Annotated in this window: 42 protein-coding genes and 1 pseudogene (2 of these 43 cut by a window edge); 19 read left to right on the forward strand and 24 right to left on the reverse strand. The window is 72.1% G+C overall.

The window, feature by feature from the left end:
* From xdhB to AC07F3_RS16965, 3 genes are all read left to right on the forward strand, one after another.
* Positions 1 to 12, forward strand: partial view of a xanthine dehydrogenase molybdopterin binding subunit gene (xdhB, locus tag AC07F3_RS16955; RefSeq protein ID WP_479114756.1) — the 3' portion only. The gene continues 2,415 nt to the left of window position 1, outside the view; the window shows 12 of its 2,427 coding nt (coding positions 2,416–2,427); the start codon falls outside the window, past its left edge; its stop codon occupies positions 10 to 12.
* Between the two features lies 1 nt (position 13).
* Positions 14 to 823, forward strand: a complete 810-nt coding sequence (gene xdhC, locus AC07F3_RS16960) for a xanthine dehydrogenase accessory protein XdhC (protein ID WP_479114758.1) — start codon at positions 14 to 16, stop codon at positions 821 to 823.
* 166 nt (positions 824 to 989) lie between these two features.
* A complete protein-coding gene (locus tag AC07F3_RS16965) occupies positions 990 to 1,553 on the forward strand; it encodes a dihydrofolate reductase family protein (RefSeq protein ID WP_479114760.1) in 564 nt (187 codons plus the stop codon).
* A gap of 162 nt (positions 1,554 to 1,715) precedes the next feature.
* On the opposite strand, the pseudogene AC07F3_RS16970 reads toward AC07F3_RS16965, so the two are convergent.
* The 5 genes and pseudogenes from AC07F3_RS16970 to AC07F3_RS16990 form a co-directional block, all read right to left on the reverse strand.
* A pseudogene (locus AC07F3_RS16970) lies at positions 1,716 to 1,802 on the reverse strand (nuclear transport factor 2 family protein); the annotation flags it as partial.
* 155 nt (positions 1,803 to 1,957) lie between these two features.
* Positions 1,958 to 2,404 (reverse strand): hypothetical protein, encoded by a 447-nt coding sequence (locus AC07F3_RS16975; RefSeq protein WP_479114761.1) that lies wholly within the window; start codon positions 2,402 to 2,404, stop codon positions 1,958 to 1,960.
* Between the two features lie 532 nt (positions 2,405 to 2,936).
* Positions 2,937 to 4,733, reverse strand: coding sequence for an alkaline phosphatase family protein (locus tag AC07F3_RS16980; protein ID WP_479114763.1), 1,797 nt, complete (start codon positions 4,731 to 4,733; stop codon positions 2,937 to 2,939).
* A gap of 535 nt (positions 4,734 to 5,268) precedes the next feature.
* Positions 5,269 to 6,120: a PRD domain-containing protein gene (locus AC07F3_RS16985; protein ID WP_479114765.1), complete on the reverse strand. Its 852-nt coding sequence runs from the start codon at positions 6,118 to 6,120 to the stop codon at positions 5,269 to 5,271.
* A gap of 144 nt (positions 6,121 to 6,264) precedes the next feature.
* On the reverse strand, positions 6,265 to 8,397 hold the full coding sequence (locus AC07F3_RS16990; protein WP_479114767.1) for a glucose PTS transporter subunit IIA: 2,133 nt from the start codon (positions 8,395 to 8,397) through the stop codon (positions 6,265 to 6,267).
* A gap of 567 nt (positions 8,398 to 8,964) precedes the next feature.
* Here AC07F3_RS16990 and AC07F3_RS16995 point away from each other — a divergent pair.
* Positions 8,965 to 9,453 carry a DUF5709 domain-containing protein gene (locus AC07F3_RS16995; RefSeq protein ID WP_479114769.1) on the forward strand — a complete coding sequence of 163 codons (489 nt, stop codon included), beginning with the start codon at positions 8,965 to 8,967 and terminating at the stop codon, positions 9,451 to 9,453.
* 300 nt (positions 9,454 to 9,753) lie between these two features.
* Here the strand turns inward: AC07F3_RS16995 and AC07F3_RS17000 are convergent, their stop codons facing one another.
* Positions 9,754 to 10,017, reverse strand: coding sequence for a WhiB family transcriptional regulator (locus AC07F3_RS17000; protein WP_479114771.1), 264 nt, complete (start codon positions 10,015 to 10,017; stop codon positions 9,754 to 9,756).
* Between the two features lie 281 nt (positions 10,018 to 10,298).
* Here AC07F3_RS17000 and AC07F3_RS17005 point away from each other — a divergent pair, with 281 nt between their 5' ends.
* Positions 10,299 to 10,808, forward strand: coding sequence for a DUF6069 family protein (locus AC07F3_RS17005; RefSeq protein ID WP_479114773.1), 510 nt, complete (start codon positions 10,299 to 10,301; stop codon positions 10,806 to 10,808).
* A 134-nt stretch (positions 10,809 to 10,942) separates the two neighbouring features.
* On the opposite strand, the gene AC07F3_RS17010 is transcribed toward AC07F3_RS17005, so the two are convergent.
* The 4 genes from AC07F3_RS17010 to AC07F3_RS17025 form a co-directional block, all read right to left on the reverse strand.
* Positions 10,943 to 11,803, reverse strand: a complete 861-nt coding sequence (locus AC07F3_RS17010; protein ID WP_479114775.1) for a DUF72 domain-containing protein — start codon at positions 11,801 to 11,803, stop codon at positions 10,943 to 10,945.
* 275 nt (positions 11,804 to 12,078) lie between these two features.
* Positions 12,079 to 13,428 (reverse strand): NADP-specific glutamate dehydrogenase, encoded by a 1,350-nt coding sequence (gene gdhA / locus AC07F3_RS17015; RefSeq protein ID WP_479114777.1) that lies wholly within the window; start codon positions 13,426 to 13,428, stop codon positions 12,079 to 12,081.
* Positions 13,429 to 13,872: 444 nt separating this feature from the next.
* On the reverse strand, positions 13,873 to 14,928 hold the full coding sequence (locus tag AC07F3_RS17020; protein ID WP_479114779.1) for a threonine/serine dehydratase: 1,056 nt from the start codon (positions 14,926 to 14,928) through the stop codon (positions 13,873 to 13,875).
* Positions 14,929 to 15,493: 565 nt separating this feature from the next.
* Positions 15,494 to 19,348, reverse strand: a complete 3,855-nt coding sequence (locus tag AC07F3_RS17025) for an NACHT and WD repeat domain-containing protein (RefSeq protein WP_479114781.1) — start codon at positions 19,346 to 19,348, stop codon at positions 15,494 to 15,496.
* A gap of 284 nt (positions 19,349 to 19,632) precedes the next feature.
* Here AC07F3_RS17025 and AC07F3_RS17030 point away from each other — a divergent pair, with 284 nt between their 5' ends.
* From AC07F3_RS17030 to AC07F3_RS17040, 3 genes are all read left to right on the forward strand, one after another.
* A complete protein-coding gene (locus tag AC07F3_RS17030) occupies positions 19,633 to 23,052 on the forward strand; it encodes a S8 family peptidase (protein WP_479114782.1) in 3,420 nt (1,139 codons plus the stop codon).
* A 518-nt stretch (positions 23,053 to 23,570) separates the two neighbouring features.
* The gene (locus tag AC07F3_RS17035) at positions 23,571 to 24,587 is read left to right on the forward strand and encodes a hypothetical protein (protein ID WP_479114784.1); all 1,017 of its coding nucleotides are present in this window, start codon (positions 23,571 to 23,573) and stop codon (positions 24,585 to 24,587) included.
* A gap of 253 nt (positions 24,588 to 24,840) precedes the next feature.
* Positions 24,841 to 25,887, forward strand: a complete 1,047-nt coding sequence (locus tag AC07F3_RS17040; protein ID WP_479114786.1) for a helix-turn-helix transcriptional regulator — start codon at positions 24,841 to 24,843, stop codon at positions 25,885 to 25,887.
* Between the two features lie 160 nt (positions 25,888 to 26,047).
* Here AC07F3_RS17040 and AC07F3_RS17045 read toward each other — a convergent pair whose 3' ends face one another.
* From AC07F3_RS17045 to AC07F3_RS17075, 7 genes are all read right to left on the reverse strand, one after another.
* Positions 26,048 to 27,232 carry a cytochrome P450 gene (locus tag AC07F3_RS17045; protein WP_479114787.1) on the reverse strand — a complete coding sequence of 395 codons (1,185 nt, stop codon included), beginning with the start codon at positions 27,230 to 27,232 and terminating at the stop codon, positions 26,048 to 26,050.
* 45 nt (positions 27,233 to 27,277) lie between these two features.
* Positions 27,278 to 27,892: a GAF domain-containing protein gene (locus tag AC07F3_RS17050; protein ID WP_479114789.1), complete on the reverse strand. Its 615-nt coding sequence runs from the start codon at positions 27,890 to 27,892 to the stop codon at positions 27,278 to 27,280.
* Complete coding sequence (locus tag AC07F3_RS17055; RefSeq protein WP_479114791.1) at positions 27,889 to 28,770, reverse strand: S8 family peptidase; 882 nt, start codon at positions 28,768 to 28,770, stop codon at positions 27,889 to 27,891. Before AC07F3_RS17055 ends, AC07F3_RS17050 begins: the two co-directional genes overlap by 4 nt.
* Positions 28,767 to 31,922: an adenylate/guanylate cyclase domain-containing protein gene (locus tag AC07F3_RS17060; protein WP_479114793.1), complete on the reverse strand. Its 3,156-nt coding sequence runs from the start codon at positions 31,920 to 31,922 to the stop codon at positions 28,767 to 28,769. The genes AC07F3_RS17055 and AC07F3_RS17060 overlap by 4 nt, the downstream gene beginning before the upstream one ends.
* 63 nt (positions 31,923 to 31,985) lie before the next feature.
* A complete protein-coding gene (locus tag AC07F3_RS17065; RefSeq protein WP_479114795.1) occupies positions 31,986 to 32,198 on the reverse strand; it encodes an aroma-sacti cluster domain-containing protein in 213 nt (70 codons plus the stop codon).
* Complete coding sequence (locus AC07F3_RS17070; RefSeq protein WP_479114797.1) at positions 32,195 to 32,878, reverse strand: iron-containing redox enzyme family protein; 684 nt, start codon at positions 32,876 to 32,878, stop codon at positions 32,195 to 32,197. Before AC07F3_RS17070 ends, AC07F3_RS17065 begins: the two co-directional genes overlap by 4 nt.
* Entirely contained in the window at positions 32,875 to 33,993 is a 1,119-nt protein-coding gene (locus AC07F3_RS17075) for a radical SAM protein (protein WP_479114798.1), read from the reverse strand. Before AC07F3_RS17075 ends, AC07F3_RS17070 begins: the two co-directional genes overlap by 4 nt.
* Positions 33,994 to 34,323: 330 nt before the next feature.
* On the opposite strand from AC07F3_RS17075, the gene AC07F3_RS17080 reads away from it, so the two are divergent.
* From AC07F3_RS17080 to uvrA, 8 genes are all read left to right on the forward strand, one after another.
* The gene (locus AC07F3_RS17080) at positions 34,324 to 34,563 is read left to right on the forward strand and encodes a hypothetical protein (protein ID WP_479114800.1); all 240 of its coding nucleotides are present in this window, start codon (positions 34,324 to 34,326) and stop codon (positions 34,561 to 34,563) included.
* A 120-nt stretch (positions 34,564 to 34,683) separates the two neighbouring features.
* Positions 34,684 to 35,874 (forward strand): radical SAM protein, encoded by a 1,191-nt coding sequence (locus AC07F3_RS17085; RefSeq protein ID WP_479114802.1) that lies wholly within the window; start codon positions 34,684 to 34,686, stop codon positions 35,872 to 35,874.
* Between the two features lie 33 nt (positions 35,875 to 35,907).
* Positions 35,908 to 37,182, forward strand: coding sequence for an MFS transporter (locus AC07F3_RS17090; RefSeq protein ID WP_479114804.1), 1,275 nt, complete (start codon positions 35,908 to 35,910; stop codon positions 37,180 to 37,182).
* 35 nt (positions 37,183 to 37,217) lie between these two features.
* Positions 37,218 to 39,320: a prolyl oligopeptidase family serine peptidase gene (locus tag AC07F3_RS17095; RefSeq protein WP_479114806.1), complete on the forward strand. Its 2,103-nt coding sequence runs from the start codon at positions 37,218 to 37,220 to the stop codon at positions 39,318 to 39,320.
* Between the two features lie 193 nt (positions 39,321 to 39,513).
* Positions 39,514 to 39,699, forward strand: coding sequence for a hypothetical protein (locus AC07F3_RS17100; protein ID WP_479114808.1), 186 nt, complete (start codon positions 39,514 to 39,516; stop codon positions 39,697 to 39,699).
* Positions 39,700 to 39,952: 253 nt separating this feature from the next.
* Positions 39,953 to 41,800, forward strand: a complete 1,848-nt coding sequence (locus AC07F3_RS17105; protein WP_479114810.1) for an AfsR/SARP family transcriptional regulator — start codon at positions 39,953 to 39,955, stop codon at positions 41,798 to 41,800.
* Between the two features lie 17 nt (positions 41,801 to 41,817).
* Positions 41,818 to 42,975: a glycosyltransferase gene (locus AC07F3_RS17110; protein WP_479114812.1), complete on the forward strand. Its 1,158-nt coding sequence runs from the start codon at positions 41,818 to 41,820 to the stop codon at positions 42,973 to 42,975.
* 116 nt (positions 42,976 to 43,091) lie between these two features.
* Positions 43,092 to 45,560, forward strand: coding sequence for an excinuclease ABC subunit UvrA (gene uvrA / locus AC07F3_RS17115; RefSeq protein ID WP_479114814.1), 2,469 nt, complete (start codon positions 43,092 to 43,094; stop codon positions 45,558 to 45,560).
* Positions 45,561 to 45,816: 256 nt separating this feature from the next.
* On the opposite strand, the gene AC07F3_RS17120 is transcribed toward uvrA, so the two are convergent.
* The 3 genes from AC07F3_RS17120 to AC07F3_RS17130 form a co-directional block, all read right to left on the reverse strand.
* Entirely contained in the window at positions 45,817 to 47,331 is a 1,515-nt protein-coding gene (locus AC07F3_RS17120; RefSeq protein ID WP_479114816.1) for an ABC transporter substrate-binding protein, read from the reverse strand.
* Positions 47,331 to 49,328 (reverse strand): ATP-binding protein, encoded by a 1,998-nt coding sequence (locus AC07F3_RS17125; RefSeq protein ID WP_479114818.1) that lies wholly within the window; start codon positions 49,326 to 49,328, stop codon positions 47,331 to 47,333. The genes AC07F3_RS17120 and AC07F3_RS17125 overlap by 1 nt, the downstream gene beginning before the upstream one ends.
* Before the next feature lie 271 nt (positions 49,329 to 49,599).
* Positions 49,600 to 51,036, reverse strand: coding sequence for an amidase (locus AC07F3_RS17130; RefSeq protein WP_479114820.1), 1,437 nt, complete (start codon positions 51,034 to 51,036; stop codon positions 49,600 to 49,602).
* 97 nt (positions 51,037 to 51,133) lie between these two features.
* Here AC07F3_RS17130 and AC07F3_RS17135 point away from each other — a divergent pair, with 97 nt between their 5' ends.
* Positions 51,134 to 51,985, forward strand: a complete 852-nt coding sequence (locus tag AC07F3_RS17135; protein WP_479114822.1) for a helix-turn-helix domain-containing protein — start codon at positions 51,134 to 51,136, stop codon at positions 51,983 to 51,985.
* Between the two features lie 98 nt (positions 51,986 to 52,083).
* Positions 52,084 to 52,854, forward strand: coding sequence for a class I SAM-dependent methyltransferase (locus AC07F3_RS17140; RefSeq protein WP_479114823.1), 771 nt, complete (start codon positions 52,084 to 52,086; stop codon positions 52,852 to 52,854).
* Between the two features lie 262 nt (positions 52,855 to 53,116).
* Here the strand turns inward: AC07F3_RS17140 and AC07F3_RS17145 are convergent, their stop codons facing one another.
* The 4 genes from AC07F3_RS17145 to AC07F3_RS17160 form a co-directional block, all read right to left on the reverse strand.
* A complete protein-coding gene (locus AC07F3_RS17145; RefSeq protein WP_479114825.1) occupies positions 53,117 to 53,344 on the reverse strand; it encodes a hypothetical protein in 228 nt (75 codons plus the stop codon).
* A gap of 610 nt (positions 53,345 to 53,954) precedes the next feature.
* Positions 53,955 to 54,116 carry a hydrophobic protein gene (locus tag AC07F3_RS17150; protein ID WP_469840981.1) on the reverse strand — a complete coding sequence of 54 codons (162 nt, stop codon included), beginning with the start codon at positions 54,114 to 54,116 and terminating at the stop codon, positions 53,955 to 53,957.
* A 306-nt stretch (positions 54,117 to 54,422) separates the two neighbouring features.
* Positions 54,423 to 54,896 (reverse strand): N-acetyltransferase family protein, encoded by a 474-nt coding sequence (locus AC07F3_RS17155; protein WP_479114827.1) that lies wholly within the window; start codon positions 54,894 to 54,896, stop codon positions 54,423 to 54,425.
* Positions 54,897 to 54,997: 101 nt separating this feature from the next.
* Complete coding sequence (locus AC07F3_RS17160; RefSeq protein ID WP_479114829.1) at positions 54,998 to 56,923, reverse strand: hypothetical protein; 1,926 nt, start codon at positions 56,921 to 56,923, stop codon at positions 54,998 to 55,000.
* 256 nt (positions 56,924 to 57,179) lie between these two features.
* On the opposite strand from AC07F3_RS17160, the gene AC07F3_RS17165 reads away from it, so the two are divergent.
* Positions 57,180 to 57,671, forward strand: partial view of an adenosylcobinamide amidohydrolase gene (locus tag AC07F3_RS17165; RefSeq protein ID WP_479114831.1) — the 5' portion only. It continues 207 nt past the right edge of the window; 492 of the gene's 699 nt are visible here — the first part of the coding sequence; the start codon lies at positions 57,180 to 57,182; its stop codon lies off the right edge, out of view.

The following is a 57,671-nucleotide window of genomic DNA, read 5'->3' on the forward strand; positions in this document are numbered from 1 at the left end:
AGCGGTGCCTGACATGACATGGATCGCCGCGGTCGCACGGTTGCGGGCCCGTCGGGAGACCGGCGTACTGGCCACCGTCGTGACCGTGCGCGGCCATGCCCCGCGCGAGGCCGGTGCGAAACTCGTCGTGGGGAACACCGGGACGTGGGGGTCGATCGGGGGCGGAAACGTCGAGGCCGTCGCGATCGACCGGGCTCGGGAGATGATCGAGGCCGCCAAGTCGGAGCCGGAGCTCATCGATTTCGCCCTGAACGACAAGGTGTCCAACCAGCACGGCGTGCAGTGCTGCGGCGGCACGGTCTCGGTGCTGCTCGAACCGCTGCCGGTGGTGGCCGCGGTGGCGATCTTCGGCGTCGGGCACGTCGGCCTGGAACTCGCGCGCATCCTGGCGCGGCAGGATCTCGACCTCCACCTCATCGACAGCCGCTCCGACGTCCTCGTGCCCGAGCGGCTCGGCGTGCTGGCGGACGCGGTGGCCCAGGTCCATGTGCATCACACACCGCTGCTGCCGGAGGAGGTGCTGGAGGAACTGCCGCGCGGCACCCACGTCCTGATCATGACGCATGATCATGCGGAGGACGCGGCCCTGTGCGACGCCGCCCTGCGCACCTCCCACCTCGGCTCCATCGGGCTGATCGGCTCGGGGCCCAAATGGGCACGGTTCCGCAAGCGTCTCTCCACCGAAGGCGGTCACGCGGAGGCCGTCATCGACCGGATCAAGACGCCCATCGGGCTGACCGGCATCACCGGAAAGCAACCCGCCACCATCGCCCTGAGCGTCGCCGCCGATCTGCTCCGCACCTTCGAAGCAGAGGTGAGCTGACCGTTCGGCGGCTTCGGAGGGTGTCCCCGGCCATATCGGTCGAGGGTGGGACCGCCGTCCGGGGTCGCGAGGTGCGGCGCCCTCACGAGGAACCGATTGCGCGCCGATGAGTTTCGCGCGCCGCGTCGGTCTGTACCGTGAGACCGACTCTCGGAAGGCCGGCGCCATGCGGAAACTGATCTACGGCATGAACGTGACCCTGGACGGCTACATCGCCGCACCCGGCGATGACATCGGCTGGAGCGCGCCCAGTGACGAGCTGTTCCAGTTCTGGTCCGACCGCCTGCCGGAGACCGATCTGTCGCTGTACGGGGGCAAGCTCTGGCGGACGATGAGTTCCCACTGGCCGACCGCCGACCAACAGCCCAACGCCACCCCGGAGGAGAGGGAGTTCGCGCGGCGCTGGCGCGACATGGCGAAGGTGGTGTTCTCCTCGACGATCGACAAGGTCGACTGGAACACCCGCCTGGTCACCGGCGACGCGGTCGCCGAGATCACCCGCCTCAAGGCGGAGGACGGCGGTCCGATGGCCATCGGCGGCGCGACACTCGCCGGGGCGGCCATGCGGGCCGGGCTGATCGACGAGTACGTCCTGGCCACCGCGCCGGTCCTGGTGGGAGGCGGCACGCCGTTCTTCACCGTGCTGGACAGCTGGGTCAACCTGAATCTGGTGGAGACACGGACGCTGCCCGGCGGCGTGCTCCTGACCAGGTACGAGACGAGGCGCTGAGCGCAGGGCACGCCCCTTCCACGATCTCGACGGGGAGGCGCGCTCGCGCGGCCACGTCGCATACGTGGCCGCCCGCTCCACGCCCGCCCGTCCTCCGCGCGGAACGAGGATCTGCCTGGGATGCACATACGGGGGGCGGGGCGAGCGGGAGGTGGGCGTGGGTCAGCGGGCGCTCCCGAGGTCACGGTCGGCGTCGTTGCCCAGGAGCATGAGGGTGGTTTCCTCGATGCGCCGGAAGCGTCCCTCGGGAGTGAGGGTGGTGAAGGGGCTCGCCGACCGGCGGCCCATGCCGTACGGAGGGTCAGCATCCGGGGGGCACTCAGTGCGCCGCGATCTGGGTGGCACCGCCGTCACCGCTGGTGGGGCGGCTCGGGCAGGTCCGAGCCGCCCACCCTCAAGGAGTGTTACTCCCCGTCGACGGGACGGATGAATTCCAGGGTCCACGTCTCCTGGAACTCCGGCTTCGGCGAGACGAGTTCAATCTGCGAGCCGCGGTGCGACGCACGCCAGACGAGACCCTTGTCCGACAAGACCTTGACCCCGCCGATGACCTGTTCGAACGTAAACTTCGCCCACTCCTCGCGCGGAGCGTGGTTGACCCAGAGCTTGTCCTCGGCGACCACGAGGCCCGCCTGCTCCTCGTAGGCGAGGTGGATCACGTACGGCGCCCCGGGCACGGGCTCGGCGGGAACGATGGCCCACTCCTGCTCGTACGGGACGGGGGCCGGGCGGTCGGCGATGACGGGGGCGCCGTACTTGACGGCGTGCTCCGTGGTCGTCACCAGCATGCCTGGTCCGATGAGGTGGGCGTGGATCTTGTAGATGCCAGGCTTTACCGGGATGGGAGGCATGTGCGGGACTTCCTCTCTCACGGTCCCCGGCGGCGGGTACCGCCGGCCAACGCGTCCCACGATCGGGGCTCGCGCCGACGCAGAAGAAGGTCAGATACCGCCAAGCCGAACACGGCGCGGACTGCTCGGTCGCAGGTGCGAATAAGTTCACGAAGTGTGCACCGTCCTCCTGGGCACACGCCACCCCCAACCGCAGCACCTGACTGCGGCCCGTGCGGTTGAGCAACAGGCAGGTGCCGCCGGGTCGTCCATCACAGTCCGCCGTTGCTGTCTGTCTCCGTCGGTCCAGGCCAGAACCCCACGTCCCGCGGAGCCTGCCCGGTCACAGGATGAGGGGCCCTTGCACTCCCGCGCCCTGTCCCGGGAGAGGGGCCCGGGCTCAGTCGGGCGGGAGCGGGGCCGTGAACGCGCCTCGGCCACCGGCGAGTTGAGAGGCAGGAGGTTCCGGCAGAGTGCGGTCCGGGCGAGGAACCGCCAGGCGGTCAGCGTGCGTGACCGCCCGACGGCGTGCCGCGGCTGGGGTAGGCGGTCGTCAGCCCACGGAGAGGGAGAACGGTCCGGCCAGCACCGAGTAGCCGTCATTGGCCAGGTAGTACGCGTCGTAGCCGCCCGGTCCGCTCAGTTTGCCGGTGGAGAAGGTCGTCGCGCCGCTGGAGTTGGGTGCGTAGGCCCAGGCGAGGGCGGACTGCTGGCCGGGGGTGACTCCGGCCGGATAGATGCCGATCCAGTTCTTCGCGCTCACCTGCGCGGCGGACGGCACCGAGTACCGGAGGGTGACGTTGCCGCCGTTCGTGACCGAGTTCAGGTCGCCGGTGAGAGACGGCGTCGTCCCGGTGGACGGTGCGAAGGCCGCGTTGAGCGGCGTCGCGTAGGTGTCATTGGCCGTCAGGCCGGGCAGGCCGAGGGCCGCTTCGATGGTGCGGGCGATGCCGTAGTGATCGTAGTGGGCGGGGCTGGTGGTCCCCGCCGCGACGGTGCCCTGGGAACCCACGACCGTGGTCACGATGTGGTTGTACGCCTCGCTGCTGCTCTCGTCCCAGGTCAGGACGAGCAGGGAGCGCTGCTGGGTCCAGGCGGGAGAGGTCAGGACCGGGGCGAGGGTCTGCTTCAGCCAGCCGTCCTGGGTCTTGAGACTGGTGGCGTTGCCGTTGCCGGAGGCCTCGCCGTCGTAGTAGTCGTCGGCGGCGATCCAGGAGAGGTTCGGGGTGGTCGAAGCTGATGCGAGGTCGGTGGTCAGCTGCGTGGTGTCGAAGAGGTGCGCGGCACAGCGTGACGCGTTGCCGCTGACATTGGTGTAGTTGATGAATGGTGCGTCGTCGGGCTGGTAGTAACTGTCATTGTTGTTCTTGGTGTTGCAGGGCGTGCCCATGCCCTGTTCGTAGGCCTTCCAGCTCTTGCCGGCGGCCTCCAGGGTGTCGCCCAGGTGGCGTTGGGGCGAGTTGATGTTGGGCCAGTAGGTGGCACCCTTGGTGTAGGTGTCGCCGCCGGCGACGGCGAGGTAGTTCTCGTCGCTGGGGTGGTAGACGCCGTGGAAGTCGGTCAGCGTGGCACCCTGACCCATGAGGCTGTGCATGTAAGGAGTGTCCGCCGGATCGTTCATGATCGCGGAGTAGTCGGTGTTCTCCATCATGACCATGAACACGTGGTCGTAGCCCGGCACTTTGGACACGGGAGGGGTGAGCGGGGCCGGGGGAGTGACCGGCGTGTTCAGGGTGAGGGAGAGGTTGTCGACGTAGCCGGCTTCGTGCGCCGTCGACAGGAACTGCACCTCGACCTGGATCGATCGGGTGCCCGCAGGTACCGGGCCGGTGGCGCTGCGCGCGAGGAACTTGGTGGCCAGACCCCGGTCGGAGGCGGAGACCGTGGGCAGCTTGGCGATGCTGCCCAGCGGACGGCCGTTCGCGCCCTGGAAGTGCAGGCTCACGGCGCCGTAGCCGCTGTAGGTGGTCCAGCCGCCGAGCCAGCCGGAGAGGTTGTAGCTCACCCCGCCGCCGTCCACCGCCGCGGCCGCCGAGGAGACGTCGACGGTCTGCGACATCGAGCCGTCACCGAAGTTGCCGGGCCCGAAGAAGGCCTTGCCGGGAGCGTTGCCGTCGCTGGGCAGCCCGAACGAACCGGCGGTGTGGCACATGACGTTCACCCCGCCGGCCTGGGTGGTCCAGCCGGGCACCGTGGTGGCCGCCGCCCAGTCGTCCGTGCAGTAACCCCCGGCCTCGGCATCGCCGTTGACTATGAGATTGCCGCTGCCAGCGGCCGCGTGAGCGGTCGGAGGGGAGAAGATCAGCAAGCCGAGGAGGGCGAGCCCCCAGCTGAGGAGTCTTCGACGCAAGCGCATGTGTGTACCTCGTCCCGGGTGAAAGGGTCATGCGGGAGCGGGCCGTTCGGCCCTGGCCGTGCACGGTGAACGGGACATGGATACCGATCTCCGCCGTCAGGCGGAAGAACCAGGTCCAAACTTGGTTGGACAAGTTGGCATGGTGCTGGTCATGGCCGCTGTCCCGGCGGGAATCCGTGTGAGGCTTCGCGGGACGTTCGCGTCGCCGGTCGTGGCCAATGGCGCTCCGCTACGGGGGCTTTGTCGGCATTGCGCCAGAAAATCGGGGGATCCGCAGGGCGAGGCTGTGCAGGTACAGACCGCTGCCCCGGATGTGCGGTACGTACAGATCGTTGCAGGTCGCCCGGAGAGGCGCCGTTTCGTCCCGGAGCGACGCACACCCGGTCGCCGGTTCTGGCAGTGGGGAAGACGCGGTTGCCGCGGTGCTCTCACCCCAGCACTCCCGGCCATCGCAGGGGCACGACAGGACGGGGGCTCCTGGGGCGAGGGCGCTCTTTACTGTCGCGCACACCTGGCCCGCTCCGCAGGCTCACGCGCCGGAGCCGTCCTCCTCCATGGTCATGCGGGCCACGTGCAGCGCCAGGTAGGAGACCTCGTCCTCGCTCAGCTGCTGTCCCAGACGCAGCTCGACGATCGTGGCGAGCCGCTGTGCGGTGTGGGTCGCCTCCGGGTAGTGCTGACGGATGCCCTTGCCGATGGTGGACTCGTGGCCCTTGAGCTGGCGGTGCTGCTGGATCCGTACGAAGAGGTAGCGGACGTGGGTGATGAACCGTGCCGCGCTGACCGACTCCTGCGAGACGTCCAGACCGTGCTGCTGGCCCACGATGGCGAGCAACTGCTGGATGACTCCGGTCATGGTGTACGTGAAGGACAGGTCGCCCGACGCGAAGCCGGCGTTGACCAGGTGCAGCGCCAGCGCGGTCGCCTCGGAGGCGTCCAGTTTCGGGTCCACGCGCTCGTTGATGGCCGCCAGTAGCCGCTGTGCCTGGGCGTACTCGGCGGCGTACAGGGTCTGGGCTTCGGCGCGCAGCGGGTACTCGACGACGATGCCGCGCCTGGCCCGGTCCAACGCACCGGCGACGTGGTCGGCGACGGCGATGGCCAGGGTGGGGCGGGTGGACTCGCGCCCTTCGATGCCGACCTCGTCGAGGGCGATGACGACGGCCCGCAGGACGTCCTCACCGATGAGGGCGAAGGCCTCGGCCAGGTGGTCGGGGTCGCGGCCGTCGGCCGGCACGAAGACGCGCACGATCAGCGCGGGGTCGACGGGCTTGCCCTGGCGGGAGCTGAAGCCGATGCCACGCCCGGTGAGGATGACTTCCTGGCCCTTCTCGTCGCGCGCCAGGACCACGTTGTTGTTGAGCACGCGTAGTGCCTCCACCGGCCCCTCCTTCCTTCCGTCCGTGGCCCGATTCCTGTCCGAATGATCCCGTACTGTCGGCCGTGCGTGCCAACCCTCACCGCGGCCGATGCGGGACGCGCGCCCCGCGATGGGGGCGCGCGTCCCGATTCGGGGGCGGGGTCCTTACCGCTTGACCGTCACCACGGGCTCGCCGGCTGCGACGGCCCGCCCCGTGTGCGGCGTGACCGAGGCCAGGTCGGCGGTGTTGGTGACGGTCATGAGCGTGACGGTCGGGTGCTGGGCGGCACGCACGGCGTCGAGGTCGACCTCGACGAGCAGGTCGCCGGTGGAGACCTGCTGCCCGGACGCCACGCGCACGTCGAAGCCCTCGCCCTTCATCTGCACCGTGTCGATGCCGACGTGGACGAGCACCTCGATGCCGTCCGCGGTGCGGATGCCGAAGGCGTGGCCGGTGTCGACGACCGTGACCAGCTCACCGTCGACCGGGGCGACGATGCGCCCGTCGGCCGGTTCGATGCCCACGCCCTCGCCGAGCGCGCGAGAGGCGAAGACCGGGTCTCCGACCTCGTCAAGGCCGACCACCTGGCCCGCGACCGGCGCCGCGAGCTCGACATCCGTCGCCCGGGCAGCGGCGCCGACCGGGGCGGCGGAGCCCGCAGCCGGGGCGGTGGCGGAGGCAGCGGCGGCAGTGGTGGCCCCGACAGCGACGAGCTCGCGCTCCTCGGCCGGTACGTCCGCACCGCCGACAGCGGCCTCGGCCGGTACGTCCGCACCCTTGGCGGCGGCCTCGGCCATGTCCCGCTGGGCGTTGATCTCGGCGCGCTGCTCGGGGGTGCGGAAGTCGGAGAAGTACACGAGTGCCATCGAGGTGAAGAAGGCCGCCGCGACGGCGATGCCGTACGTGGGCATCGGCGTGAAGACCGGGATGGTCAGCAAGGAGGTGAAGGCGAAGGCCTTGGTGTTCACGCCGCCCAGGACGCCCACGAGCACGCCACCCACCAGGCAGCCCACGAGCATGCGCGGGTAGATCCGCTTGAAGCGCAGGTGGATGCCGTAGAGGGACGGCTCCGAGATGCCGCCGAACAGGCCCGCGGCCAGGGCGCCGGTGGCCGTCTGGCGCATCTCCTTCTCGCGGTGGCGGATCGAGAGCAGCAGCACGCCCGCGGTCGCACCGAAACAGGCGAAGTTCCACGCACCCATCGGGCCCTGGATGAAGTCGTAGCCCAGGGTGTTGATGTTCACCAGCATGAGGGCGTTGAGCGGCCAGTGCAGACCCAGCGGCACCAGGAACGGGTAGATCAGCGGGATCATGATCGCGAAGACGATCGGGGCGTTGCCGTTCAGCCACGACAGCCCCTCACCGAGGCCGTTGCCGGCCCAGATGCCCAGGGGGCCGATGAGGAAAGCGGTCACCGGGATCATGATCAGCATGCTGAAGAACGGCACGAAGACCATGTGCATGCTCTCGGGGAAGACGCGCTGCAGGCCCTTGTAGACCAGTGCGAGCAGGGCGACCATCAGCAGCGGCACGAACACCTGGCCGCCATAGTCGTTGAGCTGCATCGGCAGCCCGAAGACGTGGGCCACGCACTCCTGGGTGCCGAGCGTCGCGTTCGTGGAGCAGGTGACGCCGGGGATCCCGGACTTCGGGTTGAGCATGCCCGTGAAGTTCGGGGTCATCACCGCGGCCATCACGGCGGCGCCCACCCACGGGTCGATCCGCAGCTTCTTGGCCGCGTTGTAGGCGACCATGAGCGGCAGGAAGTACAGCACCGAGCGCCACATGGCGTCGACGAACACCCAGGTGGCGGACTTGTCGGCGGCACGGAAGTCGACCACGCCGAGGGCGTCGAGGACGGACGCGATCGCGATGATCAGCGACGAGCCGAGCAGTACGCCCATGATCGGGCGGAAGGAGTCGGAGAGGTACTCGAAGAAGTTGTCGAGCCAGGCGTAGCGCCCGCGGCCCTTGGCGCGGATCGCGTCCTTGACGTCGGCGTCGGACTGCGGCCGGGGCGTACCGCCGGCGCTCATCGACGGCAGGTTCATGATCTTGGAGTAGACGCCCGCGACGGCTCCGCCGATCACGATCTGGAAGCGGTCACCGGACTGCGGCACGGTCCCCATGACCCCGTCCAGGGCATCGAGCGCCGCCTGGTCGGCCTTCGACCCGTCGTGGAGCTGGAAGCGGAGCCGCGTCGCACAGTGCGTGAGGCTCTCGATGTTCTCAGGGCCGCCCACGCCGCGGAGAATTGCCTCCGCCAGCGCATCGGTTCCCTGCTCGGGTGTACTCATGATGCTTCCTCGCATCCTCGGGGTGCTTGCCGTCCTGCATCGGTTCGTGATCTCTCCCGCCCCGGGTCCGGGCAACAAAAAAGGCCCGGGACGCGCCAACGGCGCTTCCCAGGCCTTGCCTCGCCTCACGACGACGGTGACGTCGTCGGGGGAGTAACAACCCTGTGATCGGGATCGATCGGGCGTAACCTTAACTCGCCGTTATCTGGACCGCAACCCACGTCTGTGCCCGTCGCCCCCCGCTGAGCAAGAGGTGTGCAGAGCCGCGAGTGCCACGGCCCGGGTGCCCCCACACCCTCGGGAGTGTCCTTCACCGACCGCCCCGAGCCGCTGTCGTGTGGGTGGCGAAGCCGCGGCCGCAAGCGCCCTGGGGCGCCGCGATGCCGCAGCCGCTCTCTGCCTGCGCGGTGGACGGCGGGCCATGCTCTCGTGCGAACAGGCTCCTGGCCTGCGGCGGGGCGCCGAGCCCACGCGTTTGGCGAAGCGCGCCACGGGCACTTGGAGAGCGCTGCACGGGCAGCCCGTGCAGCGCTTGCCCCATCGGACATACGGAACCACGAGGTAGTCATGAACGGCGACGACATGGCGGACGATGTCTACCAGCCCACGGGCGGCAATGAGGAGCAGGAGGACGCGGCTCCCCTCGATCTCCAGGACGCCGTCGACGAGCGCACGTACGACGACATGCTCGACGAGGGGTATTCGCCGCCGGAGAAGCCCCTGGGTGTGACGAAGAGTGGCACCACGGCCGCGGAGCAGCGTATGGGCGAGTCCCTGGACGAACGGCTGAGGCAGGAGGTTCCGGACCGGGAGCCACCGGTGGGCGACGACGTGGGCGACCTGCCCGGCGGGGAGGGTGAGCCGGTCGATGCGGAGGCCGGCACGGATCGCGCCGGACGCCTGGTGGCGCCGGAGGACCGCAACGGCGCGGACGGCGGCAGGGGCCTCGTTGCCTTCGACGCGGGCGTCGACGGAGGCGCGGCCGGCGCCGAGGAGGCCGCTGTCCATGTGGTACCCGAGGAGCAGCTGCCGCCGAAGCCCGGGCCCACGCGCTGACCAGCATCGTGGTTCAGTCGGCCGGAGCCGGAGCCGGAGCCGGAGCCGGAGCCGGAGCCGGGCCCGAGCCCGGTTCTTCCTGGCTGTGCTCCTGGGCCTGCCGACCCGCGCGGCCGAAGCAGGCAGGAGAGTTGACCGGTACTCCGTCGGCGGGAACCTGAGCGCGTGCCGCCCAGAGCCGAGTGCGCCGGTGAACCGGGTTGATACGAGGCGGAGTTCGGGCCGCCCCTGTATCGGGGTCCGCGGGCGGGCCCCCTACGACGGGTCCCGGCACCTGCCGTGCGGCTGCCGCGGTCGTGATCAGCAGCGGGTGGACGAGAGGCTGTGCCGCAGCTGTACGCGTTCCTCCTCCGCCAGGCCGCCCCAGATTCCGGCCAGCTGGCCGGTGTCGAGCGCGTACTTCAGACACTCGCGGCTGACCGGGCAGTGGCCGCAGATGCGTTTGGCGGCTTCCCGGTCCTTGAGCGCCGGACCCGCATTCGACACGGGGAAGAACAGTTCCGGGTCCGCGTCGACGCAGGCGGCCCCGCGCATCCACTCCTGACCGAACTGAAGCCACTCCATGCGGCGGTGGGTGCCCCTGAGCATCGCGGTCAAACCGCCAACTGCGCGCGGGAGGCGGGCCGGTGGACCCCTCCGGACTGGGCGCAGCGACGCATGGGGACAGGAGCGGTCGTCGGGCACCGCTCCTCGCGCAGCGCGAGATCGGCCCGGGATCGCAGCTCCCGGCTCGCCATGACTCTGAGCCGGTCACGGTTCGACCACGGCGCGGTATGCCACATCGACCGCGCGACGAGGGGCACTCGTAGCGGCACGAAGTCACACGTCTTCAGTGAGGTGATCTTGTGTCTGGTCCAGCCCCGTACGGGGACTACCCCTCTTACGGTCCGAGCGCCTACCCGGAGCGCGGTCCGGCGCCCGCGACGCCGTCGGTTGCCGCGGGGAGGCTGTGGGCGACCGGGGCGGCCACGGCCGTTGTGGCTGCCCTCGCCGCCGTCGTGGTCACGCTGCTGATGCGCGGCGTACTTGACGTGCCGGTCTTCGCCCCGCGCCGGGCGGGAATGTGGGGGGACGCCACCACGGGCTACCTGGCGGCCTGCGCCGCCGGCGCCGCGCTGGTGGCCACCGGGCTGCTGCACTTGCTGCTCGTCACCGTCGCCCGGCCCGGCGCCTTCTTCGTCTGGATCGCCGCGCTGGTGACCGTGGCTTTCGTGCTCCTGCCTTTCACCACCGGCCTGAGCACGGCCACGCAATTGGCCAGTGCGGCCGTCTTCCTCGTCATCGGAGCCGTCATCACCGGCCTGCTGTCCGCCGTTTCCACCAGCGTCGCTCCCGCCCGGCCCTACGCGAACTGATCGCGATTCGACCGTGCCGCGCGCGACCAAGAAGGGGCCGGAGCGTTCGGCGGCGTTCCGGCCCGGCACATCCAGCTCGCGAGAAGGGCTCGCGGTGCCGGGGGCGGAGACGCGCCACCGCTGGACCGTCGGCGTCACGCGGGCCGACGCTGTCCGCGTAGCAGGCGGTCCATCTGCTCGGCGGCCCGCACCGAGGCGTCACCGCAGCAGTTGTTGAACAGCACGTGGACCTGTTCCACCCGCCCGGCCAGCTCCCGCAACCGAGGCAGCCACGAGGCGAGTTCCTCTTCGTCGTACGTGTGCCGGAAGCGGTCCTCCTTGCTTCCTCGCCCCCATGAAGTGCTGCGGCCGTGGAACCGTACGACGGCCAGGCGGGATGCGGTGACAGGTGTGACGGGAGGAAGGGAGGAAGGCAGCCCTTGAGCCATGTCGACGCCGACGGCGGCCATGCCATGGTCCGCGAGCAGGGCGCACGTGGACGCGGCCTGCCCGGTGCACCACCAGTCGGGGTGGCGGAACTCCACGGCGACCGGCCAGCCGGCCGTGCGTCGCGCCGTCTGCTCAAGGAGCCGCTCGGCCCGGGTTCCGGGCCGGAGCCACGGCGGGAACTGGAACAGTATGCTGCCGAGCCGTCCGGCCTTCCGCAATGGCCCGACTCCCTCCGCGAACCGCGACCACACCTCGTCGAGCACGTCGGCGTCCCTTGCATCGGGCGGCAGCCCGTCCGGCATGACTGCCTCGCGCGTGGGGTGCCCGGTCAGCAGCGAGAACGCCTTGACGTCAAAGGTGAATCCGTCCGGCGTACGCTCCGCCCACATCTGGCTGACGCGCTCTTGGGGCAGGGCGTAGTACGACGCGTCCGCCTCGACGAGCGGGAACCGACCGGCGTAGTACCGCAGCCGTCCTTCGGCGTCCCGGTGCCCGGCCGGATACCAGCCGCTGCGCAGCAGAGCCGGGTCGGTCCAGGAGCAGGTGCCCACGAGAATGTCGTCCATAGGGGGACCGGTACCCACGGGAGGCGAACTCGCCCGGTGGTTCCGTGCTGTGGAGGCACGGCCATCGTACGGCGGTCGGAAGAGCGGGCTGCGAGCACGATTGCGCACCGCGCGGCCGGAGTTGGCGGTCCAGTTCGGCGGAGGGAAGCGCGTGCTCGTGGCGGGTTGCTCGCCTGACAGGGTGTCGTGCTCTCGCCTGTCAGGCGAGCTGCCGCGCAGGGTTCCGCCGCGCCGCCGTGTGGTTGCGCGGCACGGCGGGTGCAAAGGGGAGGGCTTTAGATCAGGCCCTGGGCGAGCATGGCGTCGGCGACGCGCTCGAAACCGGCGATGTTGGCACCGGTCACGTAGTTGCCGGGAGCGTTGTAGCGCTCGGCCGTCTCGTGGGCGACGGCGTGGATGGACCGCATGATGGCGGCGAGTTCGTCCTCCACCCGCTCGCGGCTCCAGGAGACGCGGCCCGCGTTCTGGGCCATCTCCAGTGCGCTGACGGCGACACCGCCCGCGTTGGCGGCCTTGCCGGGTCCGAAGGCGACCCCCGCTTCCTGGAAGAGGTCCACGGCCTCGGGCGTGGTGGGCATGTTCGCGCCTTCGGAGACCGCCTTCACGCCGCTCGCGATGAGCGTGCGCGCGTCTTCGGCATTCAGCTCGTTCTGCGTGGCGGACGGGAAGGCCACGTCGGCCGGTGTGTCCCAGACGCGGCCATCGGGCACGAAGCGGGCCGAGGCGCCGCGCCGGGCGGCGTACTCGCTGATGCGGCCCCGCTCCACTTCCTTGATCTGCTTGAGCAGCGCCAGGTCGATGCCCTTGTCGTCGACGACGTAGCCGGAGGAGTCCGACGCCGTCAGCGGGTTGGCGCCGAGCTGCTGAAGCTTCTCGATGGTGTACAGGGCCACGTTGCCCGAGCCGGACACGACCGCGCTGAGCCCGTCGAGGGACTCCCCGCGCACCTTCAGCATTTCGGCGGCGAACAGCACGGCGCCGTAGCCGGTGGCTTCGGGACGGATCACCGAACCGCCCCAGCCCTGGCCCTTGCCGGTCAGGACACCGGCCTCCCAGCGGTTGGTGATGCGGCGGTACTGGCCGAACAGGTAGCCGATCTCCCGGCCGCCGACGCCGATGTCCCCGGCTGGGACGTCGGTGTGCTCGCCGATGTGCCGGGACAGCTCGGTCATGAACGACTGGCAGAAGCGCATGACTTCGGCGTCGGACCTGCCGTGCGGGTCGAAGTCGCTGCCGCCCTTGCCGCCGCCGATACCGAGCCCGGTCAGAGCGTTCTTGAAGATCTGCTCGAAGCCGAGGAACTTCACGACGCCGATGTCCACCGACGGGTGGAAGCGCAGACCGCCCTTGTAGGGGCCGAGTGCGCTGTTGAATTCCACTCGGTAGCCGCGGTTGACGTGGACCCGGCCGCGGTCATCGGTCCACGGCACCCGGAAGATGATCTGCCGTTCCGGCTCGAGGAGCCGTTCGACGAGCCCGGGCTCGGCGTACTGGGGGCGGGCCGCCAGAACAGGGCCCAGGGTGTCCAGGACCTCCCGCACGGCCTGGTGGAACTCGGGCTGTCCGGGATTGCGGCGCTCGATCTCCGCCCGCAGTGTGTCCAGCCTGTCCTTGGGATCGGTCACGATCGGTTCCTTTCCGACGGTTGCTCCGGCGGGCGTGCGGGCCCAGATCACAGTGCCACACCCCGTCCTGGGGGAACACGGCTGGTCCACCCTTTGGAAGCGGGGCCGATAAGGGGCCGCCGCGCGAAGCGAGTCGAACGGGCGAGGTCCGTGGCCACTCGCTTCAAGGCGGCCCGCTTGCCCGAACGCGGTGGCTGATCAAGTGCCCTTGCACGGTGAGGCCGACGTGGGTCCCCGGGACATCGGCCGGTGCCGAGGTGCCACGTACGAAGGCCGGACAGCGTGCTGCCCGGTCCGGCTGACGTCGCCGTACCGCCGGAAGGCCTCCGTGGCTTCGACCGGGCGGACCGCGATGCCGGTGGCCGGAAGGCCTGTCCGGCAGGTGCCTGGAGATTCATGCGGGTCCGGCGCGTGGGTGCGGCAACTGTCCCTCGCCTGCGGGGACTACTGGGACGGGCTGGCGGCTGGAGTGAGGAGGGAAGCGGGGTCGGTGTTGGCGCCGCAGAGCACGACGGCGATGCGTTCGCCGGGGCTGGGCGTGTAGGAGGGCCGTGCCTGTTCGGGCTCGGGCGTGGTGTCGGGAAGGCCGCGCGGACAGACGGTGAGGGATGCGAGCGCGGTGGCCGCGCCGTACTCGACGGCGATGCGGTGGTGTTCCCACAGTGCGTGGCGGGCGCTGATGATGGCGGAGTCCGGCACGAGCACGGAGTGCGTACGGTCTTGACGCAGGGCGTGGAGCGCCATGGTCGTCGTGCGGCGGGCGCCGAGGGAGTCCGCCGCGATGGAGTCCACGGTGACGTCGACCGGTTCGCCGGCTTCGAGGGCGGCGTTCAGGGCTCGGCAGTTCTGGGGCTCGACGGCGATGGTGCGGATGCCGTGGTGCTGAGCTGCGGTGGCCACTCCGGCGAACAGGCCTCCGCCGCCGACGGCGACGACCACCGTGTCCAGGCCGGGTACCTGCTGGCGGATCTCGTCGAGAAGTGTTCCGGCACCGGCGGCGATCAGGGGGTGGTCGTAGGCGTGGGAGGCCAGGGCGCCGGTGCTTTCGGCGAAGGCTTCGCATGCGGCCAGGGCCTCCGCGTACTGCTCACCGACCAGGTGCACGGTCGCCCCGTAGGAACGGAGTTTGTTGACCTTCACGGTCGGGGCGTTGGCGGGCAGGAACACCGTCGCGGTCACACCCTGGCGCTTGGCGGCCCATGCACAGGCCAGGCCGGCGTTGCCGCCCGACGCGATGGTCACCCCGGCGTCGGGCAGGGTCCCCGCGTCCTGGTGGAAGCGGAGGAAGTTGACCGCGCCGCGGGCCTTGAAGCTCCCGGTGTGCTGCATGAACTCCATCGCGCCCCAGACCTGGCAGGACTCGCCGGCGCGGTCGTCGGGGGATTCATGGTGCCTGGCGCCCAGGGCTCCGGGATCCAGGGGTGCGACGGCGACCGGGCGGATGTGCCCCGTGATGCGGTCAGCGGCGGTCTTGATGTCGCCGTAGGAGAGCTGGGGCATGGGGCGGCTCCTGGTGGTGGGGAGGGGCAGGGCTTACCGGGTCGGGCGCCGGGCCGTGAACATGCGGCGGACACCGGCGAGTCGACGCATCAGAAGGAGGCCCCGCGGAGTGGGCCCCGGCGAGAACCCACCGGGTGATCAGCATGCGAGGCAGCCTAACGGCGTGCCGGAGCCCTCGGGAGGTCTGGCAGAAACCGTCATGCGTCCAAGGCGCGCTGCGGTTGGGCCGGGGCGTCGGTCTGGTCTCGCTCGGAGACCGGGCCGTCGTGAGCCGCGCATCGTGACCGCCGGTTTGTTCGCCAGGAGTTGCGCGAGGCGGCGCGCCGGTCCGGACAGGAGGATTCTCGTCGTGGGCAGATCCCGGTGTTCCCTGCGCTGTGCGATGCCGCTGGCCTCCTGCTGACGTCAGGCAGGAGCCCAGCGGTGGCCCAAGCGGTGTCCGTGCCGCCTGCCCGCACGACGTTGTTCGCCGCGTCGAGTAGCGGTCGAGCAGTGTCGCTGGGCCCCGGATAGTCCCCCTTTGAGGACGACCTCACGGGGAGCAGGTGCGGGAGCCTCGTGGAACCTAGCCGCATGCCTCGCGGTAGGGCACGCCCGGCAGGTACGTCTCCCATTCCTCGCGGGTCAGGCCGCCACCTGCTCGCTTGCAGACCGCTGCCGTCAGGCGTTGCGTGTCCACCGGGTGGGAGAGGACACCGCCGTGTTCGCCGACGCTGTGCAGGGTGCGGCCGTCGGGGGTGAAGGCGACGGCGACGACGCGGTCGCCGGAGGTCGGCAGCGGAGAGCCCAGGGGCTGGCCGGAGGGGAGGTCCCAGAGTTGGACGCTGCCGCTCTTCGTGCCGACGGCCAGCAGCGTGGCGTCGGGCGAGAAGGCCAGGGCGCTGACAGCGTCGGCGGTGCCCGGGCGGGCGACGTTCTGGGGGGCTGCGAGGATGCCGCGCTCGCGGGTGCCGTCGCCGTCCCACAGGGTCACCGCGCCGGTGCTGTCGCCGACGGCCAGGAGCCGGCTGTCCGGGCTGAAGGCGGGAACACCGGCCGCGTCCGCGGTGCGGGTGCCCGGGGTGATCCGGCCGGAAGGCAGGGTGTAGGTGTGCTGGGGTGTGGCGAGCAGCCCGCCGTCGGGGCGGACTGCCTGGGCGGGCGGCTGTTCCGACAGGGCGTAGGGGGAGCGGGGGACCGAGTGGTGCTCGTCGGTCTGGCCGTCGGGGGTGAGGCGTCGTCCTTCGGTCAGGTCCCAGGTGTCGGCGGTGTCCATGCTGTCGCGTGTGATGAGCAGGCGCTGCCCGTCGCCGGTGAAGGCCAGCCCGGTCATGGGCAGTCGGGCCGCGTAGGGCGGCTCGGGGTCGTGCGGTGGGGGGACGGGCCGGTCGGCGCGGACGTCCCAGAGGGTCGGGATCCGGTAGTCCTTCTCCTCGTCGTCCGAAGCCGTAGAGGTTCGGGCGTGGGCGAGGGTGCGGCCGTCGGGGCTGAGGGCGAACAGGGTGTGGCACGTCTGGAAGGTGTCGTCCCCGGTGGGGCGTTGTTCCGGGCAGGCCAGGCCCGGAGTGCGGGCCAGGCGGTGGCCGTCCGTGACGCGGTGGGCCTCGGTGTAGAAGGTGTCGGCCGTGCGTCGTTCGAAGGCCAGGACGCTGCCGTCCTGGCTGAAGGTGCCCCGGACGGCGGGATTCTGATTCCAGTCGGTGCCCATCGCGGGGCCGACCGACAGGCTGCGGACGACGTAGTCCAGGCGCCGGCGTTCGGTCACGTAGCGGATGACGCCGACGGCCGGGTCGATGCGCAGTTGCCGGGGCACCTCGTTGTTCAAGGGGTGGCGGAAGACGGGCTGGTCGGGTGCGGACAGCCGCCACATGCGGATCTCGCGGGAGTCGGCCGCCACCACGAACCGCCCGTCGGTACTGGCGGTGGCCTCGGTCAGGCCCGGCTGGCGGATCCGGGTGCGCTCCGTGCCGGTCACCGGGTCCCAGAAGTGCAGGCCGTCGGTGGTGAGTGTCATGAGGGACTTGCCGTCCCCGGTGAACTGGAGGGATTTCGCCCCGCAGCCTCCGGGCAGGATCGTGGGCTGCTTGCGCTGTCCGGTGGCGTCCCAGATCTCCAGTGGCAGGTCGCGGTCCGTGCCGGGGTTGTCCTCAAGTCCCTCGGTGCACAGGGCCATGAGCTGGTTGTCGGGGCTCATGGCCCACTGCGGGTGGCGCACGACGGGGCGTTCGAAGAGGGTGCGGCCGGTGCGCGGGTCCCGCAGGGCGATGGTGTTCTGCGGGACCCGCGGAGCGCTCGTCGTGTCCACGATGAAGCGGCCGTCGGGTGTGTAGCCGAGGGCCTGTCTGCGCGCCTGAAGGCGGTCGTCGACCAGCTGGCCGGTCGTCAGGTCCCAGGTATGGTCGCCGCCCGAATTCCCAGCGACATCCTGGTCGAGAACGACTCTGCGGCCGTCCGGCGAGAAACCGTGGATCAGGTTCGTCGTCTTCGGGTCGAGGGGGAGCCTGGGTCCGGTGGCCTGGCGTGTGAGGACGTTCCAGGCGCGGAGACCGGTCGCGTCGGAGGCGACGGCGGTGCGGCCGTCCTGGCTGAGGACCACGGGATCGCGGCTTGAGGGCGCGTTCCCGTCGGGCACGTCGTAGGTGTCCGACTCCGGCTGCGGGTACGCCGTGAGCAGTCCCGAACGGGTTTCCGTGGTCGGTTTGAGTGACCAGGCGGCCAGGTTCAGGCGCATGGCGAGCGTCGGGTCCGGGGCCCGGGTGTTCTGGGCCAGCGCGGACAGGCGGCGGGCGGCCGCCTCCTCGCGCTGTTCCTGGGCCTTGCCCCGTTCCCGTCGGCCGATCAGGTCCTGCTGCCAGGCGCTGGAGCCGGCCAGGACCGTGATGACGACGAGGACGGACAGGACGGAGGTCACCGCGCGACGGGCCCAGCGGGTGCGGGTGCGGGCCGCGCTGCTGGCGCGCAGGAATTCGCGCTCGGCGGGCGTCAGGTCCAGCAGCCCGCCAGCGCCGAACGCCTGCTCCGCTTCGGCGAGTTCGCCGCCGCGCAGCAGGGCCGCGTGGTCGCGGCGGCGGGTGTGCCAGTGGTGGCTGGCCTGGCTGAGGCGCTGATGGCGGCGCAACTGTTCGCGGTTGTCGTCGATCCAGCCGCGCAGTCGGGGCCAGGCGGTGATGAGCGCCTCGTGGGTCAGGTCGACTGTGTCGTGGTCGAGGCTGATCAGACGGGCCCGGGCGAGTTTGTCCAGGACGGTGCGGGTGTCGGTGGGGGAGCCGGTGTGAAGGACGTGGGCTCGCCGAGCGGGCCGACGGGTGTCGGGCGCGCCGTCGCCGGGGGCGACCAGGCCGAGCAGGATGCGGCGGGCGGCCCGCGCCTGGGCGGGGGTGAGTTCGGCGTAGAGGTCCTCGGCGGTTTGGGCGATGGCGCCGTGCAGGCCGCCCGCGGCGTGGTGGGCGGCCAGGGTCAAGGCGCGGCCGCGTCGTCGTCGCCATGTCTCGCGCAGGGCGTGGGAGAGCAGGGGAAGGCTGGCGGGTTCGCTGGCGACCTCTTCCACCAAGCGGTTGGTCAGCGCGCGTTCCACGACGAGTCCGGAGGCGGCCGCGGGTTTGACGATCGCCTCGCGCAACTGCTTGGCGTTGAGCGGACTCACGCGCAGGACGGCTTCACCGAAGGCCGCGGCGAGGTCGGCGTGGGCGAGGCAGTGGGCGTGGAAGTCGGCGCGTATGCCCAGGACCACGCGCAACCGGCTGTCCGGTCGGCGCGCGACCAGCAGGTGCGCGAGGAACTCCTCGCGCTCGCGGGGGTCGGCGCACAGGGTGAACAACTCCTCGAACTGGTCCACGATCAGCCAGGTTTCGCCCGGCTCGGCAGCTGGTTCCAGGAGGTGGCCGTGGGTGCGCATCGGGTGTGCGCCCGGCGTGAGGATGCGGAGCGCGGCGGCCCGCGGCAGCGGAGCCCAGGAGCGGCGCAGCCGCGGGACCAGCCCGGCGCGCAGCAGCGAGGACTTGCCGCTGCCCGAGGGGCCCAGGACGACGCTGAAACGGTGTGCGGCCACCAGTTCCGTGAGCGTGTCGGTGAGCTGGCCGCGGCCGAAGAAGACGGCCTCGTCCTCGGGTTCGAAGCGGGCCAGGCCCCGATACGGCGCGGTGCCCTCGTCGGGCGCGCGGTCGACCAGCCGCGCCAAGTGATCCGCCTCGGCCTGCTGCCACCGCCGGGTCCACTGCTCGCTGTCGCCGCCACACATGGCGACGAAGGCCAGCGCGACGGGCAGGGTCGGCAACCGGTCTCCGGCAGCGGCCTGGGAGAGGGCCGTCACCGAGTAACCGGCGCGCGAGGCCATCTCCCGGTACACCGGCGTGCCGGCCTCCCGGCGCAGAGTGCGCAGTTCGTGGGCGAACCTCTGGACGGGCCCTGCCGCCGGATCGAGTTCCTTCTCTGGTCTGCCCACGCCGCTCCCGCCGGTCGATCAAGCCGTGGCCAGCGTAGGAACCACCACTTCCACGTCACAAGAGCCCCATCAGCCACATGCGAACTCAGTTGTTCAGCCGTTCGCAAGAGGGCTGCTGAACAACTCCCGGCCCGGTGAACTGCTGCTCGTAAGCGCCGCGGCGTCGCCGGGCGGCCATCTCCGCCTCCTCTGGGGCGCGGGTGTCTCCCGCCGACGCCGCGCCGCGTCCCGCGGCACCCGCGAGGCGCGGACCGGCGCACATCACCCCCCCAGGAGGAACCCAGTTGTCCAGACCCATACGCACGCGCCGACGCCGTACCGGGGCGCCACCCCGGGCCCTGCTCACCGTCACGGCCGCCCTGTCGGTGGCTCTCGTCACCGGCCTGGTCACCCCGGCCGTGCCGGCCGACGCGGCACAGACCCCGGCCCGTTCGACGACCCCGGGTGCGCCGAACGCCGACCGCGCCCAGGGCACCCAGCGGATCGGGCTCATCACGGGCGACCACGTGGTGGTGGGGCCCCAAGGCCAGGTGGTGCGCTTCGAGCCCGCCAAGGGCCGTGAGCGCATCCCCGTACAAGTCCAGCGGTTCCAGGGCCACACCTTGCTGGTGCCCGGCGACGCGCAGCGCCTGATCGCCGCGGGGAAGGTGGACCAGCGGCTCTTCGACGTGAACGAGTTGACCAACCCGCTGCTGCGCCGCAGCCAGGGCGACGGGCTCAACCTGATCGTGCAGTACGACGCGGGCGCCGACGCCGCGCGGGCCGGGGTGCGTGCGGCCGGTGACACACAGGTGCGGCGCACGTTGCCCACCATCAACGCCGACGCCATCCGTACCTCGCAGGACGATGCGGCCAAGGTGTGGGCGGCGCTGACCAGCCCGCAGAAGAGCGGCCTACGCGCCACCGCCTCCGGCATCAGCAAGGTGTGGTTGGACGGGGTGCGTACGGCGAGCCTGGACCGCAGCGTCAAGCAGATCGGCGCCGACAAGGCGTGGGAGGCCGGGTACGACGGCAAGGGCGTCAAGATCGCCGTCCTCGACACCGGTGTCGATGTGACCCATGACGACCTGAAGACCCAGGTCGTCGCCGAGAAGAACTTCTCCGCCTCCCCCGACACCGCGGACCATGTCGGACACGGCACGCACGTGGCCTCGATCGCCGCCGGCACGGGCGCCAAGTCGGGCGGGAAGTACAAGGGCGTCGCCCCGGGCGCCAAGGTGATCAGCGGCAAGGTGCTGAACGACCAGGGGAACGGGGACGACTCCGGCATCATCGCGGGCATGGAGTGGGCCGCCGCCGAGGGCGCGGACGTGGTCAACCTCAGCCTCGGCAGCCCGGATTCCCCAGGTGTGGACCCGATGGAGGCGATGGTCGACAAGCTGTCCGCCGAGAAGGGGATCCTGTTCGCCGTCGCGGCGGGCAACGAAGGCGAGGGCGGCGGCTCGACGCTGGACTCGCCGGGCAGCGCGGACGCCGCACTGACCGTCGGCGCCGTCGACAAGGACGACAAGCTGGCGTCCTTCTCCAGCACCGGCCCGCGCGTCGGTGACGGCGCGGTGAAGCCGGATGTGACCGCGCCCGGTGTCGCCATCACCGCGGCCGCCGCCACCGGCAGCGCGATCGACACCCGCCCCGGTACCCCGCATCCGGCCCCCGGCTATCTGCAGCTCGACGGCACCTCCATGGCCACCCCGCACGTGGCGGGCGCGGCGGCGATCCTGAAGCAGCGGCACCCGGACTGGAAGTCCACCGAGCTCAAGGGTGCGCTGACCGCGTCCGCCAAGGGCGGCGACTACACCGCCTTCCAGCAGGGCGCGGGCCGTATCCAGGTCGACAAGGCGCTGGCCCAGAGCATGATCGCCGATCCGGTCTCGCTGAGCTTCGGCATGGCGCAGTGGCCGCACACCGACGACCGGCCCCTCACCCGCAAGGTCGGCTACCGCAACCTCGGGACCAGTGACGTCACCCTCGACCTGGCGGTGTCAGCCCTTGACCCGGCGGGCAAGCCGGCCCCGGCGGGGTTCTTCGCCCTCGGTGCCACCAGGGTGACCGTGCCCGCAGGCGGCAGGGCCGAAGTCGATCTGACCGCCGATACCAGGATCGGCGACGCCGACGGCACCTACTCGGGCTACGTCACCGCGACCGGAGCAGGCCAGTCCGTTCGCACGGCGGCGGTGGCCGTGCGCGAGGCGGAGTCCTACGACCTGACCCTCAGGACCCTCGACCGCGACGGCTCGGACGCCCGGAACTTCGCCAGCACGCTGATCGGGGTGTCCGGCTTGGGCAAGGGCTTCCAGGCCCGCATCGCCGACGAGCCCGGCACCCACAAGATCCGCGTGCCCAAGGGCTCGTACACGCTCAACACGGCCGTCTACCAGGACCCGTCGGATCTCGCCAAGGGCACCGACTGGATCGCCCAGCCGAGGCTCGACGTCGCGGGCGACACCACGGTGACCGCCGACGCGCGCACCACCAAGCCGGTGGACATCACCGTGCCCGGGATCAACACGGCCGACTACGCGGGGACTTACTACGAGCGCGCGACCGAGATCGGCAACGTCGGCAACGGCTGGGTCCTGAGGGGGTTCACCAACTTCCGGACCGCCCACACGGGTCCGGCCGTCACGGACGGCTCGCTCCTGCAGACCTGGCACGCGCACTTCGTCAAGGACGCGACCTCCCAGTACGCGGTGGCCTTCGGCGGCAAGACGCAGAAGGTCGCGACCGGCTACACCAAGCACGTGAAGGCGGACGGCCTGGCGACGGTCAAGGTCGCCACAGGCGCTTCCGCTCCCGGGAAGACCGCCCTTGTCTCCCCGTACCCGCATCTGCCGGGCGCGCCGGAAGGCACCGGGTTCTCGGCGCCGCAGCCGCTGCCGGGCACGCGCACCCTCTACGTCTCCACCGCCGACGGCGTCACGTGGCTGACCCGGCTCAACCAGCTGGGCGAGCCGGGCCGGGGAGGCTATCCCGCCTTCGACGGGGCCTACGAGATGCTTGAGCCGAAGCGCTACGAGGCGGGCAGGACGTATCAGGAGACCTTCAACACCGGCGTCTTCGGCCCGCTCCTGGGCGCGAAGGCGGGCGTCTTCCGCACCGCCCCCGACCCGGCCACGGGCCAGCAGCAACTCGTCGGCTCCCTGCCGCTGTTCGCCGACGGCGCGGGACACACGGGCTTCACGACGTACACGTCGGCGACGTCGGCGCTGTACCGCGACGGTGTCAAGGTGGCCGAGAACAACGACCCGTTGAGCGGCCAGGAGCCCTTCCAGGTCGACGCGGCCGACGCCGAGTACCGGCTGACCACCTCCGTCGAGCGCTCGGCGAAGGTCGCCGCGGCCACCACCCGCGTCGACACCAGCTTCACGTTCCGCTCGCGGCAGGTCACCGCCACCACGGCGCTGCCGGTGTCCGTGGTCCGCTTCGCCGCCCCCGTCGACCTCGCCTCGCGTGCCCCGGCGGACCAGCCGGTCCAGGTCCCGGTCACGGTGCAAGGCGCGGCGGCCGGGAAGAACCTCGCGTCGCTCACCGTGTCCGTGAGCTACGACGACGGGACGACCTGGCAGCGCGTGAAGCTGGAGAACGGCAGGATCACCGTGAAGAACCCGGCGAAGGACAAGAGCATCTCGTTCCTCGCCGAGGTCGCGGACAAACAGGGCAACCGCTCGACGCTGACGATTCACAACGCGTACTACGGCAAGTGATGCCGCCTCGGTGACGAGCCGGGCATGAGCACGATGTGCTGGAAGGTGTCCCAGGATGCCTTCCAGCACATGTGCTCCCGACGGGCACGACGTGCGGCGCGAACGGGCGTGCAGAACGGGGCCCGTACCTCCATACCGGCAGCGGAGCTCTGAACGTGTGCCATGCCGGATTCCTTCAGCCTCGGGCGTCAGTGGACTGGCCTCGTCCGGTCGGGCGGTCGTCCCGTACGGAACCGCGACCGTGCCCGCGTTCGTCAGGGAGTTCAAGACCGGAACGGGCCGGTCGGCAGAGGTGTCCGTCGCCTTGCTCAACAGCCGCTCCGTGACAGGTCGTTCGCGTCTGCTCCCGCCTCACTAACGCGCTGGAGCGCGGGAGTTGGGTGGCGCTTAGTGAAACGTTGGCGGTGGGTGAGATCCTGTCCACGCCTGGGGTGCTGCTCGCCGGAGGCCCGCGCGGCCGACGGACGGGCAACGGCATCCTGCACTCTGCCCGTGCCGCCACCTCCTGAAGGGCTCGCATGCACGCCAATGAGCACATCCGCACCCACGACAAGAGGCGGCAGCCCCGCCCCGCGCCCCCCGGGGCTCAGGCCATGGGACACCCCGTGCCCGCGGGGCTGCCTTCGCTCCAGGCGGGGGCGGGCAACGCGGCCGTGGTGCAGATGCTGCGTCAGGCGGGCCATCGTTGGACGCCGGAGCGGATGGGGGAGACTCGGGCGAACCCCCAGGAGACGCCGCAGGTTCAGCGCAGGGGGGAGGCCGTTCTTCAACGCGTACCGGACGAGGAGTCGGCCGAGCGCGTGGCCGCCCCGGTCGCCGCCGAGCCCGTCGAAGCCCTGGCACCTGCCGGGCAGATGGAGACCGAGCCGCCGGCCACGAGCGGAGCGGCCCCGGCGGTGGCCGAGCCCCAGTACCTGCTGCAGATCCAGGTGAGTAAGACCAGCAGGACCCACCGGGCCGAATTCTCCGGGGGAGGCTTCGGTCACGCCTGGGTCGCGCTGTACAAGAAGGAGCCGGGCCGCAAAGCGCACTGCACCACGTACGGGTTCTTTCCGGCTCAGAGAATGAACGCGGCCGGTGCGCTCAAGACCGTGCCGGGTGTCGTGAAAACCAACTACGACCAGCCGTCCGACGCGACCGCCAAGCTGGATCCCGTCGGTCTCACCGAAGGACAGGCCCAGAAGGTCAGGGAGTACGCGCGGGCCAACCGGGACTACAACCTGGCGACTTACAACTGCACCAGCTTCGCCCGCGGCCTGTACAAGGCCGCCACCGGCCTTGATGCCCCGGGCCTGAAACTGCCACTGCTGGAGAACCCGAACCTGCTCCAGGACGCCATCAAGCAGTTCAACGACGACCGCAAGGTCGCCCGGAAGGGGCCGCCCATCAAGGCGGTGGACGGCAGCGACAGCGAGACGGAGTCGGAGCCGGACGAGATCTGGCAGAACCACCGCAAGGCCCCCGCGCCGGCCGTCGTCCCGGCCGCTCCAACGGCTGCCGCCGCACCCCAGGGCCCGCGCTTCGAGCTGGACTGAGCGGGCCTCGTGCCCAGGAGGAGGGGATACCGGAGGGGAAACCCAACTTCCGCCATGCGACGCGGAGTTAGTTCTCTCGCAGTGTGGTCGGCGGTGCTTGTGTGACCGTTGTCCGACAGCTCGCCGCACGTCGTTGACGAGCAATCAAGATCATGTTGCGCTGAGGGATCCAGGACGTATCAGTGTCGTGAGCCGCGGGCGGGGGCCGAGGGCGGTAGCGATGAGCTGTCCGACCGAACAAGAGGGGAGCCCTGTGTCCCAGTCCGTGCAGGGCGGTCTGGACGTCGCGACGTCCAGACCGTCGCTACTGGTCCCGACCGAGGAAGACGCGCGGGTGTACGGGTGGGCCGCCGCCCACGCCCGGCTCGTGCACCAGGCCGCCGCTGTCGACCTGGACATGTCCGAGGAGGCCGTCCGGCGTTCGGCTCTGGCGCTGTGCCGGATGCGTCTGCTGCGTCCGGTGCCGGGCAGTCCCCACGAGGGCTGTCCGGAGGGTGCGGATCCCGACCTGGTCGCGGTGCCGCCGGATCTGGCCTCGGCCGGCCTGCTGGCTCGCGCCGAGGCCGGGCTGCGGCAACAACTCGCCGAGGTCGAACAGGCCCGCGCCGAGATCGGCCGTCTCGCGCCGCTGTACGAGCGTGGCCGCTCATGCCGGCCGGTCGATTCGCTGGACGAGGTGCTGGACCTGGCCGCGACGGTCGAAGTCATCAACTCCCTGACGCTGCGGTGCCGTTCGGAGGTTCTGACCTGTCAGCCAGGTGGGCCGCGCGCCCCGCACCTGCTGGAGCAGGCGTTCGCCCGCGACTTCGCGATGATCCGCCGCGGGGTGACGATGCGGACGCTCTACCAGCACACCGCGCGCGGCCACCGGCCGACCCGGGAGTACGTGCGCCGCATCACGACCGCCGGTGCCGAGGTCCGCACGCTCACCGCGTTGTTCGGGCGGATGATCGCCTTCGACCGGGAGAGCGTCATCATCCCGCACCACGACGCCCACGACGGGGCCGTGGTGATCCGCGACCCGTCGACCGTCGCCTACCTGTGCAACGTCTTCGAGCACTCCTGGACGCTCGCCGACCCGTACTCGGCCACGTTGGAGAACGCGCCGCTGGACGAGATCAAGCAGGCGATCATCCGGTTGATGTCGGAGGGGATGAAGGACGAGGTGGTCGCCCGCCGACTGGGCATGTCGCTGCGCACCTGCCGCAAGCACATCGCCGAGGTGATGGAGGCGCTCGGCGCGAGCAGCCGCTTCCAGGCCGGGTACCTGGCCCGTGAGCGGATGGCCCGGGCGGACTGAGCGGGTCGGCCTGACACTCGCGTACGGGGTGACGCGCCTTGGCGGGTGCCGGCCTCCGTCGGTCGTCCGAGGCCGCTCGACCGTTCTCGCACCCATGCTCCGGCGGAACACCGGCACGCCGGGGCCGACCGCCCCGGGCCGTCGACGGTCTGACGGCGGGTCAGGCCGCCACCGGGCCCAGGTGCAGCGGCAGGGCCGCGAGCCTGCGGTGCTGAAAGCCGCCGCCCCAGCGCAGCTGCTCCTCCGTGCATGCGGGCCGGGCCCGGGGCCAGTGCCGTAGCAGGGCGGGCAGTGCCACGGTCAGCTCCAGCTTCGCCAGAGCCGCTCCTAGGCAGAAGTGCGGGCCCGCGCCGAACGTCAGGTGCCGGGCCGCGCCGGAGCGGGCCGGGTCGCACACGTCGGGGTTCGGGTGGCGGCGCGGGTCGCGGTTGGCTCCGGCGATGGCCAGGAGTACTGCGCTGCCCCTCGGGATGACGGTGCCGTCGACCGGTACGTCGGCGACCGCGACGCGGCGGGTGGCGAAGGGTGCCGGGGTGTCCCAGCGCAACAGCTCCTCGACGAGGCTCGGGGCAGAACCTGGGTCGGCGCGCAGTTGGCCGGCCAGGTGCGGGCGGTCGAGCAGGGCGCGCAGGGAAAGGCCGAGCATCTGCACGGTGGCGTCGAAGCCGGCGAGGATGAGCATGGCGACCAGATCGACGAGTTCGGCCTCGGTTACGTCCCCGGCCTCCTGCCAGGCGGCGTGGATCGCGGCGACCGTGTCGGTGTGCGGGGAGGCCGTCCGGGCCCGCGCGATCCGGCTGCGCACCAGCGTGTCGAACGAGGCGAGGGCCTTGTCCGTGCCGCGGCGGTCCAGCAGGGCGCGCAGGGTCGCGTGCAGCCGGGGCGCGTCGGCGGCCGGGACGCCGAACACCTCGCACAGCACGTCGAAGGCGAAGGGTTCGGCGAAGTCCGCGAGCAGGTCGAGGGTGTCCGGGGTGCCGAGGGCGGCAAGCCGGGTGTGGGCCAGGGCGGCGATCCGGTCCCGGTACCGGGCGATGCGGGCGGGGGCGAACGCGGGGGCGGCCAGCCGCCGGATCCGGGTGTGGTCCGGCCCGTCGTGGTCGACCAGTGAGGAGTCGGTGGCGCGGTGCGGCCGGTCGCGCTTCGGCGGAACCTGGCGCAGGGTGAACCGGGGGTCGAGGAACGCGGCGCGCACCTCGGCCTCCCGGGTGATCAGCCAGATTCGGTCTCCGGCCGGGGTGGCCACGTGGGCCACCGGACAGCGCTCGCGCAGCTCGCTGAGGACCGCGTCCGGGCGGGCCAGGAACGCCGGTCCGAGCGGGGAGGTTTCGCGGGGGGCAGCCATGCGGTGAACTCCCTTCGCATGGTGGCAGGTTGATGGTGGGGCGGTTCAGCGCGCCTGGAGCATGTCCCGTACGACGTCCAGGACGTGCAGCCCGGCCGCGCGTTCCGCCGGGTCGAGGGCGCGCAGGGTGCGGGCGGAGGGCTGGACGGCGTGGGAGTCCTGGACGTGCAGCCGGTCCAGGACGGTGCGCAGGGCGGTGGCGGCCTGGCGGGCGAACAGCGCGAGCAGGTCGAGCTCGCCGAGGCTGGTGCGGGACTGCGGGGCCGGGTCGAGCACTTCGAGGACCCCCAGGACACCCGTGGAGTGCAGGAGCGGCGCCGCCATCAGCGAGTCGGGCAGATAGGAGGTGGACTCGGCCAAGTCGCGGGCGAAGGCGCGGTTGTGGCTGAGGTCGTCCACGACCATCGGCTCGCCGGACTGCACCACCCAGCCCGCGATGCCGCGCCCGGCCGGGAAGCGGGTGCCGACGAGGAACTCCTCACCCTCGCCGGAGACGGCCTGGAAGACCAGCTCGTCGGCGTCGGCGTCGAACAGGAAGATCGAGCTGGCGGCCGCGCCGAAGATCACTCGGGCGGTGTCGACCACGGACTGGAGCAGTTCGCGGGCCACCGGGTCGTCATGGACCGGCGTGGGGGTCGGGGTGCTGGCGGTCTCGGTCATGCGGTACCTCCGGTCGGACTGGTGGCTTCGGCGGGGGCGTCGGCGCACAGGACGCCGACGTTGGACGCGGTCAGATAGAGCGCGGACTTGAGCTGGAAAGGTGTCAGCCGGGGGTGCTTGGACAGGATGCGGGCGCACATGCCGGAGATGAACGGGGTGGCGAAACTGTTGCCGGTGGAGCGGATGACCGCGCCGTTCAGCCATGGCACGGTGACGTTCTGGCCGGGTGCGAAGAACTCGACCGGCGGCTGGGGGTTGTACAGGAACAGGTCGGGCTCGTCCTCGCGGTGGCTGCCGACCGAGATGACCGAGGAGAACCGCCAGGGAAAGCTCTCCACCGGGGTGTTGTGTGCGGAGGCGACGATCACGCTGCGGCCGAAGTACGCCTCGTCGGCGAGTGCGCGCAGCGCTTCGGAGAAGGAGGCGCGGGTGGTGGACAGGCTCATGTTGATCACGTCGAAGCCCTGGGCGACGGCCCAGCGCAGCCCGGCGAGCAGCACGTCTCCGGTGCCGGAGAAGCGGCCGCCGAGGACGCGCACGCTGTACAGCTCGCAGTCCGGGGCGGTGCGGCGGACGATGCCCGCACAGGCGGTGCCGTGGCCGCAGGCGTCGCCGGTCTCGGTCGGCTCGACGCGGATCTCGCCGTCCTCGCCCTTGACGACGACATAGGAGCCGTCGACCGTCCCGACGCGAGGATGGTCGCGTTCGACGCCGCTGTCGACGACGCAGACGCGGACTCCGCGGCCGGTCGAACCGCCCCAGGCCCATTCGGGGGTGAGGGGCAGTCCGTCGGCCACGACGGGGATGTCGTCGGGGTGGCGTCCGCGCAGGCTCCAGGTGAGGGCGGGGCCTCGGGGCGCGGTGGGGGTGGCGGTCATCGTCGGGATTGCTCCTTCTGCGTCAGGGGCAGGCTGTCCACCCAGCGGAGGCCGACGCTGTGGCCCTTGTCGGCGAACGCCGTACGGGCAGCGGCGGCCGCGCGGGCGGCGGTGGCCAGGTCGCCGTGGTCGAGGGCGGTGCGGGCTTGGTCGAGGGCGGCGGTGGCGCGGGCGATGGGGGAGTCGGTGGCAGCGGCCTCGGCGACCGCCCGGCGGGCGAGGCCGGCCGCGGCGACGGGGTCGTCGGGGGTCAGGCGGGCGAGCATGCCGTGCAGGTCGGCGAGGTGGGCGAGCGGCTGGGAGGGGTCGGGTTCGCCGTCGCCGTGCCGTCCCGAAGGGTCTTCCGCGTCCGGGCCCGGTTGTGCGTCGGCCACTGCCTGGCGGGCTGCCGACGGATCGTGGGCCGTGAGCAGGGCGCGGGCCCGATCGCGGGTGATGGCCGGGAGCATGCTGGTGGCGCCCAGGGTGCGGCAGGCGTGGTCGGCGCGGCACAGCAGATCGACGGCCTGGGCCGGGTGGTCCCCGAGGGTGGCGACGGCGGCGTGGAAGACGGGGAGGAAGACGCGGGCCTCGGCGAAGCCGAGTTCGCCGGTCAGGCGGTCGGCGGTGGCCAGGGCCTCGGCCGCGGCGGGTGCGTCGTCGTGCAGGGCGTGCAGGACGGCGAGGGGACAGTTGAGGGTGACCTGGACGGTGCGGCGGCCGGGCCCGTGCTCGGCGAGCAGGGTGCGGACGCGGTCGATCGCGGCGGCGACCGGGGTGGGGCCGAGCCAGAGGGAGACGCCGATCGCGCCGAGGGCGGCGGCCCGTTCGGGTTCGGCGTCCGCGCGCACGGCGTGCGTCAGGGCTCTGTCCAGGAGGACCTCGGCGTCGTGGTGACGGCCGACGAGCTGCTGGTGCTGTGCCAGGCGCAGACAGGCGCGGGCGATGCCGAGGTCGTCGCCCGTGGCCTCGAACAAGGGCAGCACGGCGCGCGCGGTGGTGGTGGCGCGGCCGAGGTCGGGACCGGGGTCGAGGACGGCCAGGCCGAGCCGGGCATGGGCCGCGACCACCGGGTCGCCGGCGTCGGCGACTTCGGCGAGCAAGGCGCTGCCCTCGGCGGTACGTCCGGCCGCGAGCCGTACTTCGGCCAGTCGCCAGGTGGCCGTGAGCCGGGCGGGCTCGTCGGGGCGGGCCAGCGTGGCGGCGCTGGTCAGGAGGTCCTCGGCCCAGCCGAGGTCCGCGCGGGCCAGGGCCTGCGCGCCGGCGGTGGCGTGCCGCTCGGCGGCCCGGCGGCGCAGCCCGTCGGTGTGCTGGTCGGTGAGGCCGAGCTCGGTGCGGTAGCGGTGAGCACGGGCGAGGTGGCTGCCGACCGTGCTGTCGGGGGCGCCCTGTTCGGCGAGGAGGTCGGCGGCGCGCTCGTGCCGGTCGGCGCGGACCCGTTTGGCCATGCTCTGGTAGGAGACCTCGTGGACGAGCCCGCTGCTGAAGCGGAAGCCGGCCTGGCGCGTGGTCTGCTCGACCAGACGGCGGCGGGTGAGTCGGTGCAGGGCCGGCAGTACGGTGTCCAACCCGGCCGCGTCCCGGGCGAGTTCGCCGCCGGGTCTCGTCTCGGGTCCGCCGCGCGCGAGGCCGACCAGCACGTCGCGGTCGAAGTCGCGACCGACCACGGCGGCGAGCGCGAGCGAGGCGCGCTCGGGCGGGTCGAGGGCGCCGATGCGGGCGCCGAGCACGGCCTGGACGGTGGCGGGGAGCTCGCCGGGGTCGCGGCCCTCGGCGAGCATCGCGAGGAGTTGCTCCAGGTGCAGGGGGTTCCCCTCGGCGCGGTCAAGGATCTGCTGGTGTACGGGTGCGGCGGCGAGGCTGTGGCCGTTGACCTCGGCGAGTCCGGCCGCGAGCAGGGCGCTGTCCGCGCCGGACAGTCCGCTCAGCAGCACCGGTGGGCCGTCGCTGCCCCACTCGGGGCTGCGTTCGAGCAGTTCCAGCCGGGCCGCGCACAGCAACAGCACCGGGCGGTGGCGCTGGGCGAGTTGGGCGGCGGTGCGCTGGAGAACCTCGCGCAGCACGGGCCCGGCCCAGTGGAAGTCGTCCAGGACGAGGGCGAGCGCCCGGTCGGCGGCGAGCGCGTCGAGCAGGTGCAGCAGGGCGGCGCAGGTGTCGTCGACGGAGGGGCTGGGTGTGCCGTCGTGCAGCAGCCCGCCGCGCAGCACGGCGAGCGCGTCCTGGACGTCGGCGCGCCCGTCGACGTCCGGGGCGGTGTCCAGCAGGCGGCGCAGTGCCTCGCCGAGCGGGGCGAGGGTGCCGGTGTCGCCGTAGGGGCGGCAGCGGCCCGCGCCGTGCCAGACGGTGGTGCGGCGCAGCCATTCCCGCACCAGGCGGGTCTTGCCGAGTCCGGCCTCGCCGAAGACGGTGACCAGGCGGGCGCCGTGGGCGCGGGTGTCGGCCAGGGCGGTGTCGAGTGCGGCGAGTTCGGGGCCGCGGCCGATGAAGGGGGTGTCGAAGCGGCGGAGCAGTTCGGGGTCGTCGCCTTTGAGCGCGAGGAGGCGGTGGCCGCGTACGTGGTCGGTCTTGCCCTTGAGGGCGAGCAGCCCGACGTCTTCGACGACTGCTGCGGGGCCGACGGCGGCCAGGGTGTCCGGGCCGATGAGGATCTGCCCGGCCGCGGCGTTCTGCTCCAGGCGGGCGGCGATGTTGACGACTTCGCCGGACACCAGGGCCTGCCGGGTGGAGGCGTCCGAACTGGCCACGGCCTCACCGGTGTTGACGCCGATACGGACGTCGAGGCGGACGTCGAGGGCGAGGGCCAGCTCGGTGTTGAGGTCGGCCAGCGCGGCGAGCATGTCGAGGGTGGCGGCCAGGGCGCGGCGGGCATCGTCCTCGTGGAGGGTGGGGATGCCGAAGACGGCCATCACGGCGTCTCCGATGAACTTCTCTACGGTGCCGCCGTGCGCCTCGATCCGGGTCGTCATCAGGTCGAAGTAGCGCAGGGTGACGGAGCGCAGGGCTTCCGGATCGAGCCGTCCCGACAGTGCGGTGGAGCCCACCAGGTCGCAGAAGACGACGGTGACGAGCTTGCGTTCGTCGCCGCGTGGGGAGGAGGGGGCGGTGGCTGCCCCGCAGTGCGGGCAGAACCGGGCCGCCGCTGGCAGTTCACCCGTGCAGGAGGAGCAACTCACCGCCGTTCACCTGTCTTTCCGGTCGTCGGTTCTGGGAGGGGAGGGAGGAGAGGTGGGAGGGACTCAGAACAGTGCGCCGCCGGCGATGGCGGAGGTGTGCGCCTGCACGTCGTCGTGCTCGGCTTCGTCCAGGCGGGCCTTGAGGTCGAGCAGCAGGGCGAGCTCGGCGTCGTTCAGGTCGCGCAGCACGCGCAGTTGCTCCTCGCCCAGGGCGTCGAGGGGGAATCCGGCGGCGGTCAGGGCCGCGACGCGGTCCTCGGGGCTGGGTGTGGTCATGTGGTCGGTGTCCTTCCGTGTGATGCGGTTGTGAGGCGGGTGAAGAGGTCGGTGGCGGCGGCGACGGTGTGCAGGGCGCTGACCGCCACCGCGCTCTCCTGCTCGGGTGTCAGCGCAAGCCCGTCGAGCAGGTCGTCGAGGTCCGCGCTGTGGCCGGTGTCGAGATCGGCGTGGTCGCGCACGGTCCGGAAGGCCGTGGCGGGCAGGCCGGTGTCGGCGGCCAGCCGCCCGGCCAGCCAGGGCGCGGGCGCGTTGCCCTCGAGGACGGCGATGTAGCCGAGCAGCGCGACGGGGTGGAAGTGCTCGACCCAGTAGTAGAGGGGTCCGACCAGGCGGGCCACCTCGGGGGAGGGGAGGGCGCGCAGCGGCTCGGCGGGGTCGAGTCCGGCCGCCGCCAGGTCGGACAGCAGCCAGTCGTCGTGGTCGCGCTCTTCCTCGATGTGCCGGCGCAGGTAGGCGGCCAGGGGCGCGGCACCCGGATCGGCGGGGCCCAGGCCGGCGCAGCGGTCGGCGGCCAGGCGCATCAGCGGGACCGAGGCGCGGATGACCGCGTGCATGGTGACGAGGTAGCGGCCGTAGCGCTCGGTCAGGCCGTCGGGCCGCCACAAGTTGGTCATCGCGGCGTGCAACGGGGGCGTGGCCAGGGCGAGTTTGAGGCGCAGGGCTGCGCTGCGGGTCATCGCGCGGACTCCGGGTCGAAGGGGCGGGCGGGGGGAGTCGTCTTGGGCTCTTCGCCGGACGCGGGATCGACGAGGCCGGCGTGCGCACGGCTGCCGTAGCGGCGCAGCAGGGCAACGGGCCCGGCGGCGTGCTGGCGGTGCGCGGCGTGCAGGTCGAGGAGTTCGCCGGCCGGGCCGCTGCCGTCGCTCTCGGTACCGGCCAGGACGGCGGGGTGCTGAGGAAGGGCGTGGCAGCTCTCGCAGTAGCCGGTGCAGTCGGCCGGATCGCCGTGCCGGGTGTAGAGGTGGGCGGGGCCGATGGCGCGGAGCATGCGCAGCGCGGGGGAGCGCAGGGCGCGTTCGCGCACCTGGGGCCACCGGTCCCGGGTGAGGTCGCCCAGCAGCAGGTGGGCGGGGACGGGGCGGTGGTCGACGGTCCGCTGATTGCAGCAGGCGACGATCGCGCCGTCCTGGGTGATCACCGGCCAGGCGGCCATCGCGCAGGGCCGCGCCCGGCCGTCGGGTCGGTCGGTGCGGCCGGGGCCGGCCCAGCGGGCGGCGCGGCCCAGCGCGCGGGTCTCGTTGACGAGCATCGGCACGGTGTCACCGAAGACGCGGCGCACCTCGGCGGTGAGGTCGTCGAGATAGGGGTCGTCGGGTCCGGTGCCGGTCAGGTGCAGGCTGACCGGTGTGCCGCCGTCCAGGATGGTGCGCAGGGCCCGGAAGACGTCCGCGCGGGACACCTCGCGTTCGTGGTGGACGTCCAGGCTCGCGGAGAAGTGGTCGAGGGCGTCGACGGCGAGGCGGATGCGGGCCGGGAGCCGGCCGCCGCGGGCGAAGAACATGCCGCTCAGCAGCGCGGTGCGGGTGCCGGCGGCGCGCGCGGCCAGGGCCAGGGAGGCGGCGAGTTCGGGCCGCAGCAAGGGTTCGCCGCCGGTGAGCAGGACCAGCTCGGGCCGGTTCTCGGCGGTGAACGAGCCGAAGAACTCCAGCAGTTGGTGTTCCTCGGGCTGGGCTCCGGTCATGGTGGACGCCGTCGAGCAGTGCGCGCAGGACAGCGGGCAGCGCTGGGTGAGCACGACGAGCAGCCCGGCGCAGGGCACGGGTCGCAGCCCTATCAGTTCGGCCAGTTGCATCGGCTTCGCCCATCCGTTTCGTGTCCGTGTGGCATGCCCCCGGGTGTCCGCGGCGGCCCGAGCAGGTTCGCGTGGCACGGTTCGGCGCGGGTACAACGCGGACCGGATCCGGTACAACCGCAGGTCACGGCCTCAACGACGGGCGCTCAAGGGGCCGTTGGGTGGGAGGGCGGGGCGGCGCAAGCGGCCCTGACCTGCGGCTGCGCCGTTTCTGTACCGGGGGCGAACCGATCCGGTGCCGGGGGTTCCTAGTTTTCTGCTCGTCGGCGGCGCACCGAACCGTCGAGCTTCTCTGAACACACCCCCCGAGTCCGTGAAATGGAGACCACCATGGCGAACAACGAGCCGATCAACAGCGAGGAGCCCGAGGTGGCGGCGCACAGCGAGGACGAGACCCCGTGGTGCATCGGCAACGTCAGGGCCACCGACCTGGACGCCGAGGTGCTGGCGCACAGCGAGGAGGAGAACCCGTGGTGCATCGGCAACGTCAAGGCGAACGACCTGGACGCCGAGGTGCTGGCCCACAGCGAGGACGAGACGCCGTGGTGCATCGGCAACGCCAAGAGGTAGCACCGCAGTAGAGGCGCGCTCCTGCCGCGTCTCGGACCTTGCATGGGGCCCGCCGCCCGACGGCGGGCCCCATGCCCCTTCCCGCACCCCGCCCGCCGCTTCGCCTACGGAGGCACCCCCATGTCCGTGACCCACGATGCCCCGCTGTCCGACCGGAGCCGCCTGATCCGCGCGGACGGTCACTGGTGGTACCTCGGAGCCGGCGGTATCGCCCGGATGAGCCCGGGCCACGTCGGCCCGGACGGTGCCCTGCTGCCGCACGCCGAGCGGTGGGTCACGGACGCCGGACTGCGCGAGGCGAAGCCGTACCGCAGCTATTCGCTGACCGTGCTCACCAGCACCAGTTGCAACCTGGGCTGCGGCTACTGCTTCCAGAACACCGGGCAGGACGACTCCGGCGGCAACCGGCCGCCGCGGATCAAGACGGTCCGGCTCACCTCCGAGATGATCGGACGGGTCCTGGACTTCACCCGGCAGCGGATGCGGGAGGCGAGCCTGGAGCGGCTGGCGCTGATGCTGTTCGGCGGCGAGCCTCTGCTGAACCTGCGGGGCTGCCGTGAACTGCTGCTGCGGGCGGCCGAGTTGGGTCCGCTGCAGGCGGGCATGGTCTCCAACGGCGTGCTGCTGACGCCGCTGGTGGCCAAGGAGCTGAACGCGGCCGGGCTGCGCTCGGTGCAGATCACCTTCGACGGGGACCGGGCCGAGCACGACGCGATCCGGGTGCGCCGCTCCGGCGGCGGCACCTTCGACGTCATCGTGGACAACCTGGCGCGTTCGATGGAGGCGTCGCAGCTGCGCTGGGACCTGCGGGTGAACGTCTCGCACCTGAACCGGCACGGCATGGACGACCTGCTCGACCGGCTCGCCGAACGCCTCGACCCGGCCCGCTGCGGCCTGTACTTCGCGCTCGTCGGCGACGTCGGAGTGGGCTACGGCAACGACCTGGCCTACGACACCACGCTCTCGGCCGACTTCATCCGCTGGTACACCCGCGCCCTGGAACTGGGCTTCGCCGTCACCCGGCCGCGCTCGGCGCTCGGCTGCCAGGCGTGCTCCATCAAGGACGGCCGGTACGGGGCCGTCGTCAACGCCGACGGAGTGCTCTCCAGCTGCTGGGAGACCGCCGGGCGGCCCGGCTGGGAGGTCGGCACCCTCGACGAGGGCTACTACGCGCACGAGCGCACCGAGGGGCTGTGGGTGACCTGCGAGGACCAGTACCAGCACGGCGACCAGGCCGCGCGGCTGGGGGCCTTCCAGGACGAGGTGGACGCCGCCCTGCTCGACCATCTGCACACGGCCGGACGGCTCTGAACCCGACGCCCCTACCCGGCAAGGAGAGTGACCATGGCTCGGACCGGCGTGCTGCGCACCAACCGGGACTTCCGCCGCTACTGGATCGGCACGACGCTGTCCACGCTCGGCTCGCAGATGTCGCTGATCGCGTTCCCGCTGCTGGTGCTCTCGCTCGGCCACGGCGCGGCGAGCGCGGGCCTGGTGGCGACGTGCTCGCTGGTGACCCGGATGGCGTTGCGCCTGCCCGCCGGGCAGGTGGCCGACCGGTTCGACCGCCGTCGCCTGATGCTCGCCACCGACGTGGTGCGGATGCTCGCCCTGGGCAGCATCCCGCTCACCTTCTGGCTCGGGGAGCTGACGTTCTGGCAGCTGTTGACCGTCGCGGTCGTCGAGGGAACGGCGACCGCGCTGTTCGGCCCGGCGAGCACGATCGCCGTCCGGGACGTGGTGTGCGAGGAGGATCTGTCGGACGCGCTGGCCAAGGACCAGGCCGCGCTGGGCGCGGCCACGCTGGTCGGCCCGTTCGTCGGCGGCTGGCTGTACGCCGTGGACCCGATCCTGCCGTTCACCGTCGACGCGGCCTCCTACGCCGTCTCGGCGTACCTGGTGTGGCGGATGACGACCCGCCCGCTGCCGGTGGCGGAGGGCCCGGACGCCGACCGCCGGGTCACCGCCGGGTTCCGCTGGCTGCTGACGCAGCCCGCGCTGCTGCACGCCCTGGTGTTCGCGGCGCTCCTCAACCTGGTGGGCGCGGCCTCCGAGGTGGCGATGGTGGTGGTGCTCAAGGACACCGGCACCGGCCCGACGGTGATCGGTCTGGTGATGGCGTGCGCCGGAGTCGGAGCGATCCTCGGCGCGCTGGCCTCGCCGAAGCTGATGCTGCTGCTGACTCCCGGTCAGCTGTTCCTGCTGATCGGGGCGGTGTGGGCGGCCGGGCTCGGGGTGTTCGCGGCCACGTCGCGGCCGGTGGTGCTCGGACCCGTGCTGGTGGTGATGGTGCTGCTGACGCCGATCGCCGGGGTGGTGCTGGGGGAGGCGATGCTCAAGCGCACGCCCCGGGAGCTCCTGGGCCGGGTCAGCACCGCGGTGGGCCTGCTGTCGGCGGGCCTGGCCGCGCTCGGCCCGGGGGCCGCGGGTCTCGCGATCGCACGTCTGGGGATCGCGCCCACCTGGCTGGTGATGGCCGCGGTGGTCGCGGTGAGCACGTTGGTGTGCGGACTTCCGATGCTGCGCGACCGCGGGCTGCTGGCCGAGGAGGCACCGGCCGGGCCGGAACCGGAGGTCGTCGTCGCCCGTGACGCGATGGATCTGCCGCCCGCCGGCTGAGTACGAGGCAACACCGAGGGGAAAGGACCCGCACCATGCCCGCATCCGCCGCCGAACCACCGGCCTACCCGCCCGCTCCGCGCTCCGAACTGGTCGAGGACCTGGGCGGCCGGCGGGTCGCCGACCCGTACCGCGTGCTGGAAGACGCGGCCGACCCGCGCACCGCACGCTGGGCCGCCGCCCAGGACGAGCTGTTCGCCCGCTCCCGCGCCGCCTGGCGCGGGCTGGACGCGGTGCACGCCCGGGTGCGTGAACTGGTGGACACCGGTGAGGTCTCCGTGCCCCAGGTGCGCGGCCCCTACCACTTCTTCGAGCGCCAGCGCCCCGGCCAGGAGCAGCCCGAACTGGCCGTCACCAGCGGCGGCGAGACACGGGTGCTGCTCGACCCGCTCGCTGTGGACCCCACCGGGCGCACCGTGCTGGACGCCTGGTCTCCGTCCTGGGAGGGCGACCTGATCGCGGTGCAGACCTCCTCGAACGGCACCGAGGACTCGGTGCTGCGCGTGCTGGAGACCGCCACCGGGAAGGTCGTGGACGGTCCGGTCGACCGGCTGCGGCGCACCGACATCGCCTGGCTGCCCGGTGGGGAGGCCTTCTACTACGTGCGCCGTCTGCCGCCCGAACTGCACCCCGGTGAGGAGCGCTACCACCGGCGGGTACGGCACCACAGGCTCGGCGCGGACCCGGAGCAGGACGCGCTGGTGTTCGGCGGCGGCCGCGCGGCGGCCGACTTCTACTCCGTCGACATGTCCCCCGACGGCCGCCTGCTCACCGTCACCGTCACCGCCGGCGCCTCCCCGCGCGCCGAGGTCTGGTGCGCCGACCCGCTGGCCGGGGACGCGGAGCGGCCCGAACTGCGCCCCGTGCAGCAAGGGGTGGACGGGCGCACCACGGTGCGTCCGCACCGGCGCGGGAAGCTGCTGCTGTGCAGCCGGGTCGGCGCCCCGCGCGGCCGCGTCGACATGGTGGCGCCGGAGCGGCTCGCGGATCCGGCGGCGGCTCGCCGCACGGTGGTGGCCGAGGACCCGGAGGCCGTGCTGGAGGACGCGGCACTGCTGGACGGGCCCGAGCTGGCGCGTCCGCTGCTGCTGGTCACCCGTACCCGGCACGCGATCAGCGAGATCACCGTGCACGACGCGGAGAGCGGCGCCCCGCTCGGTGCGGTGCCGCTTCCGGGCAGCGGCACCGTCGGGCCGCTCGCGCAGGCGGCCCGTCCCGGTCACGAGGTGTGGTTCCGGTACACCGACCACGTCACCCCGCCGGTCGTGCTGCGCTACGACGCGCTGCGCGGCGAGACCCGGCACTGGGCCGGTCCGGAGCGCGGGCCCGCCACCGGGGCGCGGGTGGAGCAGGTGGTGTACGTGTCGCACGACGGCACGCCGGTGCGGATGTTCGTCATCTCTCCCAGCGGGCGGCCCGACCGGCCGCGGGCCACCGTCGTCACCGGTTACGGCGGTTTCGGCGCCTCGATCGTGCCGGGCTACGCGGCGCACGCCCTGGCGTGGGCGGAGTCCGGTGGCGTGTGGGTGTTCACCTGCCTGCGCGGTGGCGGCGAGGAGGGTGAGGAGTGGCATCGGGCCGGGCGCCGGGAGCACAAGCAGAACACCTTCGACGATCTGGACGCGGCCGTCGACCGGCTGATCGCCGACGGCTGGGCCGACCCCGAGCGGATCGGCCTGCTCGGCAGCTCCAACGGCGGGCTGACGGTGGCCGCGGCGCTCACCCAGCACCCGGAGAAATACGCGGCCGTCACGTCCCTGGTGCCGCTGCTGGACATGGTGCGCTACGAGCGCTGGGGGATGGGTCCCAGCTGGCGCGAGGAGTACGGCAGCGCCGCGGACCCCGAGCAACTCGCCGTGCTGCACAGCTACTCGCCCTACCACCGGGTGCGGCCGGGCACGCGTTATCCGGCGGTGCTGCTCGGTACGGCCGACGGTGACACCCGGGTCGATCCCCTGCACGCGCGCAAGATGTGCGCAGCGCTCCAGGAGGCGACCGCGACGCCGTTCCCGGACGGGCCGGTGCTGTTGCGCCGGGAGACGGGGGTGGGGCACGGGGCGCGCGGCACCAGCGACATGTCGGCGTTGATCGGGGACCTGCTGGCGTTCTTCGACGACCGGCTCCGCCCGTCGCGTTGAACCGGGCCGCGCCGGCGAATCATCAAGCCGTCAGCTGTATGTCCGAATTGCGCCGCCAGGTCTCTTACTGCGTGCAGGATGCTGCACCGGGTTACCCCTTGGCCCAGGCCTCGTTCAGTCGCCAGTCTTCTGGTGACCAGAAAATCACCTGACAAAACGGTGTATTCCGCTGTGAGACGTTCAAGGGGTACCAATGAAGAGACTCTGCGTGCTGTTCGCGATCGTCGCCGCCAGCCTGTGCGCCGCTTCCTCCGCCACCGCCGCCGGCGCCCCGCGCCAGTGCGCCGCGCAGGACACGCTGTCGGCCGCCTCGCACCCGGCCCCGACGGTCCCGGACGACCGTCCCATCGTCATCGACGACACCGCCTGGGGAAACTGATCCTCCGCCGTCTGGCGCTCGGCGTGCTGGCCGGTGTGCTGGCCGGACATACCGAACACCTGCTGCGGCAGCGCCGGCACCGGCACCATCTGCGGCTGGCCCGTCAGATCCTGACCGCAGCCGCCGACGACGGACCCCGATCCGATGGGCAGAGCTAATGCTGGATCACATCACCCCGTACCACTTTCCCGCGCTTCCCCCTTACCGCCCCGCGGCACACCATGCCGCTGCTGACCGCGATGGCGGCGGCCGGGTGCGGTTCCGCGTGCTCGGCGAGCTGGCCGTCCAGCGCGACGGTCGACCGGTGGTGCTCGGTCCCCTCAAGCAGCGCCTCGTGCTCGCCATGCTGCTGTGCCGGGTCAACACCCCGGTCTCCACCGACGTCCTGACCGCCGCCGTGTGGGGCGACGAGCCGCCACGGTCGGCCCGCAAGAACCTCCAGGCGTACATCTGCGCCCTGCGCAAGGCCGTCGGCCCCCTTCCCTGGCAGGAGACAGACGGCCCGTCACCCGCCGAGGGTCCCCGGGAACGGCTCGTGCACCACCCGGCGGGCTACCGGCTGAACGCCACCGCCGCCGAACTCGACCTGCTGCGTTTCGACGAACTCGCCCGCGCCGGGCGGCACGCCGCCCGGCGCGGCGCGGACCGGCACGCCGCCGCGCTGCTGCACGAAGCACTGGGACTGTGGCACGGCCCCCTGCTCGCCGACCTCGCTGGCTGCGAGGCCGTCCGCGAGGAGGCCGAGCGCCACGAACAGCGCCGCCTGACCGTGCACGAGGACTGGGCCGAGGCCGAACTGACCCTCGGTCATGCCTCGGCCGTCGCCGAAGCCCTCGCCGACCTGGTCCTGGAGCACCCGCTGCGGGAACGGCTCAGCGCCGCCCAGATGACCGCCCTGCACCGCTCCGGACGGCAGAGCGAGGCGCTGGCCGTCTACGATCGGCTGCGGCAGCAGCTGGCCGCTCAGCTCGGACTCGGCGTCAGTCCTGCGCTGGAGACCCTCTACCGGGAGATCATCGACGGCGACGACCACGGCCGCGCCGCCGACCGGGCCCCGCGGCCGGTCCGCCCGGCCACCGCGCCCGTCCATGTGCTCCCCGCCGACCTCCCCGACTTCACCGGCCGCGCGGACCATCTGGACCGGCTGGAGGCCCTGCTCGGCGGCGCCCCGCCCGACTCCGGCCGCCTCGTGGTGCTCTGCGGCCCGGCCGGAACCGGCAAGAGCGCCCTCGCGGTCCGCGCCGCGCACCGCGTCGAGCGAGGCTTCCGCGACGGCTGCCTGACCGTCCGGCTCCGCCGCGCCGACGGCACCCCGCGCCGCCCCGCCTCCGTACTCGCCGAACTGTGCCGCACCGTCGATCTGTTGCGTGCCGTACCGGAGACCGACGACGACGCCGAGGAGGCCGCCGTGATCTGGCGGTCCTGGCTCGCCCGCCACCACACCCTGCTGCTGCTCGACGACGCCCCCGACGAGAGCGCCGTCCGCCACCTGCTGCCGGGCGCCGGATGCGCCGCCGTGCTGATCACCTCACGCAGCCGGCTGACCGGCCTTGGCCCGCTGCACCGCGTGGAACTCGGCCCCTTCGAGCGTTCCGAGGCCGTCGACCTGCTCGACCGGGTGATTGGCGGCGGCCGAGTGCGCACCGACCGTGCCGCCGCCGAACGGATCGCCGCGGCCGTCGGCCAGCTCCCCCTCGCCCTGCGGCTGGCGGGCAGCCGCCTGGCCGTGCTGCGCCGGCTTCCGCTCGGCCAGTACGCCGACCGGCTGGAGGGCAGCCCGGCGCTGCTGGACGAACTGTCCGCCGGAGACGTCACGGTGCGCTCCCGGCTCGCCGCCTGGTGGCTCGAACTGCCCGCGCCCGTGCAGACCGTGCTGCACCACCTCAGCACCCTGCCCGCCCCGCTGTTCTCCCTCGCGGACGCGGCCGCCGCGCTCGGCTGCGCCGAGCACACGGCCGGCCGGGTCATGGAGCCGCTGATCGAGGCGGGAGTGCTGGCCTGCCCGCTGGGGGACGCCGAGGTCTCCGCACACACCGCGCTCTACGAGGTCCCCGCCCTGCTGCACTCCTATGCCCGCGAGCGCACCCCCACCCCCGCCTGACCCCTTCAGGGAGATCGATGAACATCCTGCTGTGCCCGGAAAGCTCACCCGGCTTCCTCTACCCCGTCCTTGCGGTGGGGCGGGAGCTGCACGGGCGCGGGCACGCCGCCACCGTGCTGGCCGGGCCGCCCGCCTGCCCGCCCGCCCGCGCCTCCGGCCTGGACGTGATCGACGCGGGTGACCTGGGCGCGCCGACCGCCTTCCGCGTCGACCGCTGGTTCCTGGAGGGCGTCGCGCAGTACCGGACCGTGCTGCGTGCCGCCCGCCGCACCCGGCCCGACGTCCTGGTCACCTCCCTCCTCTGCCCCGGCGCGCTGCTGGCCGCCGAGACTCTGGACGTGCCGGTCGTGGTCGTCGGCCTGGCCGTGCACCTGTGGCCGTACCTGAGCGGCGGCGCGAGCGAACCCGTGATCGGGGACACCCGCGCGTGGCGGCTGGACGACGTCCTGACGCAGTACCGGAAGCTGCGCGAAGAGTGCGGCCCGCGCACCGCACCGCGCGGCGGCTTCGGGCAGCACATCCTCAACGGAACCCTCTGTCTGCTGCGCGGCAGCCCCGTACTGGAGCACCCCGGGGCCGTGCTGCCCGCGGACGTGCACCAGGTGGGCGACCTGGTGTGGGAGCCCGACCCGGACCCGGCGGAGGCCGAACGGGTCGAGGCCTCGATAGCCGCCAGCGGCAAGCCCCTGGTGTACGTCCACCTCGGCCGCGTCTTCGGCGGGGCCGACCTCTGGCCCGCGCTCACCGCCGCCTTCACCGACGGCCCCTTCCAGGCCGTGGTGGAGACCGGCCGCACCGATCGCACCGCGGCGCGCCCCGGCGCCCACCTGCACCCCGTTCACCTGCCCTGGCTCGACCCGCTGGTGCGCCGTGCCGACGCCGTCCTGAGCAACGGCACCAGCGCCCCCGTCCTGGCGGCCCTGCGCCACCGCCGCCCCCTGGTCGTCGCCCCCAACGGCGGGGAGCAGAAGCTCCTTTCGGCCGCCTGCGTACGCGCGGGCCTGGCCACCCCGCTCCCCGACACCCCCGCCGCCCTCCACCGGGCGCTGGCCCGCCCCGTCCGCCCCGTCCACTCGGCGCCCGGCGGTCCGGCCCGCGCCGCCGACCTGGTCGAACGCACCGTCAGCGGACTCGTCGCGCCGAGCGGCCCGCAAGCGCAGGCCGCGCCTCACTGAGCGTGTGCGGCCTTGGTGCGCGTGCGGCCCCGGGGACTGTGCGGATGCCCGGGTGGGCAGGGCCCGGTGGCGGCGCATGGCGCGCGGTTCCCGGTGCGATCAGGTAGGCAGGAAAGGTGACCAAGGACGCGAGCGACCCCTTCGTGCACGTGCGCGGTGCCAGTGAGAACAATCTGCGCAACATCGACGTCGACGTTCCGCGGGACGCGATGGTCGCCTTCACCGGCGTCTCCGGTTCGGGCAAGTCCTCGCTCGCGTTCGGCACGCTCTACGCGGAAGCCCAGCGCCGTTACTTCGAGTCCGTCGCACCGTACGCCCGGAGGCTGTTGCAGCAGGTCGGCGCGCCCCACGTCCAGGAGATCACCGGGCTGCCGCCCGCGGTGGCCCTGCAGCAGCGCCGCGGGTCCCCCAGCTCGCGCTCGACCGTCGGGACGATCACCACGCTGTCGAATCTGCTGCGCATGCTGTACTCCCGCGCCGGGACCTACCCGCCCGGTGCCGCCCGCTTGGAAGCCGAGTCGTTCTCACCCAACACCGCGGCCGGCGCCTGCGCGGAGTGCCACGGCCTCGGCGTCGTGCACGAAGTCGCCGAGGACCTGCTGGTCCCGGACCCGTCGCTGAGCATCCGCGAGGGCGCGATCGCGGCCTGGCCCGGCGCCTGGCAGGGCGCCAACCTGCGCAGCATCGTGAGCGGCCTGGGAATCGACATCGACCGGCCGTGGCGCAGGCTCAGGAAGAAGGACCGCGACTGGCTGTTGTACACGGACGAGCAGCCGTCCGTGTACATCGAGCCGGAGGAGGGCCGCATCGACTACGGCTACCAGGGCACGTTCTGGAGCGCCCGCAAGCACGTCATGCACGTCCTCGCCGACTCCAAGAGCGAGAGGATGCGCGAACGGGCGCTCCGGTTCGTCCGGAGCGTGCCCTGCCCCGAGTGTCACGGCAGCGGACTGCGGCCGGAGGCGCTCGCGGTGACCTTCGCCGGACGTTCCATCGCCGAGATCAACGCGATGCCGTTCACCGAGGTCGTGCCGCTGCTGCGGCCCTTCGCGAGGCGGTCCAAGGCTGGTGCCACCACGGCGACCGCCCGCTCCGGTGAGACGACCGAGGTCGCGGTCCGGATCTGCGGCGATCTGCTCGCGCGGATCGGCGTACTGCTCGACCTCGGCCTTGGATACCTCAGCCTCGGGCGCCGCTCGACGACCCTGTCGCCCGGCGAGGCCCAGCGCCTGCGGATCGCCACGCAGCTGCGCTCGGGTCTGTTCGGCGTCGTCTACGTCCTCGACGAGCCCTCCGCGGGCCTCCACCCCGCGGACGCGGAACCGCTGCTCGACGTCCTGGACCGCCTGAAGGCGGCGGGCAACTCGCTGTTCGTCGTGGAGCACGACATGGACGTCGTACGGCGGGCGGACTGGGTGGTGGACATCGGTCCCGGCGCGGGGGAGGGCGGCGGCCGGGTGCTGTACAGCGGCCCGGTCGCCGGTCTTGAGCGGGTCGGGGAGTCGGCCACGAGCCAGTACCTCTTCGGGCGCGCCCGGCCGCTCGACCACCGCCCGCGCACCCCGCACGGCTGGCTGCGTCTGCGCGGCGTCTCCCGCCACAATCTGCGCGACGTCTCCGTCGACGTACCGCTGTGCGTGATGACGGCGGTGACGGGCGTGTCCGGTTCCGGAAAGTCGACGCTGGTGACGCAGGTGCTCGCCGAGGTCGTCCGCGGGCACCTCGGCCTCGTGTCCGAGGAGCCCGACGAGGCGCGCCTGGAGGTCGACGTGCAGGACGCGTCGGGCGTCGAGTCGTTCGACCGGCTGGTCCTGGTCGACCAACGCCCCATCGGCCGCACTCCCCGGTCCAATCTGGCCACGTACACGGGCATGTTCGACGCGGTGCGCAAGCTGTACGCGGCCACCGACGAGGCCAGGGCGCGCGGCTACTCGGCCGGACGGTTCTCCTTCAACGTTCCCGAAGGGCGGTGCGAGACCTGCCAGGGCGAAGGCTTCGTCGCGGTGGAACTGCTGTTCCTGCCCGGCACCTACGCGCCGTGCCCGGCCTGCCACGGTGCCCGGTACAACGCCGAAACGCTGGAAGTCACCCACCGGGGCAAGAACATCGCGGAGGTGCTGGAGCTGTCCGTCGATGCCGCCGCCGAGTTCCTGTCCGCCGTCCCGGCCGCCTCGCGCAGCCTGGAGACGCTGCGCGAGGTGGGGCTTGGCTACCTGCGTCTTGGCCAGCCGGCGACGGAACTCAGTGGTGGTGAGGCCCAACGCATCAAGCTGGCCACCGAATTGCAGCGGGCCCGTCGCGGGCACGCGCTCTACCTGCTCGACGAGCCGACGGCCGGGTTGCATCCCGCGGACATCGCGCTGCTGCTGCGGCAGTTGCACCGGCTCGTCGACGCGGGCAACACGGTCGTCCTCGTCGAGCACGACCTGGACACGATCGCCACCGCCGACTGGGTCATCGACCTCGGGCCGGGCGGTGGCGACGCGGGCGGCCGGGTGGTCGTGGCGGGCGCACCGTCCAAGGTGGCGAAGGCCCGCCGCAGCGCGACCGCGCCCTACCTCGCGGCCCGGCTCGCGCGCTCCTGAACCCGACAGCTTCCGGGGCCGGGGGAGCGGGGCTGTTCCTCATCACACGATCAGGGCTGGTTCGCGATCCTCGCCCCAGTTGTTCGAGGAACTCCTGCGAACTGGATGCGGCGACCTCGAAGTGGCCGAACCAGGAGCGCCGTGGTGGACTTCCAGCCCTGCCCGCTGTCTCCGATCGTGAACAGATGGCCCCGCCGCCGTCGGCGAAGCCCAGGCGATGAAGTCACCCCCCGTCGGAGGGCCGGCGGGCGGAGCCTCATGGCTTGAGGGTGCCGACGAACCGGTACTGGTCGCCCTCGTCGCCGCGCGCCGTGGGAGGCCCCAGCTCGACCAGAGCCATCGACCGGTCGGACGGCTCGCCGGTGTCCGGCGCGAAAGCGATCTCCCCGCTGACACCGCGCACCTTGTAGGTGCCGTTGGTCTGACCGAGCAGATCGAGGACGGTGCTGGGTGTGACCTTGTCCGTGCCGTAGGTGTCCATCGCTCGCCGGGCAGCTGTGCCGATCGTGTAGACCGCGTCGTGACCCACCATGGCCTGCCCGTTGTTGAGTGCCCCCGCGCTCCCGCTCCGCAGGTCGAGGAAGCGGCGCCGGAAGTCGGGGAACGGGCCCCGCTCCTGGCCGCCGTACATCTGCGCGGAGGCGTCGGGGTGGGCGTACGCGGTGTAGTACGCCTTGAGGCCGCTGGCGTTCCAGCGGCGCGCCAGCTCCGCGAGTTCGGCCGTGCCGGAGGCGCGGCTCGTGTCGAAGTACAGGCCGACCGCGCTGGACCCGGAGAGCACGCGCACGGGACAGCTGCGCCGGTTCTCACCGGCCGCCTCGATGAAGCTGCGCAGTTCCCGTCCCCGCGCGGCGAAGTAGACGCCGTCCGGGGTGGCTCCGGTGACGCAGATCTTCTCCGCGACCACGCGCAGCGCGTTGCCACCGCCCGGAGCGGCGCCGGAGGTGAACGGGACCACCGTCTCGACCTTGAGCCCGACACGCTGGGCGGCCGCCATGAACCCGCTGTACAGGGAAGCGTTGTAGATGTCGCCCGCCTTGTTGTCCTTGACGACCTGCAGCCGGTATCCGGGGCGCTTGTCCTGCTGTTCCTTGAAGTAGCGTGCCGCGGCGGAGGCCTGCTCATCGGCGGGGAAGGACACCCGGAAGAAGCCGGGCGCCGTAGACCTCATCTCGTCCCCGGCCACGGTCGCGCCCACGACCGGCATCCCGGCGGCGCGCAGTTTGTCGACCGCGGCCAGCGTGCGGGCGTTGCTCTGCCCGATCCCGGCGACGGCGACCAAGTGCTGCTCGTCCTTCATTTTGAGGAGTTGCTCCACCACCTCGCCGGCGTACGCGTCGTCGCGCCCGGTGTTGGCCAGGAGCAGCCGCACCCTCGGCAGGGTGCCGCGCTCGCTGTTGATCTCCAGCTGGGCGATGTGCGCCCCGGTGACCGCCAGCCGAGTGCCCTCGGGGCCCCGGTCCTCGGTGCCGCCGGACATCGACTCCAGGTAGGCGATGGTCACCGATTGCTCGCCGGACTTCTCGACCTTGCGGTTCTCATCCAGGATCCTGCCGCTGATGTCGCCGAGCGAAGGGAAGGCGAACGAGCCGTCGCTCACTCCGACGCATTCGCCGCCGGCCCGCTTGGCGACGCCCCGAGCGCAGTCGGTGTCCGGCTCGAAGGCCTTGAAGAGGACGACGGCGATCAGCACCACGCACACCGCGCCCAGTGCGGACCACAAGACCTTGTGGCTCGGGGGCCGCGGGAGATCGATCGTCGCACGGCTCATCACCAGGGCTCCTCCTTGTACTGCTGGGCCTTGTCCTGCAGCACGTTGGCCCAGGCGACGCGCTCGGTGTGCGCGGCGGCGAGGGTGTGGAACCGGGCGTACACCTCCCCGAAGAGCGAGGCGTACGGGTCGCCCAGCGGGTCGCGGTAGGGGTCGCCCACCCGGTCCGTGGCCGGGTCGTCGGCCGGCTCCGGGGCTATCCAACTCGCCGCCAGGAGACGGGTGATGGTGCGCAGTCGCGGTGCGGTGTCATCGCGCAGCAGCCGCACCAGAGCCTCGTACTGCTCCCAGGGCTCGCTGCCCGGACTGCTGAGCTCAAGCGGCAGGGGCGCACGGCGCAGCCTGCACAGTGCGGCGCACCACTGCTCGGGGGTGTCCTGCTCGAAGATCGTGTCCAGATGGGCCGCGGCCGCGGCGAGATCACCGCAGGCCAGCGCGTGATAGGCGGCCAGCCCCGGCTCCCCCCTGGCCGCGGCCTCCGCACGCAACCCGGCGTGCAGCGCGGCCGGATCCTCCAGGGCGCTCAACAGCAGGCGGCGCAACAGCGGGTGCGGGGTGCCCGGGGGGCCGTCGGCGAGCGGATCACCGGTGTCGATGTGCATGGTGCGCAGCCGGTCCCTGGCGAACGCCCGGAACTCCTGGCCCAGATGGGCCGCCGCCTCGGGCTCGCTCTGCAACCAGTGGGCGACCACGGCCTGCGCCAGGTCGGGCGCGGCCGCGGCCCTGGCCAGTGCCGGACGCAGCCCCTGGGGCGGGTCGATGGGCAGCAGCCGGTCCCGGAGGCCGTGGACCAGTTCGGCCGACGGCTGTAACGCCCGGCGCAGCCGCTCCTCCCAGGGCGCCGAGGGTTCGAAGCCGTGCAGCGCTCCCAGGACGCGAGCGGTCGCCGCGGGCTGCCCCCGCGTGATCTCGTACACCGCCCAGCCGAGCCAGCGCGCCCCGGCGTTGCCCCGGGGCGGGGGAGCGGCCGTCGACTGGAAGACCTCCTTGGCCTGCTGATCCACCTCGTTCCGCGTCAGGTCGCGCAACCGCCCCACCCGCAGCCCCGCCGTCACCTCCTGCGGATCGAAGGCCGTGCCGGCGTCCCACGCCCCCGGGTAGCCGTCCGCGGCGTACTGCCATCCGAAGTCGACGTCCTGGAGCGCCCGCGGATAGCTGCCCGCCATGGCGAGGACCACCAGCGGGTCGCGGTCGCAGCCGCGGCGTTCTTGGACCAGGAGGCGCAGTACCTCGCCGCCGAGCTGGTTGTCGGCGTTGTCCAGGAGGACCAGGCAGCGCACCGCCCAGTCCTTGCGGACGTAGCAGTGCCGCAGTTCCTGGAGGAAGACTCCGCACACGATGCGTTCGGTGACGGCGCGGTCCTCGGCCGAGGCGGAGTGGTACGCGAGGTTCAGCTCGACCAGGATGTCCAGGGCCGAGGTGACCGCCGAAGCCCGCCGGATCCTGGACAGACGGCGCAGCACCTGACCGTGGCGCAGGACCCGCTCGATGGTCGGCAGAACTCTGAAGACCTCCATGAACGGCGACGGCAGCCCGGCGAGCGTCCCGGCGGTCTGCCCGACCTGCACGACATGCGGCAGCCAGTGGGAGGGCGGACCGGCGAGTTCCTGACTCAGCTGGCGGCGGGCCACCGCCCGGTCCTGGCCGTCGAGTTCGAGCGCGAGCGCCGCGCACATCAGCCGGAAGGCGGGCAGGGAGATGTGCGGCACATGCTTCTTGCGGGGTTCGAGGTCGTACGCCACGGCCTTGAGCACATCCACCGGACCCTGATCGTGCCGGGCCAGTTCGGCGAGGTCGAGCCGGGCGACCGGGCCGACCGCGGCCCACTGTCCGATCGCCCGCAGCAGCGTCGTCTTCCCACTGCCCCGCGGTCCGAGCAACAACGTCACCGGCAGGTGTTCGCCGGGCCCGCCACTCGTTCCGGGCAGCAGCAGCGACTCGGTGTAACTCTGCACCGACCGGTCTCGCTCGGACTCACCCGCCCAGTCCTGCGGCATCGGCCCCCCCCCGGGGATGGGCGCCACCCCGTTGTGGCACCAGCGAGGGGACCATACATCCGGGACGCACGTGGATTGCAACCCCTGCACGGAGTTACGGGACTCACACCCCCGCCTGTACGAAGAAGTCATACTCTTCGTCCGGATGCACGGGCAACTCCGGTGCAGGGCGCAGGAGTTGCCCGTCGGCCACTCGACGCGGCCAAGGGGACAGGCCGGACTCGTGCCACATCTCGTGGTCAGCGCCCGGAGAGGTTCGAGCGGTGACCGCTCAGCTGACGGGCGGACGGCGACCGGCCCAGGGGTGGGTGAGTTCGAGGACGCGGGACACCTGGAGCAGGAGGTCCTCCCGCCAGGGCGCGGCGACGATCTGGATGCCGACGGGCAGGCCGGTGGCCTCGTCGTGGTGGACGGGGAGGGAGATGGCCGGCTGCCCGGTCACGTTGAACACGGACGTGAACACCCCCATCGGATAGCTGTTCACCAGCGCCCTCAGAGGATCGTCCTCGGTGCCCGCCCGCCAGGCACCGACGAGCGGCGGGAGGCAGGCCATGGTCGGCGTGACCAGGAGGTCGAAGCCGGTGAGGAAGCCTTCGACGATACGCCGCGACAACTGCTCGGTCTTCCGCACCTTTTCCGTGTAGGCCCAGGAGTCGGTCGCTCGCGCCGCGTCACGCAGGGCGCGATTGTGCGGCTCGATCCGGTCGGGCTCCGCGAGCGCGATGCCGGCGCCGCCGACGTTCCACAGGGCAGTGAACGCCGAGACCAACTCGTCGGCCGGCGGCAGCGGAAGGGGCGTGTCGACCAGGTGATGGCCGGCCGATTCGAGGGTGCGCAGGGCGACGTCGACGGCGGCGATGCACGCGGGATGCACGTGTATCCCGTCGACCGGGGAGTCGATGAGCGCGCCGATCCGCAGCCCGGTCGGCAGGTCCGTGTTCAGTGCGCTGGTGAAGGACGTGCGGGGCGTCGGAGGCGACCACCACGCGCCCGGATCGTGGCGTGCCAGGACGTCGAGGGCCGCGGCGGTGTCCGCCACCGTGCGGGTGATCACTCCACTGGTGCCGAGGCCTTCCACCTCCACGACGGCGTTGGTGACCAGGCCGCGGGTGGGTTTGAGGCCGACGAGGCCGTTGCACGACGCGGGGATGCGGATCGACCCGCCGCCGTCCTCCGCGTGCGCGATGGGCGCCATTCCGGCCGCGACGGCGGCGCCCGCTCCGCTCGACGAACCGCCGGGTGTGCGGTCCGGGTTCCACGGATTGCGCGAGATGCCCAGGGCCTCGCTCTCGGTGAAGGGCAGGCTGCCGAACTCGGAGGTGGTGGTCTTGCCGAGCAGGACGAAGCCCGCGTCCACGAAGCGTCGCACCACCGGGTCCGATGCGTCGGCCGGGGCCCGCCCGGCCCCGGCCGACCCATGGGTCGTGGGCCACCCGGCGACGTCGACAAGGTCCTTGACCGGCAGTGGCACGCCGTGGAACGCAGGGAGGTCCTCGGGCGAGGTGGCCCGCGCCACGGCGTCGGCCGCGGCGGACGCGGCCTTGCGGACGTCGTCTTCGGCCCGGTGGCAGAAGGCGTTCAGGCGGGGGTCGAGCTCATCCATCCGCTCGAGGAAGCAGTCGGCCACTTCGACCGGGCTCACCTCCTTGCGACGGATGGCGGCGGCGAGTTCGACGGCTGGCGTGAACGGATCGATGGGTGAGCGCATGAGGGGCGGTCCTTTCCGGTGCTGAGCTGGCAGGAGCCGTCAGTGTCTTCATGCCTTCGGCATCGCGTCTTGGAAAAATGTCGCGTAGCTTGCCGGTATGCGATCCGCCGAACGGGCCCACGACGCCGCGTCGTTGTGGGACATCGCCACCCCGTCGCGGGGCGGCCGGCTGCCGGGTGTGAGCATGGCCGGATTCCGCGCCCGTACCACAGAACCCGTCGACCTCGGCGTGGTCCCGTACCCGGCCGTCACGGTGGCCGTCGACCTCGGCACCGCGCCGCTCGCCGTCGATGACGTCGGCGGTCGGCGGCAGAACGGCAGCGTCGTCCTGGGACTCGCGTCCGTCGGGGTACGCGGGCGCGGCCGGGACATCGAGTGCCTGCAGATGCGCCTTTCCCCGCCGGTCGCGCACGCCGTGCTGGGCGCCGGTGCGGAACTGGGCGCCACCGTGGTCTCCCTCGACGACCTGTGGGGCCGCGAAGCCGCGCGTACGGAGGAGCGGTTGCGCGCCGCGAGGTCGTGGGAGGAGCGGTTCGCGGTGGCGGAGGCCGCTCTCGTACGTCGATACGAGGCAGGCCGAGCCGTCGAACCCGAAGTCGCCTTCGTGTGGCGGCAGATGGTGGCGAACCTGGGAGGGGTTCGGGTCGAGCGGCTGGCGGCCGAGATCGGCTGGAGCCGCAAGCGCCTGTGGTCCCGGTTCCGGGCGCAGATCGGTCTCCAACCCAAGCGTGCCGCTCAACTGGTGCGTTTCGATCATGCCGCCCACCGTCTGGCGGCGGGCCACAGCGCCGCACAGGTGGCAGCGGAGATCGGCTACGCGGACCAGTCCCATCTCCACCGGGATGTCGTGGCCTTCGCCGGTGTGACGCCCACGGCCATCGGGATCGCGCCGTGGCTCGCGGTCGACGACGTCGCGTGGGCTGCGCCCGCATACCTGTCCAAGGCCTGACCGGTGGTCCGCACCCGTCAGCAGGGCGGCCGGGGGAGCGGGGCACGAGGGAACATTTCTACAAGACGCCCGGCGGCCGGGCCGGTGACACTGCGAGCATGACCCAAGACCGGAATGACTCCCCACTGCCGCGGCTCGACCGGCCGCGGTACGGAGTGGACGCTCCCGCGTTCCCGGCGCTGCTCGGCGCCGTCGGCGTGGTCTGCGGCCTGACCGGCGCGCTGCGGCGGCCGGGGCGGAAGACCATGGTGACCGCGGGGACGGTACTGATCGCGCAGACCGGCATCTACCTGCACACCACACTCCGCGGCAAGCTGCGGATCTGGCAACAGGTGCTGGACCAGGCCCATCTGAACGGCGACGAGCAGCTCCTTGACATGGGGTGCGGCCGAGGAGCGGTGCTGATCCAGGCGGCCAAGCGGCTCCCGAAGGGCCACGCCGTCGGCGTGGACCTGTGGTCCGGAACGGACCAGAGCGGCAACCGGCCCGAGATGACGCTCGCGAACGCTGCCGCGGCCGGGGTCGCCGACCGTGTGGATGTCCACACGGCCGACATGACCGCGCTGCCGTTTGAGGACAGCTCCTTCGACGTGGTGACGAGCGCGCTCGCCATCCACAACATCCCGTCGGCGGCTGGGCGGTACCGCGCGGTGGACGAGGCCATGCGGGTGCTGCGTCCGGGCGGCCAGCTGATCGTCGCCGACTTCTGGCCCATGGCCAGGAAGTACGCGACGCACATCGGCCGGGGCACCCTGCGCGGGCTCGGCCCCGGGTACTGGTACGGCGGCCCGCACCTCGGCGTCACACTGCTGCATGTGGTCAAGGAGGGCCAGTGCTCGGACCGCACGCGTTCACGGACTGAGGGCTGATGTGGTCGTGAGCCACGGTCATCGCCGAGTACGGCGGTGGAGATCGGGTGGGCAGGCCTACATGGCGATTCCTCCCCGTCAAACGGCCTTCTCGCTGCGGACGCGGGTGCGTGGGCGGCGCTGTGCGGTCAGGACGTCGGGGACGCCGGGCGTCCTGGCCGCGCCGACGCGGGTAGCGGCGCTACTCAGGGGGTGTCTCCCCCGTAGTCGGCGACCCACTCGCGGGCGCTGCGCGTGATGCGCGCGTCGCTGTCCGTGAGGGTCACGCCCCGGCCAGTCTGCGGGCGGCTTCCTTGAGAGCGACCCGGGCGGCGGGTGTGCCGGCCGACGTCTGCCAGTACGGGTGCGCGGCGATGAGCCGGGACAGCCGCAAAAGCTGTCGGCGGTGGACTGCCGCGCCGTCTGCCGGGCCGGTGGCGAGCTGCTTGTAGGTGACGTACCAGGTGGTCTGGGCTTTCAGGAGGTCGTGGGGGAAGGCGGGGCGATCCATGCAGGAATTAGAGCTCATGTTCGAATTACTTGCCAAGTCGAAACCCTGGCTCCCCACGGCCGGGTCCGATGGGCTCGCGTTCGGCGCCGCCGGCACAGGGACTCGTGGGTTTCGCCTTCGGCCGGCGCGGGGGCGCGGCGCTGCGCCTTGGCTACGAGTGCGCCCCGGTCCGCTTCGGCAGCCTCGTCCCGCCCGCTCATGATCACGGCCATGGCGTCGGCCTGCCCCTCGGCCTCCGCCCGAGGACTTCCCCCATGCGCCTTCGCCCGGGTCTTCGGTCGCTGCCGCTGTCCGCCAGCATGCTGCTTCCGGAGCCGGATGGTGACCTCAGGCTGCTTCCCTGGGGCTTCGCCCTTCCCGGCACCGGATATATGGGGCGTCCGCCACGCCGTTGACGTCTTGCCGGAAATCAGGCGGGCCGTGGCGCGATTTCCTGGAGGCGCGGTTCCCGTGCGCGGATATCGCGCCACGGCCACGTGATGCCCCTACCCACGATCCGGAATGTGATGGCTCCAATTCCCGGCATGGTTGGACACGTTGAACAGGTGGGTGGCCCCACCGCCGTAGCGTGGGGCCACCCACCTGTGAACATGCTGCGATCTGTGCCGGCCTACCAGCGGTACCAGCGGCCGCTACCTCCCTTGGGACGGGCGACGAACCCGACGAGCCAGACGACGAGCACGATGATCGCGAGCCACCACAGGGCCTTCAGTGCGAACCCCGCACCGAAAAGGATCAGAGCCAGCAGGAGAACGAGAAGCAGGGGAACCATAGTTATCAACCTCCGAGGCATCGAATGCCCCGGTCTCTCCCGCCGACACAGCCCCGGCGCGATTGTTTATAAAAATCTTATCCGGGAACTCGCTTGCTCCTTCTGAGTGCGCGCCGTCCCGACGAGCCCACGCGGCGCGGGCTTTCGTGACCCCGCCCCGACCCGGCCGTCCTGCGGCGGAGCCAGGCCACGGAAGCGCTGGGAGCGGAGTGCGGTCCGGTGGTGCTCACGCCGTCGTCGGCCGTTGGATCGAATCCCCGAGAGCGCTCGGACGCGTGCGCCTTCGGTTCGTTCGGCTGGTACGGATCACTGCGCGCTGTTGGGCGTCCAGCGAAGCGTCATGTCGGGCAGGTGCTCCATGTTGCGATCACCATCGGTGGTGTCGAGGACGAGGAAACCGTGGCTCTCGTAGAACGCGCGGGCGTCAGTGTTCTGCTGGAAGACGTGCAGGGACACCCCGGCCGGGCTGTGCCGCCTGACCTCATCGAGCAGGAGCGTGCCGACTCCCTGCCGACGGACGTCCGGGCGCAGATAGAGATGGTCGAGCACGTCGCCGTCGAGGGCCGCATAGCCGACGATCTCCGCACCACGCACAGCGACCCAAGTCCGGCACCGCTTGAGCAGGACGTCCTGGACCCACCTGGTCACCTGCTCGTGACCGCGCCTCTGCGGGGGCAGGTAGGGCATGGTCGCCGACCGGGAGGCCATGTGGATGCGCGCGATCACGGCTGCATCTGTTTCCTCGGCACATCGGATCCGCGTCGTGCCGTCATCACTCACGTCGGGAACCTATAAGGCGAGCGTGGACTCGATCCAGTGGTTGAACCGGCGAACGTCGCCCGCAACAGCACCCGTTGGGCGGCTGCGGGAGTCGTCGGTGCTCAGCGCCGGGCAGTTCCGGCCACCGCTGCCTCGGCAGTGGCGAGGATGCGGTGCAGGACGGGGAGCGGGATCGTCGGGTTGGTGACCGCTGCGCAGGCGGTGTCCCGGTCGTGGAGCAGCCCGGCCAGGACGCGGGCTGGCAGCCGCGGATTGCGCACCGCGCTGTCCCGGACCCAGCTGTCGGGGTCGTTCAGCAGCCGCACGGCGTCGGCCGGTGACAGTCGGGGATCCTCAGCCGCGCGGCGGCGCACCTCGGCTTCGGGGTCCCGGGCCAGGCGTGCGACGTCGGCCGGTGCCGACTCCGGATCGTCCAGAGCCAGACGGCGCATCCGCCCGCTGGGATCGGCAATGAAGCGCAAGAGGCCTGCGCGGGGGAAGTTGCGGTGGCCGCGGGGCCGGTCGGGGTGGCTGAAGCTGCCGTCCCACCAGCGCCAGACCTCCAGCAGCAGGTCGGGCGGCGCGTCTTCGCACGATTCGGCGAGGAACAGGCGGACCACCCGGTCCTCGTCCCGCGCCAGGCGCGCCAGGACATCCGGTGGGAGGTGCCGGGCCCGGGCCACACTGCGGCGGATCAGCGGGTGGGACGACGCGGCGAGACGGCGCATCGCGTCGGCGTCGCCGTGCAGGTCCTCGACCCAGGGCAGGGTGCGGGGCCTCGACGCCGGGTCGAAGTCGTGGCGGACCGCGGCACGTTGCTCCTCGGTGAGGTCGGGGCGCAGGGCCACCGCGGCGCGGACGGCGACCTGCGAGTCCTGGGCGAGAGCGGCGACGCCGTGCGCGCCCAGGCCCGGGTTGGCGGCGAGTGCCTGACGCACCTCCGCGTCCCCGTCCCGGACCAGCTCAGCTTCCAACTCGGGCGCGAGACGGCACCGTTCGAGCGCCTGGCGTGGGTCGGGCAGGGCGGCGAAAACGGTGCGGGGCATGGGCACGGCGGCGTAGTGGGCGAGCAGCGCCGCCGTCCGCACCGCGGAGTCGATGTCGGTCAGCAGCCGCTCGTGCAGCGGGGCAGTGAGGTCCTTCCACCGGGCGCAGGCCGCCGCCCGCACCCGGGGGTCGGCGTCGATCGCGAGGCCAGGGAGGAACCGCGGGGGCAGCCGGGGGAGTTCGGCGGCTTCCGCGCGGGACGGCCCGGCGAGGAGGTCGTCGTACAGATCCTCGGGCAGTTTGACGCCCCAGGCGCAGGCGTGCTCCGCCCAGAGCACGCGTCGACTCGCCGACGGCTCGGCACGGATCAGGCGTACCCACTGATCGGAGGTGAGCTTGGGACGGAAGGTGTCCGCGGGTCTTGACCGCACCCGCGGATCGGGGTGCGCCACGGCGGCGTCGAGAACGGCGGGCCGGTCGCATCCGTGCAAGAAGCCGTCCGCCACATCCAGCAGCCGGATCAACAGCTCGTCGGTCGCGGCCGGATTGGAGCCGATCCCCTCCGCCCAGTGCAGAGGCCACGCACACCGGCCGGGCACCGCCGCCCACACCTCGGCACGCTCGACCTCCGTCTCGCGCCCGGCGAGCTCGGCCGCCTCTTCCAGCCTCTCCGGCAGCCGGTCAAGGGCCGTCACCCGAGACCCGCCCGCCCCCGGCACATCCGCCACCAGCACCTGCCCGTCGAGGGAGAGCGCCACGAACCCCGGGTCGCCGGTCAGCCCCGGCACGCCGCTTCCGGTGTGCCTGACCCGGGTCCACCAGGCGTCGTTGCCGCCGATCCGGTGCCCGAGGACGGCCACCAGGAACTCACCGTCGGCATCGCAAAGACGGCGCCACCACGCGTCGTTGAGCGCTTCCCGCACCGCACGGTCGGGCGCCGCGATCCCCCGCGCGATCCGTCGGCCGGCCTCCGGCGGGAACACGCTGCCGGGGCGCACGTCCTCGACGACCGTGAGCCCGACGCGTGCGAGTAGTTCGTGGAGTCCCGCTCGATGCTGCACACGATCATGATCTACGCCGACTCAAGGTGGGACAAGGCTCTGGGCCCAGGCCCCACGGCCCTCACTCAGGTGCATGCCAGGGGTGGCGACGCCGTCCCGGCGGCCGGATCCGGGGCCGGGGTCGAGTCGGCACCAGCATGACGATTGCCGGTGGCTGCTGCCTTGCCACCGCCAGGGGGACGCGGGTACAGCGGCGTCGCAGGTGGGGGGCAACGTACGATCAGCGCTCATCCGTCCTTCCAGGAGTATCCGTCCGATGACAGACGTCCTTGTGCCTCCCCGCTCAACCACTGGTCTGCTGCATGTGCAGCGGCTCGTCCGCACCGAGGACGGTGAACGGCTGACCGGCCTGATGTGGAGGGCGGGCAGCGGTTGGCGGATGATCAGCAGCGCCGTGCTGGGCGGGGGGATCGGAGACCGGTCCTGGGTTCTCAACGCCCAGGTGTCCCACGGTTACCGGCGAGTCGACCCCGACCGGCATCTGGCCGATCTGGCACGTGATGCCGGCGCCCGCAGGCCCGGGGTCGGGCTGATGACGGCCGCCGACGTCGACGCGTACGGGCATGCGCAGGACGGCGGCGTAGAGGCAGTTGCCACCGTGGGTCTCGGGGTGCGCGGATGGGCCGCTTCCCCCGGGGAGGGCACTGCCGCCCCAGCGCGGCCCGGCACGATCAACATCATTGTTGCCCTGCCCGTGGCCTTGACCGACAGCGCTTTGGTCAACGCCGTGGCGACCGCCACCGAAGCC

Source organism: Streptomyces sp. NPDC045846 (genome assembly GCF_056431605.1).

Excerpts from the sequence above, each read along its gene's own strand:
- xdhC (WP_479114758.1), top strand. The coding sequence starts at position 14 with ATGACATGGATCGCCGCGGTCGCACGGTTGCGGGCCCGTCGGGAGACC.
- AC07F3_RS17045 (WP_479114787.1), bottom strand. The coding sequence starts at position 27,232 with ATGGCTGCCCCCCGCGAAACCTCCCCGCTCGGACCGGCGTTCCTGGCC.
- AC07F3_RS16965 (WP_479114760.1), top strand. The coding sequence starts at position 990 with ATGCGGAAACTGATCTACGGCATGAACGTGACCCTGGACGGCTACATC.
- AC07F3_RS17000 (WP_479114771.1), bottom strand. The coding sequence starts at position 10,017 with ATGGAGTGGCTTCAGTTCGGTCAGGAGTGGATGCGCGGGGCCGCCTGC.
- AC07F3_RS17100 (WP_479114808.1), top strand. The coding sequence starts at position 39,514 with ATGAAGAGACTCTGCGTGCTGTTCGCGATCGTCGCCGCCAGCCTGTGC.
- AC07F3_RS17050 (WP_479114789.1), bottom strand. The coding sequence starts at position 27,892 with ATGACCGAGACCGCCAGCACCCCGACCCCCACGCCGGTCCATGACGAC.
- AC07F3_RS17110 (WP_479114812.1), top strand. The coding sequence starts at position 41,818 with ATGAACATCCTGCTGTGCCCGGAAAGCTCACCCGGCTTCCTCTACCCC.
- AC07F3_RS16975 (WP_479114761.1), bottom strand. The coding sequence starts at position 2,404 with ATGCCTCCCATCCCGGTAAAGCCTGGCATCTACAAGATCCACGCCCAC.
- AC07F3_RS17095 (WP_479114806.1), top strand. The coding sequence starts at position 37,218 with ATGCCCGCATCCGCCGCCGAACCACCGGCCTACCCGCCCGCTCCGCGC.
- AC07F3_RS17140 (WP_479114823.1), top strand. The coding sequence starts at position 52,084 with ATGACCCAAGACCGGAATGACTCCCCACTGCCGCGGCTCGACCGGCCG.
- AC07F3_RS17055 (WP_479114791.1), bottom strand. The coding sequence starts at position 28,770 with ATGACCGCCACCCCCACCGCGCCCCGAGGCCCCGCCCTCACCTGGAGC.
- AC07F3_RS17085 (WP_479114802.1), top strand. The coding sequence starts at position 34,684 with ATGTCCGTGACCCACGATGCCCCGCTGTCCGACCGGAGCCGCCTGATC.
- AC07F3_RS17020 (WP_479114779.1), bottom strand. The coding sequence starts at position 14,928 with ATGCCCCAGCTCTCCTACGGCGACATCAAGACCGCCGCTGACCGCATC.
- AC07F3_RS17150 (WP_469840981.1), bottom strand. The coding sequence starts at position 54,116 with ATGGTTCCCCTGCTTCTCGTTCTCCTGCTGGCTCTGATCCTTTTCGGT.
- AC07F3_RS17035 (WP_479114784.1), top strand. The coding sequence starts at position 23,571 with ATGCACGCCAATGAGCACATCCGCACCCACGACAAGAGGCGGCAGCCC.
- AC07F3_RS17075 (WP_479114798.1), bottom strand. The coding sequence starts at position 33,993 with ATGCAACTGGCCGAACTGATAGGGCTGCGACCCGTGCCCTGCGCCGGG.
- AC07F3_RS17130 (WP_479114820.1), bottom strand. The coding sequence starts at position 51,036 with ATGCGCTCACCCATCGATCCGTTCACGCCAGCCGTCGAACTCGCCGCC.
- AC07F3_RS17070 (WP_479114797.1), bottom strand. The coding sequence starts at position 32,878 with ATGACCCGCAGCGCAGCCCTGCGCCTCAAACTCGCCCTGGCCACGCCC.
- AC07F3_RS17090 (WP_479114804.1), top strand. The coding sequence starts at position 35,908 with ATGGCTCGGACCGGCGTGCTGCGCACCAACCGGGACTTCCGCCGCTAC.
- AC07F3_RS17080 (WP_479114800.1), top strand. The coding sequence starts at position 34,324 with ATGGCGAACAACGAGCCGATCAACAGCGAGGAGCCCGAGGTGGCGGCG.
- AC07F3_RS17125 (WP_479114818.1), bottom strand. The coding sequence starts at position 49,328 with ATGCCGCAGGACTGGGCGGGTGAGTCCGAGCGAGACCGGTCGGTGCAG.
- AC07F3_RS17065 (WP_479114795.1), bottom strand. The coding sequence starts at position 32,198 with ATGACCACACCCAGCCCCGAGGACCGCGTCGCGGCCCTGACCGCCGCC.
- AC07F3_RS17120 (WP_479114816.1), bottom strand. The coding sequence starts at position 47,331 with ATGAGCCGTGCGACGATCGATCTCCCGCGGCCCCCGAGCCACAAGGTC.
- AC07F3_RS16990 (WP_479114767.1), bottom strand. The coding sequence starts at position 8,397 with ATGAGTACACCCGAGCAGGGAACCGATGCGCTGGCGGAGGCAATTCTC.
- AC07F3_RS17145 (WP_479114825.1), bottom strand. The coding sequence starts at position 53,344 with ATGGATCGCCCCGCCTTCCCCCACGACCTCCTGAAAGCCCAGACCACC.
- AC07F3_RS17010 (WP_479114775.1), bottom strand. The coding sequence starts at position 11,803 with ATGGACGACATTCTCGTGGGCACCTGCTCCTGGACCGACCCGGCTCTG.
- AC07F3_RS16995 (WP_479114769.1), top strand. The coding sequence starts at position 8,965 with ATGAACGGCGACGACATGGCGGACGATGTCTACCAGCCCACGGGCGGC.
- AC07F3_RS17135 (WP_479114822.1), top strand. The coding sequence starts at position 51,134 with ATGCGATCCGCCGAACGGGCCCACGACGCCGCGTCGTTGTGGGACATC.